At 58.7% G+C, this 57,671-nt stretch carries 47 protein-coding genes and 1 tRNA gene (2 of these 48 running past the window's edge); 28 read left to right on the forward strand and 20 right to left on the reverse strand.

What is annotated here, in order from left to right; translation table 11 throughout:
• From RVY79_RS10345 to araD1, 4 genes are all read left to right on the forward strand, one after another.
• Positions 1 to 362, forward strand: the 3' end of a protein-coding gene (locus RVY79_RS10345; RefSeq protein WP_317464052.1) for an arabinose ABC transporter substrate-binding protein. The gene continues 646 nt to the left of window position 1, outside the view; the window shows 362 of its 1,008 coding nt (coding positions 647-1,008); its start codon lies off the left edge, out of view; it ends in the stop codon at positions 360 to 362.
• 55 nt (positions 363 to 417) lie between these two features.
• Positions 418 to 1,911, forward strand: a complete 1,494-nt coding sequence (gene araG / locus RVY79_RS10350) for an L-arabinose ABC transporter ATP-binding protein AraG (protein ID WP_317464053.1) — start codon at positions 418 to 420, stop codon at positions 1,909 to 1,911.
• 65 nt (positions 1,912 to 1,976) lie between these two features.
• Positions 1,977 to 2,978: an L-arabinose ABC transporter permease AraH gene (araH, locus tag RVY79_RS10355; RefSeq protein ID WP_317464054.1), complete on the forward strand. Its 1,002-nt coding sequence runs from the start codon at positions 1,977 to 1,979 to the stop codon at positions 2,976 to 2,978.
• 105 nt (positions 2,979 to 3,083) lie between these two features.
• Entirely contained in the window at positions 3,084 to 4,091 is a 1,008-nt protein-coding gene (gene araD1, locus RVY79_RS10360; RefSeq protein WP_317464055.1) for an AraD1 family protein, read from the forward strand.
• Positions 4,092 to 4,216: 125 nt separating this feature from the next.
• On the opposite strand, the gene RVY79_RS10365 is transcribed toward araD1, so the two are convergent.
• The 5 genes from RVY79_RS10365 to RVY79_RS10385 all read right to left on the reverse strand — a co-directional run bounded on the left by RVY79_RS10365 (position 4,217) and on the right by RVY79_RS10385 (position 8,756).
• Positions 4,217 to 5,518, reverse strand: a complete 1,302-nt coding sequence (locus tag RVY79_RS10365; RefSeq protein WP_317464056.1) for a TRAP transporter large permease subunit — start codon at positions 5,516 to 5,518, stop codon at positions 4,217 to 4,219.
• A 28-nt stretch (positions 5,519 to 5,546) separates the two neighbouring features.
• Entirely contained in the window at positions 5,547 to 6,104 is a 558-nt protein-coding gene (locus RVY79_RS10370; RefSeq protein ID WP_317464057.1) for a TRAP transporter small permease, read from the reverse strand.
• Between the two features lie 100 nt (positions 6,105 to 6,204).
• Entirely contained in the window at positions 6,205 to 7,194 is a 990-nt protein-coding gene (locus RVY79_RS10375; protein WP_317464058.1) for a TRAP transporter substrate-binding protein, read from the reverse strand.
• 117 nt (positions 7,195 to 7,311) lie between these two features.
• Entirely contained in the window at positions 7,312 to 8,256 is a 945-nt protein-coding gene (locus RVY79_RS10380; RefSeq protein ID WP_317464059.1) for a LysR family transcriptional regulator, read from the reverse strand.
• A 62-nt stretch (positions 8,257 to 8,318) separates the two neighbouring features.
• On the reverse strand, positions 8,319 to 8,756 hold the full coding sequence (locus tag RVY79_RS10385) for a VOC family protein (RefSeq protein ID WP_317464060.1): 438 nt from the start codon (positions 8,754 to 8,756) through the stop codon (positions 8,319 to 8,321).
• 217 nt (positions 8,757 to 8,973) lie between these two features.
• On the opposite strand from RVY79_RS10385, the gene RVY79_RS10390 reads away from it, so the two are divergent.
• The 5 genes from RVY79_RS10390 to RVY79_RS10410 all read left to right on the forward strand — a co-directional run bounded on the left by RVY79_RS10390 (position 8,974) and on the right by RVY79_RS10410 (position 13,269).
• The gene (locus RVY79_RS10390) at positions 8,974 to 9,726 is read left to right on the forward strand and encodes a 5-oxoprolinase subunit PxpA (protein ID WP_317464061.1); all 753 of its coding nucleotides are present in this window, start codon (positions 8,974 to 8,976) and stop codon (positions 9,724 to 9,726) included.
• Between the two features lie 4 nt (positions 9,727 to 9,730).
• Positions 9,731 to 10,462: an allophanate hydrolase subunit 1 gene (locus RVY79_RS10395; RefSeq protein WP_317464062.1), complete on the forward strand. Its 732-nt coding sequence runs from the start codon at positions 9,731 to 9,733 to the stop codon at positions 10,460 to 10,462.
• The gene (locus RVY79_RS10400) at positions 10,459 to 11,382 is read left to right on the forward strand and encodes a biotin-dependent carboxyltransferase family protein (RefSeq protein WP_317464063.1); all 924 of its coding nucleotides are present in this window, start codon (positions 10,459 to 10,461) and stop codon (positions 11,380 to 11,382) included. The genes RVY79_RS10395 and RVY79_RS10400 overlap by 4 nt, the downstream gene beginning before the upstream one ends.
• A 68-nt stretch (positions 11,383 to 11,450) precedes the next feature.
• Positions 11,451 to 12,782, forward strand: coding sequence for a pyridoxal phosphate-dependent aminotransferase (locus RVY79_RS10405; protein WP_317464064.1), 1,332 nt, complete (start codon positions 11,451 to 11,453; stop codon positions 12,780 to 12,782).
• Between the two features lie 88 nt (positions 12,783 to 12,870).
• Positions 12,871 to 13,269, forward strand: a complete 399-nt coding sequence (locus tag RVY79_RS10410; protein ID WP_317464065.1) for a DUF4168 domain-containing protein — start codon at positions 12,871 to 12,873, stop codon at positions 13,267 to 13,269.
• 223 nt (positions 13,270 to 13,492) lie between these two features.
• Here the strand turns inward: RVY79_RS10410 and RVY79_RS10415 are convergent, their stop codons facing one another.
• The 3 genes from RVY79_RS10415 to RVY79_RS10425 form a co-directional block, all read right to left on the reverse strand.
• A complete protein-coding gene (locus RVY79_RS10415; RefSeq protein ID WP_317464066.1) occupies positions 13,493 to 14,017 on the reverse strand; it encodes a PRC-barrel domain containing protein in 525 nt (174 codons plus the stop codon).
• A gap of 68 nt (positions 14,018 to 14,085) precedes the next feature.
• Entirely contained in the window at positions 14,086 to 14,283 is a 198-nt protein-coding gene (locus tag RVY79_RS10420) for a CsbD family protein (RefSeq protein WP_317464067.1), read from the reverse strand.
• Between the two features lie 119 nt (positions 14,284 to 14,402).
• Complete coding sequence (locus RVY79_RS10425; RefSeq protein WP_317464068.1) at positions 14,403 to 15,278, reverse strand: AEC family transporter; 876 nt, start codon at positions 15,276 to 15,278, stop codon at positions 14,403 to 14,405.
• A 266-nt stretch (positions 15,279 to 15,544) separates the two neighbouring features.
• Here RVY79_RS10425 and RVY79_RS10430 point away from each other — a divergent pair, with 266 nt between their 5' ends.
• Both RVY79_RS10430 and RVY79_RS10435 read left to right on the forward strand, forming a co-directional pair.
• Positions 15,545 to 17,218, forward strand: a complete 1,674-nt coding sequence (locus tag RVY79_RS10430; protein ID WP_317464069.1) for a multidrug ABC transporter permease/ATP-binding protein — start codon at positions 15,545 to 15,547, stop codon at positions 17,216 to 17,218.
• Between the two features lie 130 nt (positions 17,219 to 17,348).
• On the forward strand, positions 17,349 to 19,415 hold the full coding sequence (locus RVY79_RS10435; RefSeq protein ID WP_317464070.1) for a TonB-dependent siderophore receptor: 2,067 nt from the start codon (positions 17,349 to 17,351) through the stop codon (positions 19,413 to 19,415).
• Between the two features lie 134 nt (positions 19,416 to 19,549).
• Here RVY79_RS10435 and fhuB read toward each other — a convergent pair whose 3' ends face one another.
• The 10 genes from fhuB to RVY79_RS10485 form a co-directional block, all read right to left on the reverse strand.
• Entirely contained in the window at positions 19,550 to 21,559 is a 2,010-nt protein-coding gene (gene fhuB / locus RVY79_RS10440; protein WP_317464071.1) for a Fe(3+)-hydroxamate ABC transporter permease FhuB, read from the reverse strand.
• Complete coding sequence (locus tag RVY79_RS10445) at positions 21,552 to 22,484, reverse strand: ABC transporter substrate-binding protein (RefSeq protein WP_317464072.1); 933 nt, start codon at positions 22,482 to 22,484, stop codon at positions 21,552 to 21,554. The genes fhuB and RVY79_RS10445 overlap by 8 nt, the downstream gene beginning before the upstream one ends.
• Before the next feature lie 8 nt (positions 22,485 to 22,492).
• Positions 22,493 to 23,260 (reverse strand): ATP-binding cassette domain-containing protein, encoded by a 768-nt coding sequence (locus RVY79_RS10450; protein WP_317464073.1) that lies wholly within the window; start codon positions 23,258 to 23,260, stop codon positions 22,493 to 22,495.
• An 85-nt stretch (positions 23,261 to 23,345) separates the two neighbouring features.
• The gene (locus RVY79_RS10455; RefSeq protein ID WP_317464074.1) at positions 23,346 to 23,840 is read right to left on the reverse strand and encodes an RNA polymerase sigma factor; all 495 of its coding nucleotides are present in this window, start codon (positions 23,838 to 23,840) and stop codon (positions 23,346 to 23,348) included.
• Positions 23,841 to 23,878: 38 nt separating this feature from the next.
• Complete coding sequence (locus tag RVY79_RS10460; RefSeq protein ID WP_317464075.1) at positions 23,879 to 26,371, reverse strand: GNAT family N-acetyltransferase; 2,493 nt, start codon at positions 26,369 to 26,371, stop codon at positions 23,879 to 23,881.
• The gene (locus RVY79_RS10465) at positions 26,368 to 27,741 is read right to left on the reverse strand and encodes a lysine N(6)-hydroxylase/L-ornithine N(5)-oxygenase family protein (RefSeq protein ID WP_317464076.1); all 1,374 of its coding nucleotides are present in this window, start codon (positions 27,739 to 27,741) and stop codon (positions 26,368 to 26,370) included. Before RVY79_RS10465 ends, RVY79_RS10460 begins: the two co-directional genes overlap by 4 nt.
• A gap of 28 nt (positions 27,742 to 27,769) precedes the next feature.
• Positions 27,770 to 29,365 carry an aspartate aminotransferase family protein gene (locus tag RVY79_RS10470; protein ID WP_317464077.1) on the reverse strand — a complete coding sequence of 532 codons (1,596 nt, stop codon included), beginning with the start codon at positions 29,363 to 29,365 and terminating at the stop codon, positions 27,770 to 27,772.
• Between the two features lie 236 nt (positions 29,366 to 29,601).
• Positions 29,602 to 31,695 carry a TonB-dependent receptor gene (locus tag RVY79_RS10475; protein ID WP_317464078.1) on the reverse strand — a complete coding sequence of 698 codons (2,094 nt, stop codon included), beginning with the start codon at positions 31,693 to 31,695 and terminating at the stop codon, positions 29,602 to 29,604.
• Between the two features lie 217 nt (positions 31,696 to 31,912).
• On the reverse strand, positions 31,913 to 32,653 hold the full coding sequence (locus RVY79_RS10480; RefSeq protein ID WP_317464079.1) for a 4'-phosphopantetheinyl transferase: 741 nt from the start codon (positions 32,651 to 32,653) through the stop codon (positions 31,913 to 31,915).
• A 3-nt stretch (positions 32,654 to 32,656) separates the two neighbouring features.
• Positions 32,657 to 33,265 (reverse strand): hypothetical protein, encoded by a 609-nt coding sequence (locus RVY79_RS10485; RefSeq protein ID WP_317464080.1) that lies wholly within the window; start codon positions 33,263 to 33,265, stop codon positions 32,657 to 32,659.
• 95 nt (positions 33,266 to 33,360) lie between these two features.
• Here RVY79_RS10485 and RVY79_RS10490 point away from each other — a divergent pair.
• The 3 genes from RVY79_RS10490 to RVY79_RS10500 all read left to right on the forward strand — a co-directional run bounded on the left by RVY79_RS10490 (position 33,361) and on the right by RVY79_RS10500 (position 34,329).
• Positions 33,361 to 33,437: transfer RNA gene (locus tag RVY79_RS10490), tRNA-Ile, on the forward strand.
• Positions 33,438 to 33,550: 113 nt separating this feature from the next.
• On the forward strand, positions 33,551 to 34,141 hold the full coding sequence (locus RVY79_RS10495; protein WP_317464081.1) for a hypothetical protein: 591 nt from the start codon (positions 33,551 to 33,553) through the stop codon (positions 34,139 to 34,141).
• The gene (locus RVY79_RS10500; protein WP_317464082.1) at positions 34,138 to 34,329 is read left to right on the forward strand and encodes a hypothetical protein; all 192 of its coding nucleotides are present in this window, start codon (positions 34,138 to 34,140) and stop codon (positions 34,327 to 34,329) included. The genes RVY79_RS10495 and RVY79_RS10500 overlap by 4 nt, the downstream gene beginning before the upstream one ends.
• A gap of 249 nt (positions 34,330 to 34,578) precedes the next feature.
• On the opposite strand, the gene RVY79_RS10505 is transcribed toward RVY79_RS10500, so the two are convergent.
• Complete coding sequence (locus tag RVY79_RS10505) at positions 34,579 to 35,337, reverse strand: sporulation protein (RefSeq protein WP_317464083.1); 759 nt, start codon at positions 35,335 to 35,337, stop codon at positions 34,579 to 34,581.
• Positions 35,338 to 35,630: 293 nt separating this feature from the next.
• On the opposite strand from RVY79_RS10505, the gene RVY79_RS10510 reads away from it, so the two are divergent.
• Positions 35,631 to 37,373 carry a sodium:solute symporter family protein gene (locus RVY79_RS10510; RefSeq protein WP_317464084.1) on the forward strand — a complete coding sequence of 581 codons (1,743 nt, stop codon included), beginning with the start codon at positions 35,631 to 35,633 and terminating at the stop codon, positions 37,371 to 37,373.
• A gap of 101 nt (positions 37,374 to 37,474) precedes the next feature.
• On the opposite strand, the gene RVY79_RS10515 is transcribed toward RVY79_RS10510, so the two are convergent.
• On the reverse strand, positions 37,475 to 38,623 hold the full coding sequence (locus tag RVY79_RS10515; protein WP_317464085.1) for a hypothetical protein: 1,149 nt from the start codon (positions 38,621 to 38,623) through the stop codon (positions 37,475 to 37,477).
• Positions 38,624 to 38,922: 299 nt separating this feature from the next.
• Between RVY79_RS10515 and RVY79_RS10520 the strand changes: the two genes are divergently transcribed.
• The 13 genes from RVY79_RS10520 to RVY79_RS10580 all read left to right on the forward strand — a co-directional run.
• Positions 38,923 to 39,927: a TRAP transporter substrate-binding protein gene (locus tag RVY79_RS10520; protein ID WP_317464086.1), complete on the forward strand. Its 1,005-nt coding sequence runs from the start codon at positions 38,923 to 38,925 to the stop codon at positions 39,925 to 39,927.
• Positions 39,928 to 39,999: 72 nt separating this feature from the next.
• Entirely contained in the window at positions 40,000 to 40,518 is a 519-nt protein-coding gene (locus RVY79_RS10525) for a TRAP transporter small permease (RefSeq protein ID WP_317464087.1), read from the forward strand.
• A complete protein-coding gene (locus RVY79_RS10530) occupies positions 40,515 to 41,795 on the forward strand; it encodes a TRAP transporter large permease (RefSeq protein WP_317464088.1) in 1,281 nt (426 codons plus the stop codon). Before RVY79_RS10525 ends, RVY79_RS10530 begins: the two co-directional genes overlap by 4 nt.
• 26 nt (positions 41,796 to 41,821) lie before the next feature.
• Positions 41,822 to 43,009, forward strand: a complete 1,188-nt coding sequence (locus RVY79_RS10535; protein WP_317464089.1) for an alpha-hydroxy acid oxidase — start codon at positions 41,822 to 41,824, stop codon at positions 43,007 to 43,009.
• Positions 43,010 to 43,072: 63 nt separating this feature from the next.
• Positions 43,073 to 43,741: a GntR family transcriptional regulator gene (locus RVY79_RS10540; protein ID WP_317464090.1), complete on the forward strand. Its 669-nt coding sequence runs from the start codon at positions 43,073 to 43,075 to the stop codon at positions 43,739 to 43,741.
• 116 nt (positions 43,742 to 43,857) lie between these two features.
• Positions 43,858 to 45,837 carry a class I SAM-dependent DNA methyltransferase gene (locus RVY79_RS10545; protein ID WP_317464091.1) on the forward strand — a complete coding sequence of 660 codons (1,980 nt, stop codon included), beginning with the start codon at positions 43,858 to 43,860 and terminating at the stop codon, positions 45,835 to 45,837.
• Positions 45,838 to 45,973: 136 nt separating this feature from the next.
• Complete coding sequence (locus RVY79_RS10550; protein ID WP_317464092.1) at positions 45,974 to 46,954, forward strand: Abi family protein; 981 nt, start codon at positions 45,974 to 45,976, stop codon at positions 46,952 to 46,954.
• Complete coding sequence (locus tag RVY79_RS10555) at positions 46,951 to 48,360, forward strand: restriction endonuclease subunit S (protein ID WP_317464093.1); 1,410 nt, start codon at positions 46,951 to 46,953, stop codon at positions 48,358 to 48,360. The genes RVY79_RS10550 and RVY79_RS10555 overlap by 4 nt, the downstream gene beginning before the upstream one ends.
• Before the next feature lie 16 nt (positions 48,361 to 48,376).
• A complete protein-coding gene (locus tag RVY79_RS10560; protein ID WP_317464094.1) occupies positions 48,377 to 49,318 on the forward strand; it encodes a GIY-YIG nuclease family protein in 942 nt (313 codons plus the stop codon).
• A 275-nt stretch (positions 49,319 to 49,593) separates the two neighbouring features.
• Positions 49,594 to 52,794 (forward strand): type I restriction endonuclease subunit R, encoded by a 3,201-nt coding sequence (locus RVY79_RS10565; RefSeq protein ID WP_317464095.1) that lies wholly within the window; start codon positions 49,594 to 49,596, stop codon positions 52,792 to 52,794.
• Between the two features lie 245 nt (positions 52,795 to 53,039).
• A complete protein-coding gene (gene drt3a, locus RVY79_RS10570; RefSeq protein ID WP_317464096.1) occupies positions 53,040 to 54,329 on the forward strand; it encodes an antiviral reverse transcriptase Drt3a in 1,290 nt (429 codons plus the stop codon).
• Complete coding sequence (drt3b, locus tag RVY79_RS10575) at positions 54,326 to 56,359, forward strand: antiviral reverse transcriptase Drt3b (protein ID WP_317464097.1); 2,034 nt, start codon at positions 54,326 to 54,328, stop codon at positions 56,357 to 56,359. Before drt3a ends, drt3b begins: the two co-directional genes overlap by 4 nt.
• A 612-nt stretch (positions 56,360 to 56,971) precedes the next feature.
• Positions 56,972 to 57,671: the 5' portion of a zinc-dependent alcohol dehydrogenase family protein gene (locus RVY79_RS10580; protein WP_317464098.1), read on the forward strand. 329 nt of this gene lie beyond the right edge of the window; 700 of the gene's 1,029 nt are visible here — the first part of the coding sequence; the start codon lies at positions 56,972 to 56,974; the stop codon falls past the right edge of the window.

The following is a 57,671-nucleotide window of genomic DNA, read 5'->3' on the forward strand; positions in this document are numbered from 1 at the left end:
CGGCTGCTTCGCCGGTGTTTGCCAAACGTGGCGATTTCGAGCACTGGGTGATCTATGCGCTCAACGAAGAAAGCGTGCTGGGCGGTGTGCGCGCGAGCGAGCAGTACGGACTCGACCCGGACCAGGTCATCGGGGTAGGCATCAACGGTTCCGGCGCGGCCTTTGCCGAGTTCTCGCGCGAGAAGCCCACTGGTTTCCACGGCACCGTTGCCGTGAGTTCGACCATGCATGGTCGCCAGTCAGCGGCCAATCTTTACCAGTGGATCACCGAGGGCGAGAAGCCGCCGGCCAATACCGAGACGACCGGCAAGCTAATGACGCGGGACAACTGGCAAGACGTACGGGAAGAGCTGGGCTTGTAAGACCGATGCCCGCGCCTCGGCGCGCGGGCACGCTTTTTTCCTTCAGGAGTTCCGTATGTCCGAGGCTTTTCTCCGTTTCGACGATATTACGGTCGAGTTCCCCGGTGTGAGGGCGCTCGACGGTGTGAGTTTTGCCGCGAAGGCCGGTGAGGTGCATGCCTTGATGGGCGAAAACGGCGCAGGAAAGTCGACCTTGCTCAAGGTTCTTAGCGGCGTCAATCGTCCTACCTCGGGCCAGTTGTGGATCAACGATCAGCCGTTTGTCTTTGCTAACGCGCGCGAGGCGCTGGCCCACGGCATCGCGATCATCTATCAAGAGCTGACGCTGTCACCCAACTTGTCGGTAGCCGAGAACCTGTTGCTGGGGCAGTTGCCGAAACGTGGCGGCTTCATCGACCGGCGCACCATGAAGACACGTGCCCGGGAGATTCTCGAGGAACTCGGCGAGGGCGAGATCGACCCGGCCACCAAGGTGCGGGAGCTTTCCATCGGCCAGCAGCAAATGATCGAGATCGGCCGCGCACTGTTGCGTGATGCCAAGATCATCGCCTTCGACGAGCCTACCAGCAGCCTTTCCGTTCAGGAGACGCGGCAGCTCAAGCGCATCGTCGCGCGACTGCGCGAGGAAGGGCGTGTGGTGCTTTACGTCACGCACCGCATGGAAGAAGTCTTCGAAATGTGCGATGCGCTGACAGTATTCCGCGACGGGCGGCATATACGCACGCACGAAACACTGGAAGGCGTCGATCAGGATACCTTGGTCGGAGAGATGGTGGGACGTCAGATCGACGATGTGTATGGCTTCCGGCAGCGCGCCATGGGTGATGTGTTGATGCACATCGACGCCTTGCAAGGGCCGGGAGTGCGCCAACCGGTGAGCTTTGAGGTCAAGCGTGGCGAGGTGCTGGGCTTGTTCGGCCTGGTCGGCGCCGGACGCAGTGAGTTGATGCGTCTGGTGTGCGGCGTGGAAAAGGCCAACCAGGGGCAGGTGACGTTTCGCGGCAAAACCGGTGTCTTCACCTCGCCGCAACAGGCGATTCGCGCGGGTATTGCGATGTGCCCCGAGGACCGCAAGTCCCAGGGGATCTTTCCCGTGGCGAGTGTCGCCGACAATCTCAATATCAGTTGTCGGCGCTTCTTCAAGCGCTGGGGCGTATTTCGCCATGCCGGGCGCGAGGCCGATAACGCCAAGACCTATATCCAGCGCTTGAGCATCAAGACGCCGAGCCACCGCACGCCGATCAATACCCTCTCGGGGGGCAATCAGCAGAAGGTGATTCTCGGGCGCTGGCTGGCGGAGGAGATCGACTTGTTCGTGATGGACGAACCCACGCGAGGCATTGATGTGGGGGCGCGACGCGATATCTACACCCTGTTGTATGACCTGGCGGACCAAGGCAAGGGTGTGATCGTGATTTCCAGCGATCTCGCCGAGGTCAGCTCGATCTGCGACCGCATTGGCGTCATGCGCGATGGGGTTCTGGTCGACATCGTACCGCGCGAGCAGGCGACCCAGGAGCGCCTGCTGGGATTGGCGCTTCCGGCTTGAGTTGCCGACCAACTTTGCCGACCAACTGAGTTGCTCACCGCTAACAACATGAAGAGATTGATCACATGAGCACAGACAAACTGGCCGCTTCCGATACCTCGCCGACGGCACCCAAACCACGGGCCAAGGCGTTGCGTACATTGCTCGACACCTCCGGGTTGATTGCCATTTTTTTCGTCCTTTTTATCGCCTTGGCGCTTTTCGTGCCGGACTTTCTGACCGGTCGCAATATCGTCGGTTTGCTGCTCTCGGTAACACTGATCGGGACCATTGCGACCACCATGATGATGGTGCTGGCACTCGGCGAGGTGGACTTATCGGTGGCCTCCATCGTCGCCTTTACCGGCGTGGTGGCTGCCGTCGTGACCTCGACGTCGGGCAGTGTGTTCATCGGCGTTCTCGTGGGGGTGGGCGCCGGCGGCGCGGTGGGCGCCTTCAATGGTTTCGTGGTGTCCAAGTTCGGCATCAACTCATTGATTGCCACGTTGGCGGCGATGGAGTTCGTGCGCGGGCTGGCCTATATCACCTCCGGCGGCGATGCGGTCATGGTGACGGTGCCGGGCTTCTTTGACCTGGGCAGTGCTTCGTTTCTGGGACTGACGCTGCCGGTGTGGACCATGATCGCCTGCTTCGTGGTCTTCGGGATCGTGCTCAACATGACGGCGTTCGGGCGCAACACCCTGGCGACCGGCGGCAACGCCGAGGCGGCGAGCTTGGCCGGGGTCAACGTGCGGCGCCTGAAAATCACGGTATTTGCCCTGCAAGGCATCGTCGCGGGGATTGCCGGGGTATTGTTGGCCTCACGCATGGGACTGGGTGATCCCAATACCTCGATGGGGCTCGAGCTGGCGGTGATTTCCGCCTGCGTGCTGGGCGGTGTTTCGCTGTCCGGCGGCGTCGCCTCGATTACCGGTGTGCTGGTCGGCGTGCTGATCATGGGCTGCGTGCAGAACGCCATGGGGTTGCTTAACGTGCCCACCTTCTATCAGTACTTGGTGCGTGGGGCGATTCTGCTATTGGCGGTAATGTTCGACCGCTGGAAGCAAACGCGCCGCGCCAAGGGGTGACCTTTTTACAACGTTAGCTAGTAATCTTCGATGGGGGACGGCGCTTGGGCTATTGTCACCGAGTGGCGCCATGCCATCGACTCGATATTCAGGAGAGCGAACGACATGCAACTCGCACAAGCCATCAATGACAGTGGCGAACGTTTCGTCCTGGTCATCGACGACGATCCGACACAGGCGCGCCGCCTGGAAGGCGTGGAAAGCGTGCATGCCCTGGCGCTCATGGCGCTCGACCGCAAGATAGGACTGGCCGCGCTGATCAAGGAGTGGCCGGGGGATACGCGTGTCGACGCCGTGGCCTTGGCTGACAAGGGACGACTGCTGGCGCCGCTCGATCACCCCGATCCGGCGCACATGCTGGTGACCGGCACCGGGTTGACGCATCTCGGCAGCGCCGAGGGACGCGACAAGATGCACCGCCAGATGAACGAGGCAGATCAGAGTGAAGCGCCGCTCACCGACTCGATGAAGATGTTCCGCAAGGGCCTCGAGGGTGGCAAGCCGACCGGCGATGATTTCGGCGTGCAGCCGGAGTGGTTCTACAAGGGCGACGGCGGCATCGTCATGGCCCCAGGCGAGGCGCTACGCATGCCGCACTTCGCGCTGGATGGCGGCGAGGAGCCCGAAATCGCCGGGTTGTACCTGATCGACGACGACGGTTCGCCTCGTCGCATCGGCTACGCGTTGGGCAACGAGTTCTCCGATCACGTCACCGAGCGCGAGAACTACCTGTATCTGGCGCATTCCAAGCTGCGTGCCTGTTCCTTCGGGCCGACGTTGCTCGTCGATGAACTGCCCAGCGACGTACAAGGCACCTCGCGCATCCGGCGCGACGGTGACGTGCTATGGGAGAAGCCGTTCATCTCCGGCGAGGACAACATGTGCCACAGCCTCGCCAATCTCGAAGCGCACCATTTCAAGTACGCGCAGTTCTGTCGGTCGGGTGACGTTCATGTACATTTCTTCGGCACCGCGACGCTGAGCTTCAGCGATGGCATCAGCGCCCAGCCGGGGGATGTGTTCGAAATCGACGCCAAGCCATTCGCCTTGCCGCTGCGCAACCCGCTGGCCAAGGACGCCACCGCGCCGGTGCCGAGCGTCAAACCTTTGTAAGTCCGGTAGGTAAGTCCTGCAAGTAAGTCTCGCAGGCCCTTTCGACCCGATATACCTTTCGGCTCAACATAACAACGGCCGCTGGAAGATTCCAGCGGCCGTTGGTGTTAAGGCGGGGGTGTGGATCAATTCATCGCCTGCGGCAGGTAGAGCACGATCTCGGGGAACAGGTGCAGCAGTACCACGGCGAAGATCATCAACAGGAAGAACGGCAAGGTGGCACGGGTGATGGTGATGATGTCCTTGCCGGTGAGGCCTTGAATGACGAACAGGTTGAAGCCGACCGGCGGCGTGATCTGCGACATCTCCACCACGATTACCAGATAGATGCCGAACCAGATTAGATCGATGCCTGCGGCATCGATTAGCGGCATGATGATCGAAGTGACCAGCAGGATCAGCGAGATGCCGTCGAGGAAGCAGCCCAGCACCAGCAGGAAGAGCGTCAGCACCACCAGCAGCATGGTGGGAGAAAGGCCCATCGCGGCGATGTGGTTGGCCAGTTGCATGGGCAGTTGCGTGAAGCTCATCGCCGAGGACAGAAACGAGGCGCCGGCGATGATGAAGGCGATCATGCACGCAGTGCGTAGCGCAGCGAAGAGCGAATCGAGGAAGATGGTCTTGTTGAAATGACCATTGCCCCGCGCGATCAGCATCGACAGCACCACGCCCACGGCGGCGGCTTCGGTCGGTGAGGCGAGTCCGCCGTAGATGCTGCCCAGGATACCGCCGATGAGCACCAGCAGTGGAATCAACTGGGCGCTATTGCGAACCTTCTCCACGAGCGGCATGTGGGCCGCGCCTTCGCCGGCACGCCCTTGGCGGTTGCCGATCAGCAGCGACCAGCCGATCAGGTAAGTCATGAACAAGCCCAGCAACAGCAGGCCTGGCAAGATGCCGGCGATGAACAGCCTGGAGATCGACTGTTCGGTTACCACGCCGTAGACGATCATCATGATCGAGGGTGGAATCAACAATCCTAACGTCGACGCGCTGGCCAGCGTGCCGATGGCGGCATTGCTGTCGTAGCCGCGACGCTCCAGTTCGGGCAGCGTCATCTTGCCGACCGTGGCGCAGGTCGCCGCCGAGGAACCACAGACGGCGGCGAACAAGCCGCTACCGATGATATTGGAATGCAGCAAGCGTCCCGGCAGGCGATTGAGCCAGGGCGCCAGGGCACGAAACATGTTGTCCGCAAGACCCGAGCGAAACAGGATCTCGCCCATCCACACGAACATCGGCAGGGCGGTCAAGTCCCAGCCGTAGCTGGCGCCCCAGAAGTCGGACGCGAGGATCGGGCCGGGCGCGAAACTGCCGAAGAACGTCAGCGCGATCCAGCCGGTTCCCAGCAGGGCGAAGGCGATCCACACGCCGCCGCCGAGCAGCAGCGCGAGCGTCAGTATCGTGACGAGGCTGAGAGTCAGCATGACAGGGCTCCCTTCAATGAGTGGCGAATCATGCGTCACCGTCCTGTGGCTCGGGTGCCACATAGGAAGCAGGGGCTGTTAAAGCCGAGTGCAGGGTACCCAGCAAGGTTTCGAGGAGCGCCACGCACATCAATGCGATGCCGACGACGAGTACGCTTTGCGGTATCCATAATGGAATGGCGAGCAACCCTGAGGAGACGTCGTTGTATGCGAGGCTTTCGCGTACCAGACCAATCAGTTCCCAGGTGAGTAATAGGCTCAGGGCCAGGGCCACCAGCAGACAGAGGGACTCTACCCACACACGAGCGCGCGGCGGCAGGCGTGAAATGACGAGCGTCACGCGGATATGTGCGTGATGTGTGAAGGTATAGGCCATGCTTAGAAAGGTGGCGCCGACCAGCAGATAAGCGGCTATTTCCGAGACGCCTGGAATTTCGAGCCCCAGGCGTGCGCTGCCCACCAGAGCTAACAACGCGTCCAGGCAGCGCAGTAGCACTTGCAGTGTGACGATGGCGCAGATAGCCAGCATGCAGGCGGCGGCGCCCCAAGCGCCGAGGCGATAGAGCTTGTCGAGTCGATAGGTCATGTCGGTCACTCACGAATGCGAGGGTGAGGACGGAGCCCCGCTACCGCCGAGGGCGACGTGTGAGCGGGGCTTGCAGGTCTTGCTTCAAGGCACGGGTGCGTTATTCAGCGGCTTGGCGCTCGCGATAGCGGTCGATCAGCTTCTGGGCGCGCTCGCCGGCACGTTCTTGCCAGTTTTCGAACAGCGATTTTCCTGCCGCCTTGAGATCCGCTGCCAACTGCTCGTTGGGCTTGGAGATTTCGATGCCATGTTCCTTGAGCGCCTTGGCGCTTGCAGCGCTGTCCTCGCGGCTGGCTTGCCAGCCCCGACGCTCGGCTTCTTTGGCGGCTTCGAGCACGGCTTGTTGCGTCTTGTCATCGAGTCGGTCGAAGGCGCGCTTGTTGACGAACACGATGTTCTTGGGCAGCCACAACTGTGCGTCAGTGTAATTTGAGACGTAATCCCAGGCTGCCATCGACTCACCGGTGGAAACCGACGTGATCATGGCGTCGACGCGTCCGGTGCTGAACGCGGTAGGGATATCGGCTTCCTCGGTTTCGGTGGGCAAGCCACCCAAGTTTTCGATGAAGCGCTGCGTATTGATGTTGGGCGCACGCACGCGTAACCCCTTGAACTGCGAGGCATCGGTCAGTTTGAAATCGGTATAGATTCCCTGTGCCGGCCATGGCACCGCATACAGTGGCATCAGGCCTTCCTTGGCGAACATCTGGGTGATGATCGGTTTGGAGGCCTGCCACAGGTCATAGGCGTCTGCATAGCTGCTGGCGAGCCCCGGCAGCGTGTCGACCTCGTAGATTGGTGATTCGTTGGAGAGCGTAGAAAGGAATATTTCGCCGGCCTGTACGGTGCCGCGCCGCACGGAGGGCTTGATTTCGGAATGTGCGATCAGCGAGCCGCCGCTATGCACGTTGATGTCCAAGTCGCCATCGGTGGCCTGGGCGACGTCCTCGGCGAATTGTTGGGTGTTCTGGGTATGGAAACTGGCATCGCCATAGGGTGTGGCGAGATTCCATTGCGCGGCCATGGCGCCGCCGGTCACGCTGATTGAGCCTAGCGCTACTAGCCAGGCGAGAGAGTGCATCGTGCGCATGTTAGGTTCCTCATTGTTATTGAAAGGAGGTGATTGAATGCGTTGCTCAAAGCGCCTCGTAAGACAAAATCATTCTTCAAGTGGCGGCGTGTCGGCGTCAAATCGTTAATTCTGATGTCAAGTATCGACATAGCCTTTCATAGTGGTAGGTGATGAAAGCTTTCCGTGATCTTGGGCGTAATCGGCGGCGCACTGCTTGGCCAAGCGTGCCACGCTGGCGCAGAAGCTCGGGTAGTTGGAACGGCGCCAGATGGCGTCATAGATCATCGGCGGCAAGGGTTCTTCCAAGGGCAGGCGTTCCAGACTGCCGGCGTCCACGGCATCGCGTACCGTGGCGACCGGTAACACGCCGATGCCCAGCCCCTCGATGCTCATGCGCATGATGGTCATAAGCGTGCTGGTCGAGTGTATGCGTGGCGTGTCGATGCCCAGCGCGGTGAGGTAAGCGACCAGCTCGCTGTACGGCCGTGCCTGCTTGCTGAAGGAAATGAACGCCGTGTCAGCGAAGGTCGCCATATCGCCGTGGCGTAGTGTGGCGGCCAGCTCGGGGGCTGCGAACATGCCCATCTCGAAGGTGCAAAGCGGTGTCTGTATGACGGAGAGCCCCGGCGCCAGGCCATCCATGGCGAACAACATGTCGAGGTCGTTCTCGGCCATGCGTTGATGCAGGAAAGGTGAAATATCCACCATCAATTCGATGGTCAGCTGTGGGTAACGCTCGGCCAGGCGACGCATGAAAGTCGGACACCAGCTGCTGGCGATGGTCTCGATGACCCCCAGACGTAGCGTGCCGGAGAACGATTCCTCATCCTGAAACAGGCGCATGGCCTCGTCGCGCCCCTCGAGCAGGCGCTCGGCATGGGTAAAGAATTCGCGGCCACGAAGCGTCGGCTGCACGGGGCGTGCCGAGCGGTCGAGTAGCGACTCGCCAACGCTGTCTTCGAGTCGAGTGATGCGATCCGAGATCGAAGGCTGGGTGATGTGCAGCTTGGTCGCGCCCTTGCGAAACGAACCCAGGCGCACTACCCAGACAAAAGCCTCGAGTTCCTTGAAATCGAACATTGGTGATCCTGCACAGGTCGCCGCGCGATCCCCGCGCGGCGGAAGGGAAACGGCGGCGGGCACTACGTTTTCTTGAAAAGCTGCGTCTCGCGGTCCTTGAAGGCCTTGAACTCCAGGGCATTGCCGGAGGGATCGTAGAAGAACATGGTAGCCTGCTCGCCGGGTTCGCCTTTGAAGCGCACGTAGGGTTCGATCTCGAAGGCCACGTCATGCGCGCGCAGCTTGTCGGCCAGGGCCTGCCAGGCGGTCATCTCGAGAACCACGCCGAAATGCGGTACCGGTACGCCATGGCCGTCTACCGGGTTCTTGTGGCTGGCGACGGGGCTGTCTTTCAACGCGGGGTTGAGATGACAGACGAACTGGTGGCCGAAGAGGTCGAAATCGACCCAGCTCTCCGAGGAGCGGCCTTCGGGGCACCCCAGGAAGTCGCCGTAGAAACGCCGGGCTTCGTCGATATCGCGGACCTGCACGGCAAGATGAAAGGGATCGCTGACGGCCATGGAGACCTCCTCGGCATATGTTGTGATTGGTATTCGCGAGTCTCGATTCTTTAGCCCGGTGCTGTGCGGCGTCAACTGGTTTTCTTCGTCTTGGAGATGGTGAAAGGTTGCGCCGATATCCCGCATCACGAAAAACGATTGGACCGGGCCGCGCGGGCTTTCATAGAGTGAAGCGCCGCAACCGTGAAAGCCGACGACAATAAAAGAGGTCACGTTCATGTCCCTTCCGCTTCTCAACTGCGATATGGGAGAGAGCTTCGGCAACTGGAAGATGGGCCTCGACGACGAGGTCATGCCCTATGTCGATTGCGCCAATATCGCCTGTGGCTTTCATGCCTCCGACCCCGACATCATGCGGCGTACCGTGGTGTTGGCCGTGCAGCACGGCGTGCGTATCGGCGCGCATCCCGCCTATCCCGACCTGCAAGGTTTCGGGCGTCGCTCGCTGGCCTGTACGCCGCGCGAAGTCGAAGACATGATGCTGTATCAGATCGGCGCGCTGGAGGGCATGTGTCGTGCCGAGGGCACGAGCGTGAGCTACGTCAAGCCGCACGGCGCGCTGTACAACGATATGGCTCGCGACCCGGAACTGATGCGCGGCGCCATGCGTGCGGTACTGGCCTATGATCGCCGCTTGCCGCTGCTGGCCATGGCCACCGCGGATCCGGCACCGATGCGGGCGCTGGCCGAGGAAATGGGGGTCACGCTATGGTTCGAGACCTTTGCCGACCGTGCTTACGACCCTCAGGGGCGGCTGGTCTCGCGGCGCGAGCCGGGCGCCGTGCACCATGATCGCGAGACCATCGTGGCGCAGGCGGTGAGGCTCGCCAAGGGCGAAGCGCTGACCGCCAACGATGGCAGCACGCTGCATCTGGCCGCTGATACGCTCTGCGTCCACGGCGATAATGCCGAGTCGGTGGCCGCCGTGCACGCTATTCGCGACGCTTTCGATGGCCTGGCACGGGAGTGAGCCGGTGAACGACCCAAGTATCGAAACGGTGGGTATGGACAGTCTCATCGTGCGTCTCTTCGACAGCATCGACGAAGCGCACATGCCGTGGATGTTGGCCGCCGACCGCGCTCTGCGTGAGGCCTTTGGCGAGGCGCTGATCGATCTGGTGCCGTCCTACACCACGCTGCTGGTGCATTATGATATCCAACGCCTGGACCTGCAGGCCGCCCGTGCTCGGGTGAGTAAGGCGCTAGCTGGCCTGACGCCGGCGACGAGTGGTGAAGGCCAGCGGCATGTGATTCCGGTGTGGTACGACGTCAGTGTCGGCCCGGAGCTCGAGCGCATCGCCGAGCGTTTGGGCGTCAGCCACGAGGACGTGATCGCGCGGCACTGCGCGCGGGATTACAGCGTCTTCGCGCTGGGCTTCGCGCCCGGTTACGCCTTCATGGGGCGTCTCGACGATGAGCTGGCCACGCCGCGCCTGAAGACGCCACGCCAGAAAGTCGCCGCCGGCAGCGTGGCCATCGCCGAACGCCAGACAGCCATCTATCCCACGCTCTCGCCGGGCGGCTGGAACATCGTCGGACGCACGCCTGTGGCGCTGTTCGGCCGCGACCGCGAGGGTTACAGCCTGTTTCGGCCCGGCGACAAGGTGCGTTTCGAGGCAATTTCCCGCGAGGCGTTCATCGAACAAGGTGGCGACCCGACGCCGCTGGCCGAACGCGGCGATACCCCCACGGAGGCGAAGACATGAAGGGATTGATCGTCGAACGCGCGGGGCCGCTGGCGCTGCTTCAGGATGGCGGGCGCTTCGGAGTACGTCATCTCGGCGTGACCCAAGGAGGTGCCGCCGATTGGGTATCGCTGGGATGGGCCAATTGGTTGTTGGGGAACGCGGCGCAAGCGCCTGGCGTGGAAATTACCGTCGGCGGCTTGGTTCTGTATGCCGAGGACTCGGCGACGCTGGCCCTGACGGGGGCGGACTTGGGCGCGACGCTCGACGATGCGCCGTTGGTGCCGGGGACGCGCTTCACCATTACGGCCGGTCAACGTCTGGCGTTCGAGAGTCCACGCGTGGGCTTGCGCGCCTATCTTGCCTTCCCGGGCGGGCTCGATGCCACACCGGTGTTGGGCAGCGTGGCGAGTACGGTGCGCGAAAGCCTGGGTGGGCTCGATGGTCAGGGGAGGGTATTGGACGAAGGCGATTGCCTGACATGGGCAGGCACCGCCGGAGCCGAGCGCACGTTGCCCTCGGGCATGGGCACGTTACCTGGAGATGGAGAGCGTGTGACGTTGGCACTGGTGAGCGGTGCGCAGATCGCCGATTTCAGCGGTACCAGCGTGTTCGAAGCCTTCAATACACCGTGGCAGGTTGATCAGCGAGCGGATCGCATGGGCGTTCGACTGACCGGTTCTGAGCTGCGTTACTTGGGCGAGGGGATGGTCTCCGAGGGAATTCCGCTGGGCGCCGTCCAGGTGCCAGCCGATGGCCAGCCCATCGTGCTGCTCAACGATCGCCAGACCATCGGTGGCTATCCGCGCCTCGGCGCATTGACGCCGCTGGCCTGCGCGCGTTTGGCGCAATGCCAGCCGGGCACCGAGGTGTGGCTGACACCGGTGGCGGCGGGGCAGGCGCGTAACGCGCATCTTCGCCAGTTGATGTGCTGGCGCTGATGCACTGAGGTAGGGCATCCTCGGGAGGTTCTCGTTGCTTTCTTGTGCCATATCCCCTGGAGACTTGCATGCCCGCTTGCGTAACTTCCCCCGATACCTCAGCGCCTGCATCGACTGCCGCCGACTGGCTGGGCCGAGGCTACGCCGATGATCATAACGCCACTGCCGCCTCGGATACGCTGTTGATCAACGAACAGTCGCGCCTGCTCGAGCAGCAGGGGCGGCGCATCATCAAGTTCGGTTTCGGCCAATCACCATTTCCGGTCTTCGCCCCGGCGGTGGAGACGCTGGCCGAACATGCCGCCGACAAGGCCTATCTGCCGGTGCAGGGCATGGCGGCGTTGCGCGATAAGGTGGCGGCTTTCCATCGCCACATGGACGGTACTGACTGGCAAGCCGAACGCGTGTTGATCGCCCCGGGGAGTAAGCTGTTGCTCTTCGCGTTGATGAAGGCGCTACCGATCAGCGAGATATTGATTCCTGCGCCTGCCTGGGTGTCCTATGCCCCGCAGGTGCGGCTGGCGGGGCAACACGCGATGCGGCTAGAAACAAGCTTCGATAGCCGCTGGCTGGTCACGCCGGAACAGCTCGATCGGTATTGCCGTGAGCATGGCCCCGGCCTGCGGCTTTTGATCCTCAATGCGCCCGGTAATCCCACAGGCCTGTCGTATGAGCCCGAGATGCAGCGTGAACTGGCTGCGGTCGCCAAGCGCCATGGCGTGCTGGTGCTCGCTGACGAGATTTACGGGCCGCTTCATCATCGCGGGGAACATCGCCCCTTCGCACTCGATTATCCCGAAGGTACTTTGACCACCAGCGGGCTTTCCAAATGGTGCGGCGCGGGCGGCTGGCGCTTGGGCGTGTTGAATGTGCCCGAAGCGTTGGGCGATGAGTTGCTCACGCGTTTGTTGGGTATCGCCTCGGAAACCTGGTCGAGCGTGGCGAGTCCGGTCCAGGCGGCGGCGATCACTGCGTATAGTGTCACGCCAGCGCTGGAGGAGTATCTCGAGACCCAGCGGCAGTGGCTGAGCACGATCGGACGCTGGTGCGCGCAACGCCTCGAAGCGGCGGGTGTGCGGACGCATGCGCCGGATGGCGGTTTCTATCTGTTCCCCGATTTCAGCACATACCGCGAGGTGCTTCGAGCGCGTGGGATTACCACTAGTACCGAGTTGACCGAGGCGTTGCTCGAAGAGGCAGGTGTCGCACTTTTGCCGGGCAGCGCGTTTGGCTGCGAACCGACGCAACTGACGGCGCGCCTGGCCTATGTAGACTTCGATGGCGCGGGCTTGCTAGAACGCGAGCCATCCGTCACCCTTGAAACTGCCATGGCTGATCCCGATATTGGCAGAGTATACGAAGGCATCAAGGCCATCGTAACGTGGCTTAACGCACGTTAAGAGATGACTTTTCATTACATGAAAAGTGGAACTCATGCAGCATGTGGGCGTCTGATGTCCCACGTACACGCAAAACCTGGAGGTATTCATGCAAAGGATTACTGCTTTCGTTTCAGCGGCCATACTGAGCACCGGCATGGTCGCCGCACCGATGGCCATGGCCCAGCAGGACAGCTCGGCTGCCAGCGGTTCTGATCAAGCCCAGCAAGGCGCGTCGACACAGAACTTTTCTGATAAACAGCTTCAGCAGTTCGCCAATGCGTCTCAGGAAATCGCTCAAGTTTCTCAGAAGTACACCAAGAAGCTTCAGAACGCGAAGGACAAAGCCGCTCAGCAAGAGTTGCGTAAGCAAGCCAATGAAGAAATGGTCAGCGTTGTCAAAGACAGCGGCATGAGTGTTGAGCAGTTCAATGCCATTGGCCAGGCGATTCAGCAAAATCCCCAGCTCATGAAGCGCGTTCAGGGCATGGTGCAAAAGCCGCAGTAAGCATATCGATCGATACATCGATGCGGTGCTATGATGTCGCATCGATGTCATCTCTTGCGGAAAAGGCCTCCTACGGAGGTCTTTTTTATATGTGAGCCTTACACCGTGTGTGAGTTGTATCGCAAGGATGGCCGGCGTGTTGTAGCGGATCCGAAAGGAGACAAGCCTGCCACGTTGGCAGGCCTGCTCGTTACCCTCACTCATTCATGAGTGAATCTCACGGTCAATTGCTGAGGGCATCGCTGGCATCGTCGAGTAGATCGGCAGTGGCCGACTTGGTGCTCTGCCAGGCGCTTTCCGCCCCCTGCTTGGTATTCTTCCAAGCCTGGCGTGCTTGCTGCTGAGCGTTTTGCCACCAATCATTATCGTATTCGGGAAGCGTGGCAATGTCGTCGCGTGTCAGATTGAGCGTGACGCGGTAGTCCATGTTGTCGAGGTTGTCGGCGTTTTGCGTCGACAGGGTGAAGTTGTCACGATCGATGACACGATGTGTATCGCCGAGATCGAGAACGCCCCCGGTTTCGATGACCAAGGCTTGGACGCTCATGTCTTCACCTAGCAGCACATCCTCGACGTCACCCACGTCTTCGTTGGGGTTTTCCGAAAGGAAAACATCGGCGTCCATCAATTCGTCAGCCGAATACAGCCCTTGGGGCTGGGTATCGGATTGTGCGAGGGCGGCACCTGTCATGCTTAGGCCGCCAATGAGAATGGCGGTTTGCGTCATGCGATTCAGTGAATGGCGCATTAGAGAAGCTCCTTCTTCGTCGTTTCTACCTGTTCGACGGATGTCGAAAAAGTTGGTGAGAAGCACGATCAGACCGAATGGGCCCAGTCGTCGGCGCGCTTTTCGGCTTCTTCCTTGCTGATCCCGTATGTGGTCTGCAGCTTGCCGATCAATTGATCACGCTTGCCGGCGATCTGGTCGAGTTCATCGTCGCTTATTTCGCCCCAAGACGCTTTGGCCTTGCCTTTGACGTCGGTCCAACGGCCTTCTATCTGATCCCAATTCATGGCGGTTCCTCCTGAACGTTAGCCAACAACGCGAGCGCTTCCTGCGCCTCGCATTCATCACGAAGAATAACAGAGATGTGTGCTTTGACAATTACACACCATATGACCGGGCACGCACGCTAGATGAACAGCGCCAGCAACAGCGGGACATAGATGAAGGCCAGCAATGTGGAACAGAAAACCAGGCTGGCGACGTATTCCGGCTCGCGCCGTGAGCGTTGCGCGAAGAGGTAATTGTAGACTGCGACCGGCATGCTCATCTGCATGATCAATACGCTCTGCGCCAAGGGGGGAAGCCCCAGTAAATGGCCAACGGCGAAGGCGACACCCACTGCCAACAGTGTGCGTAGCACGCTGAATTTGAGCCCCGACGAAAGGCTACGCACCTGGATATTGGCCAGCGATACGCCGAGGGTGATCAGCATCAAGGGCACGGTGAAGCCGGAGATCAGCTCCACGGTGTTGTCGATCCACAATGGCAGGTCGGTATCCGTCAGCAGGATGGCCACCGAGAGTAGAATGCTATACACGGTAGGCGTGCGCAGCAGGCTTTTCAGCGGGTTGCTGCGGCTGATCATCATGATTCCGAAGGTGAACTGCACCAGGGCGACCGTCACCATCACGGTGATGGCATAGGCGAACCCCTCGCTACCGAACGCATAAAGTGCCACCGGCAAGCCCATGTTGCCGGTGTTGGGGTACATCATGGGCGCCAACAGCACGCGCCAGTTCTTGCGCAGCAGCATCGCCATCAGCCAGGTGGCCAGTGCCATGACCAGCAGAACGACCAGCGTGCTCAGCATGGTGCGTCCGAAGGTATGGGCGTCGATGTTGGCGCCGGAAAGCGAGGCGAGAATCAATGACGGCGTGCCGACATTGAAGACCAGCTTGGTGACGAAGTCGGTGGGATACGCGTATCCCAGGCGTATCCAGAAAAATCCGATACTGGCGCCCACGAAGACGGGGGCCATGACAGCTAAGAGTTGGGCGAGCATGCGCGAGCCTGGTTCAGGGTCTGCGTCCGCTGATTGTGGGCGGACGGGGATGGTTTTGAACGCGACCGTGAGAGTCGCGGAAGATGCCATATAAGGGTCTATTGTCGCCAATCGTGGTAAAGCGTTGCAACGTGCATACGAAAACGAGAATCCTTTACCTTGACGTGGCGCGAGAATTGGCAAGAATCGTTGTCCACGCTGACATTCATCGGCGTCGCGTATAACGCGGCGCGCCGCCACTTTCAAAAAAACGTCTAGAGAACTGCATGGAACTTTTGCGCGTCGTCTATCGCGATTACCGCTGGCCGTTCATCGGCGTCATGGTGTTGAGCCTGGCCAGCGCGGGGCTAGGTATCGGAGTCATCGCCTTCATCAACCAGCGTTTGATCGAAGCTCAGGGCGCCCCGCTTCGGGTGCTGCCTCAGTTCCTGGGGCTGATCGGCTTGCTGCTGGTGGTTACACTCGGCTCGCAATTGGCTTTGACCACGTTGGGCCATCATTTCGTCTATCGCCTGCGCGGGCGTCTCATCAAGCGGATTCTGGATACCGATATCGAACGACTCGAGCGCCTGGGCAGTGCGCACCTGCTGGCCAGCCTATCCAGCGATATCCGCAACATCACCATCGCCTTCGTGCGGCTTCCCGAGCTGGTGCAGGGGGTGATCTTGACGCTGGGATCGGCCGCTTATCTGGCTTGGCTATCGCCGGGCATGCTGGGGATCACGGCGTTGTGGGTGGCGGTAACCGTGGTGGGGGGCTGGTATCTGGTATCGCATGTGTATCGCCACCTGGGCCAGGTGCGCAACACTGAGGATCGTCTCTACAAGGATTACGAGGCGGTGATCGACGGCCGCAAGGAACTGGCGCTCAATCGCGACCGCGCTCGGGCGCTGTATGAGGATGTCTACGAGCGCGACGCCAAGGCGTATCGCCACCACATTATTCGCTCCGACACCTTCCACCTGAGCGCGGTGAACTGGTCGAATATCATGATGCTGGGGGCCATCGGCATGGTGTTCTTCCTCGCTAATGGCCTCGGTTGGGCCAATACCAATGTGGCGGCGACCTATTCGCTGACGCTGTTGTTCCTGCGCACGCCCTTGATCCAGGCAGTTGGGGCCCTGCCCACGCTGCTCAGTGCCCAGGTCGCCTTCGACAAGCTCAAGGCGTTGGAGCTGACCGAGTATCGCGCCGAGTTCGGCGAGAACGCCACGCACGGCGACTGGCAGACACTGGAGCTGCGCGGCGTGACCTTTGCCTATGCCGCAGGCGAGCATGGCCGTGGCTTCGAAGTGGGGCCAGTCGATCTCACCTTGTCGCGCGGGGAACTGGTGTTTCTGATCGGCGGCAACGGCAGTGGCAAATCGACGTTGGCACGTCTGCTGACCGGGCTTTATCAGCCTTATGCCGGTGAGATTCTTATCGATGGCGTTCCTGTGGATGACGCCGGGTGGCAGGCGTTTCGTAGCCGCTTCGCCGCCGTATTCACCGACTTTCATCTCTTCGATCAGGTGATCGGTCCTGATGGCGATGCGCCGGACTCGGCCTTGACCGAAGCCTGGATCACCCGCCTTGGCATGGGCGAGAAGCTGCATTTCGATGGCTGGCGAGTGACCGACACGCAGCTTTCCCAAGGGCAGCGCAAACGCTTGGCATTGCTGCTGGCGGTGGCCGAACAGCGCGATATCCTGCTGCTCGACGAATGGGCGGCGGATCAGGACCCGCAGTTCCGGCGCATCTTCTACCGCGAACTGTTGCCCTTGCTACGCGAACACGGCAAGACCGTCTTCGCCATCAGCCACGACGATCACTACTTCCAGCACGCCGACCGGCTACTGGAGATGCGCGCGGGGCAGTTGAGCGAATTGACAGGCGAGATGCGTGATCGCGTCAGCCGCGACGCCGTGGCACGGCTCGAAGACACATCAGGCGAGGCGTGAGCGGGGAGCGTCGATCTGCGTTGAATGTTCGTCATTGTGAAAACAAATCACAATTCTTATCATATGCGATAGGATTTGCTTGACGCGCGTGCTCCCGCCGTTTGCTAATAAAATGTCATAAGGAAACCCCATGTCCCGCTATCTCTCCCCGTCGTTGCCGATCAACGTGCTGTCGTCCCCGGCACGTCGCCTGGCCATGGCAACCTTGCTGCTGAGCTGCCCGCTTGCGGCCCAGGCACAAGATGACGCCGCCCAGAGCGATACCATGGTGGTGACGGCAACCGCACTGAAGGTGGCTGCGCCGCTTGCCGAGACGCCGCGTTCGGTATCCAGCGTGAGCCGCGAAGAACTCGATGAGCGTAACGTCCAGAGCCTCGATGAAAGCTTCCGTTATCGCTCGGGTGTGCTGTCGGGGCATTACGGTGCGGATAACAACACTGATTGGCTCAAAGTTCGGGGGTTCGGTCATTCCACTTATCAAGATGGCCTGCGCATCTACCGGACGGGTTATTATCAGTGGACGCCTGAGCCTTATGGGCTGGAGCGTGTCGAGGTCTTCAAGGGGCCTTCTTCGATTCTTTATGGCGAGGCCCCTCCCGGTGGTTTGATCAATGCAGTGAGCAAACGCCCTACCGCTGAGAAGCGTGGTGAGATCGAGATCCAAGCAGGTAATCGCCAGCATCGGCAGTTCGCCTTCGACACCTCGGGGCCAGTCACCGAAAGTGGTGATGTACGCTACCGGATGGTGGGGCTTTATAAGGAACGCGACGGCGATCTCGACGGCACCTATAATAAGCGCTACTATTTCGCGCCGAGTCTCGAGTGGGATATCTCCGATGACACCCAACTAACCGTATTGGCTAGTTTTCAGAAGGATGACGGCGTCCCCGTCAATCCGTTCAAGACGCCCTATGGCACGATACAGGATACGCCCTTCGGCAAGGTCGATCCTGAGACCAACTACGGCGCTCCGGGTTACGACAAGGATGAACATACCCAGACGGCTATTGGTTACGAATTCAAGCATCAACTCAGTGATACTTGGAAGTTCGAGCAAAATTTTCGTTATAGCCGCCTCGATTTGGATTTGCGTAGCACCTACGTCTTTTCTAAAGTTGGCGAGCGGACGGCTAGTCGTGGACATTTACAGCGTAATGGTGAGATCGACAGTTTCACGATTGATAATAAGATGATCGGTAAATGGTACACTGAACATACGGAAAATACGCTGTTGCTCGGTGTGGGATATCAAGACTTGAGCCTAGACGGCAAAGAATACGACAACTTCAACTACGGCAACCCTGTTGATATCTTCGATCCCCACTCATCTAGTATGTCGGTGCCCGATAGCGCGCTATCGGATCGGCAGATCGATAAGGAACAACTAGGTTTCTATGTGCAGGATCAGTTGCGTATCGATAATCGCTGGGTATTGCTAGGCGGTGTTCGCTACGATCAGGCGGACACTAAAAACCGTGCCCCAGGCCGTACTGAGCGTGCTGATGTTGGTCAGACTTCTTGGTCCGGTGGTGTGATGTATCTCGGCGACCATGGTGTCAATCCTTATCTGAGCTATACCGAGTCGTTTGAGCCGATAGCTAGTGTTGATGGTAGTGGCCGTCTTTATGAGCCACGCGAGGGCAAGCAATGGGAACTCGGTGTTAAGGTGGCGCCGCCAGGCTGGGATGGCTATGTTTCAGCGGCGGTTTTCGATCTTAAGCAGAATAACAGTTTGGTGGCTTCATCTGATGGTGGCACTCAGGAGCAGAGTGGCAAACAAAAATCCCAAGGTATCGAAATAGAAGGTGTCGGCTATTTGACTGACCAACTACAGCTCACCGCTGCCTATACTTATACGGATGCTGATAAGGAAAATGGTCAGCCAAAAGATCTGATTCCACGTCACCAAGCCTCGGCTTGGCTGGACTATAATTTTGAAGGAACTGCACTGAATGGCCTGAAGGTTGGTGCGGGCATTCGTTACGTAGGAGAGTCATCTGGTGGCGACACCATCACCGTGCCTAGCTATACCGTGGCGGACGCCATGGCGAGTTACGATTTAAATTCCCATTGGACTGCTCAAGTCAATGTCAACAATTTTACTGACGAAGAGTATGTGGCAAGTTGTGAGGCTGACTTCTATTGCTACTACGGCGAGTCGCGCAGCGTAATCGGCAGCCTGAGTTATCAGTGGTAAGCAAACGCAAGATATAAGACGTCAGAGGGAAGGTATAAGAAAGAGGTAGGAAAAACGGCTGGGATATATATCCCAGCCGTTTTTTATTGATCCTTATACTTCACATGCCGATGCTATTGTCTTCCATCTTCTCCCTACAGCTTCCTCAACGACCACATGAAGTAAGCGCCGCCAATCAGCGAGGACATCAGGCCGGCGGGAATTTCCTGCGGGAATAGCCATTGGCGTCCCAGCCAGTCGGCGAGAACCATCAATAGCGCACCCAGCAAGGCGGCGGCGAGCAGGTGAGTGCGTGCCCGCGACGCGCCCAGCAGTCGCGCCATGTGGGGGGCGAGGAGGCCGACGAAGGAAAGCGGCCCGACCACCAGGGTGGCGGCGGCGGTGAGCAGGGCGACGACGCCGAGCAGCGCTAGGCGCGCCCGGTCGACGTTGACGCCCAGCGCGCGGGCGCTGGAGTTGCCCATCGGCAATAGATCAAGCCAGCGGGCCAGGCATTGCAAGGCCAGCGTCAGTACCACGGCACTGCCTGCCACAACGATGGCCAGTGAGGTGTCGACGTAGTAGGTCGAGCCCGACATCCAGGCCAGAAGCTGCTGCGTGCGGGGGTCGCCGTTGGCGAGCACGATGCTACGCAGGGGATCGAACAGTGCGGTGATGGCGATACCCGTCAGCAGTACGCGCTCCGGCTGAAAACCGCTGCGGCGGTTGATCAGCAGCAGGATGCCCAGCGTCGCCATTGCGCTCAGAGTGCCGGCGAGCAGTAGCATCGGCAGGCCTACGCCCGGCACGAACAGCACCACGCCGATCAGGCCGATGGCGGTGCCGCCACTGATACCCACGACTTCCGGACTGGCCATGGGATTGCTGGTCACCCGTTGGATCAAGGTCCCGGCCAAAGCTAATAGTGTGCCGGCGCCCGCTGCCGCCAGGGTGCGGGGCAAGCGCCATTCGTACGTGGCGTGCCACACCGCCCACGAGGGCCAGGCCCAGCCGTTACTGTTCTGGCCAAGCAGCAGGGAGGCCGCGAGCGCCCCCAGAAGCGCCAGCCCCAAGGCCATCAGCAGGCGGCCCGGTGTCCGGCGACGCGGCGCCGTCAACATGGGCGCTGTATGGGGACGCTCTCCACCTAGCTTGAGACGCGGGATCAGCCATAACAGCAGCGGCGCCCCTAGGGCGGCGGTAGTCGCGCCGGTGGGAATCATCGTCGGTAGCGCGCCGGAAAAGCGCTGCAGGAGTTGATCGGTCGTGGTCAGTAGCAAGGCGCCCAATATCGGTGCCCATAGCACGCGCTGTGGCAACGTACGAGCACCCAGCAAGCGGACGATGGCCGGTGCCGCCAAACCGATGAAGCCAATGATGCCGATCACGCTGACCACGCAGGCGGTGATGAAGACCGCCAGCCCCAGGCTCACCAAGCGCAGGTGCTTGAGCGAGACCCCCAGGCTGCGGGCGTTGACGTCGTCGAGTTCGAGGATCGCCAGCGGGCGCAGCATGAGCCCGGCCAGCAAGAGTGCGATGGCTAGACGAGGTAGCAGGTAGAGCACGCCGTCCCAGCTATTCTGCGAGAGCGAACCCGCGCCCCACACCATCAAGCCTCGCAGCTCTTCCTGATGAAAGAGGATCAGCGTGGTACTGACCGCGCCCAGGTAGAGATTGACCACCAGCCCAGCGAGCACCACGACCATGGGCGCGAGCCTGCTACGCCACGCCAGGGCGAATACCAGCCCCATGGCCAGGCTACCTCCCGCCACGGCGACCCATTCGCGGCCGAGGATGAGCAAGCCGGGAGCAAACAGCGTGGCGAGCAGCAAGGCGAGCTGAGCCCCCGTCGCGACGCCAAGGGTCGTGGGCGCGGCCAGGGGATTGCGGAGCACTTGCTGCATCAGGACCCCGGCGATACCCAGAGCACCACCGGCCAGTAGGGCGATGGTCCAGCGTGGCAGCCAGCTGTAATGGACCAATATTTGATCGATATTGGCCTCATTGGGGGCAAAAAGGGCCTGCGCCCATTGCGTGACGGGCAATTGCGTTGCCAGGGAGAAACCGCTCAGAACGAGACAGAGCAGGGCAAGCAGCGCGCAAAGGCGCGCCGGTGTCATGATGACATGCGGAAACGGCAGCGAATGAGAAATCCAGTCACGCATCGGGCGCCTCGCGGCTTGGCGGCGTTGTGGTCGCGTCGATGAGCGCCTGGCTCAGATGCTCGGCGAAACGCATCGCCGAGGGTGCACCGCCGAAGCTCCATACCGGTGGCAGCGTGAGCACGTCGTTGCTGCGTACGGCCGGTACATGTTGCCACAGGACGCTCGTCTCAAGATCCTGCTCAACGCCTACCGGCATGGGTTTGACGATCACCAGACGAGCGTTCTCGTACTGGGCGAGCGCTTTCAGCCCCACGGTAGAGAAGCCCCAGTAATTGGTAGTGCCGCGCCAGGCGTTATCCAGCCCCAGGCGCTTCATGACCGCGTTGTAGAGGCTATGCTCGCCGAACACGCGAACGTGGCGAGAGTTGATGAACTGCACCACCAGCAATGGCTTTTGAGCGACATCACGTGCGTCGAGATTCTGCTTCAACTCGGCGATATGCGTCTCCAATGATGTCAGTAGTTCCTCGGCACGTGCCTCGCGATTGGCGAAAGCCGCGATCTCGCGGGTGGCATGCTTGAGTTGCGTCCACAGCTTGCTGCCGGGGGTATAGAGCGCGACGGTGCTGGTCGGGGCGATGCGTTCGAGGCTGGGCGCCAGGGTACTGAACATCGGCGAGAGCAAAATGCGGTCGGGATCGAGCTGGGCCAGCAGTTCACGATTGGGTTGCGCGCGCAGGCCGATATCGACCACCTCGTCAGGCAGCGGCGGTGCGCCGACCCATTCGCGATAGGCGTCCGTTTGCGCCACGCCGACAGGCGTCACGCCAAGTGCCAGCAGCGTTTCGGCGATGGTCCAGTCGACGGTGGCGATACGCGGCGTTTCGGCGGCGCTGGCGGTATGCGGTCCGGCGAGCAGCACCAGCAACAGCAACGCGACGAGCCGCGAGCGACGCGGGCCTTCACGGTTCCAAAATGGCCTCACATCGGCTCCTAGTGCAAAACGGCAATGGGATGCTCACCACCCGGATGCGCCATGACCCGCATGGGAATGCCATAGATGGCTTCCAGCGTGGCATCGCACATCAAGTCGCGGGGCGCGCCCTGGGCAAGCACTTGCCCGCTATGCAGCGCGATCAAGTGATCGCAGTAACGCGCTGCCATGTTGACGTCGTGAAGGACGATGACGACCCCCAGTCCCAGTTCGCGACACAGCGAACGTACCAAGGCCAGCACTTCCACCTGGTGGGCAATGTCCAGCGCCGCCAGAGGCTCGTCCAACAGCAGGAAGCGGCTTTCCTGGGCGAGCAGCATCGCCAGCCACACACGTTGGCGTTCGCCTCCGGAAAGCGTATCCACCAGGCGGTCGGCAAAGGCTTCGGTATGGGTCAGTGCGATGGCGCGATCGATCTGGGTCTTGTCCTTGCCGTTGAGGCGCCCCAGCAAGCCGTGCCAGGGGTAGCGCCCAAAGCCCACCAGCTCGCGGCCGGTGAGATTGTCGGCCTCGGGCAGATGCTGAGGCAGGTATGCCACATGGCGGGCGAATTCACGCGTCCCCCAATCGGCGAGCAGGCGCTGGTCGAGACGAATATGGCCGCGACTCGGCACTTGCTGCTGGGCGAGCAACTTGAGCAGGGTCGACTTGCCCGAGCCGTTGTGGCCGATCAGCCCATAGACCTTGCCTTCCTCGAAGGCGAGGTCGGTGGGGTGCAATAGGCACTGGCCGTTGACCTCGAAGCTGGCAGCGTCGACGTTGAACATTACAGGTGAACCCCAAGCGGGAGAATCTTAGAGCGCAATCGTAATTCAAATAAGAACGGTTATCAAAACTCCCGAGGCGAAGAGGTCAGTCATCGACGGCATGGTGGCAGGCCTGCACGGCTTGAGCGATGTAGCGACCGGCCATGCGTTCCGAGACGCCGAGGCGTACGGCGATTTCACGTTGTGGGACCCCCTCGAGGCGATGCCAGAGTAACGCCTGACGAATGTGGTGTGGCTGATTGTTCAGGCATGTTCGTACGCACGCCAGGCGCTGGGCCTGGCAGACATCTGCCTCGGGGCAGTGGCGTGTGCACGTTAGCCCGGTCGTGACATCTTCCAGGGGAATCGTCTCGGGCCTGGCCCGGGCCTTTCGCTGGTGGTCGATCAGAAGGTTGCGGGCGATGCGAAACAGATACGCGCGCGGGTTGGTGAGCGGCCGGGTAAGCGACGCGCGTTGTAGGCGCAGATACACGTCCTGGCATAGATCGGCCGCCAACTCCGGGGTGTCCAGCTTGCCGGCCAGATAACCGATAAGCTCCCGGGAGTGCTCCATGAATTGTTGATCGAGGGTCTCGGCCATGAATCGAGTCCGTGCTTGGGCAGAGGAACATGAAGGAGTCACGCCGTGACGACGTGTCGTTGAGCATTGGGCGTTTCATGCTTCCGGGGTCGCCAGTGAGCGATCGGGTTGGCCAGTTCGCCGACTAGCTGGAGGTTTTTGGAGGGATCGGCGAGGTCGATCATCTGACGATTATTACCTAGTTGCAGGCGGTTGAGACAGGAGCGCGCAAAGGATGGCGCGAAGAGATCATGTCGCGCGAACTTCTCCGCGTATTGCGGGTTCTGACGTTGATAGTCGATGACACACTCGGCCACGCAGTGCCAGAAGTCTTGCTCGGTGAAATCGCCGTGGGCCTCGCCATATTCGACCATGATCGGCGCCATGTAGCGGAAGATGCAGTCGAAGGTGTCGGTGAACAGCGAGAGCACCTTGAGGTGCTCCGGCACGTCCACGGCCAAGCGCTTCACGCCCTCGGGCAGCTCGGCATCGGGGTTCATGATCGCGCTTTCCTCGGCGATGTCCTTCATGATCGCGCGCACCGGCACATGCGCGTCGAGCTGGAGAATTACATTTTCGCCGTGGGGCATGAAGACCAGGTCATGGGCATAGAAACAATGCAGCACCGGTGTCAGATATGCCGTGAGATAGCGGCGTAGCCAGTCTTGCGGCGCGAGGCCCGAAGCGTCGATCAGCGCGGGGAGCAGTGCCTGGCCGTCCTTGTCACGGTGCAGCAGTGCGGCCATGGTCATCAGGCGTTGGTCGTGCGGCAGGTGATTGAACGGACTTTCCCGCCATAGGCAGGCGAGCATTTTCTTGTGAGGGCTGTCCTTGGCGATGGCGTCCTCGAAATAGGCGTTGCGATAACCGATGGCGGCCTCTTCGCGCAGCAAGGTGAAGCCGTTGTCGGCCAGGAAGGCGTCGCCATCGAGTAGCGCCTTGAGCCATTCGTTGATCGCCGGGGTCGCCTGCATGTAGTAAGGCGACAGGCCGCGCATGAAGCCCATGTTAAGGATCGAGAGCGCGGTTTTGACGTACCGGCGCCGAGGCTGCGACGTATTGAACAACGTGCGGATCGACTGCTGGGCGCGGTAACGGTCGGCGCTGGTACCCAGATACACGATGCGCCGGTTGGCAATCTCGCTGGCAAAGCTGATCGCCAGCTTGTTGTGCCATTGCCAGGGATGCAGTGGCATGAGCAGGTACGCCTGGGGATCCAGTCCCTGTGCATGCAGGTGAGCGTGGAAGCGTGCCACGGCATCGCGGCCCAACTCTTGCTCGAGAAGCGCAGCATAAGAAAGGTCGCTCAAGCTGCTGAACTCGGCGTATTGCGTATGCACGGCCAACCAGATCAGGTGGATGTCTGCACCGGCCTCGGGCGCATAGGCGTGGTAGTCGTCGGCGTCGAAGCCGATTCGCCCGTTGTTGGCCACGAAGCTCGGGTGCCCTTCGGTCATGCCGCTTTCGATGGTCTGGAAGTCGGCATGGGCGAGCTCCGACGCCGTGAGTCTTTGCTGGGCCTGCTTGTAGGCACTGCCGGCGAGCGTGCTGCCGATCTCTTCCAGGTAGACAGGCAGTGTCTCGTCGTCGAGGCCGAGCTCGGCGTGAAACTCGATGATGAAACGTTGCGCGTCCAGCGCGGCGGGCTGGCCATCGACGATCTTTGCGAGGGAGTCAGTGTCGACCCACCAGTGATCGAGCTCAAAGCGCCGAGCCCGGAAACGATAATGGCTGTTCGCCCCGGGAATGGGCAAGGTGTAGTCGCCCCAGTCGTCCTGGCGCTCGATTGGCGTGGGCGTCACGATGCGCTCGTGGGCGAATTCGGCGATGGCCTTGCCAATCAATTGACGGTTGGCCTGGGCCCAGCGCTCCGGGGTGAGGTGGGCGAGGCGCGTATCGGTTTCCGGTTGAGTGTCCATGGCGGTGATCTCCTGCTCCTGGGATAGCGTTGCCAGTGCCTTGCGATAGGCGTCGTGGAATTGAAAACGGGTGCAAAACGCTAGGTGTGCGGTTTTCTCCGGCAAGCGAACCTGGCGGTCGTAGCGAAATCCCACGCGACGGTTGAGTGAGTGGATCCGGTCGTTGCGGACATCCGGCTCGACGACCACGCGGCATGTGTCGGGATCGCTGAACATCAGCGCCATCACGCTGCTGAGTACGCCCCAGGTGAAGTGGGGAATGCGCGTTTCCGGCGGCGCCACGAGGACGTGCATGCCCCGGTCGCCGGGCCGGACGTCGTAATGCGCGCCGATGGGGTCGTGTTGCGGTTGGTAGCACTCGACCAGAAAGGTGGGACGGCCCTCGAAGAAGCCCAGGTACCCCTGACTATGCGGACTCTCGTGAAGGTCCCGGTAGAACGCTGCCACCTGCGCTTGAGTGTCACCCCGCATGCCCCAGAATCTGGCGTATTCGCGGCTGACCCAGTCATGAATCAGCGTGCTGTCGTCGTCGCAATGGATGGCGCGCAAATGAAAGCGGCCGAGGCCGGGAATGGCGTCAGTGAAGGTGTTGCGCGGGTCGTAAAGCGGGCTGAGAAAAGGAGACGTCGTCATTTCGGAACCTCATATGCCAGCGGGGATGTCTCGGCGGTGCGGGGGCGCTCGGGCATAGGGCCAGGCTGGAAAACGGACTCGTCGGGCGCGCCGAATGTCTGGAAGGCGATGCGCCGTTCGATGGGGTAATGTTCGGCCCCCGTCAGCTCGCGAATGATGCAGGCGTTGCGATAGCACGCCATGCCCAGGTCCGGCGCCGCCAGGCCATGCGTATGCCGTTCGGCGTTTTGCACGAAGAGACGCGAGTGAGCGTGGTCGATGCTGTAGTAGCGATCCACCGCAAAGCGCCCTGAGGCGTCGCGACGAATGTGGTCGTCGATGGGGGATAAAAAGGCCGGCTCTCGGTAGCGATACCCGGTGGCCATTATCAGTGCCCGGGTCGTATGGCGGTAGGACCGCTGTTGTTCGGTCTGGTACAGGCCTAGATCGAACGTGGCCCGCGCCGCGTCGTAGTGGCAGTCATGCAGCTCGGCGTTGGTAAGTAGGTGCGTGTCGAGTTGGCCACCGAGTTGCTTGGCATACAGCAGGTCGTAGATCTCGTTGACCAGTTCCAAGTCGATGCCCTTGTAGAGGCTCGCCTGGTGCTTCATCAGCGCATCGCGCGTGGCTTGTGGAAGGGCGTGGAAGTAATCGATGTACTCCGGCGAGGTCATTTCCAGCGTCAGCTTGCCGTATTCCAAGGGAAAGAAGCGTGGCGAGCGGGTGATCCAGTTCAGGGTATAACCGTGGCGGTCGATGTCCTGGAGCAGGTCCTTGTAGATCTCCGCGGCGCTCTGGCCGCTGCCCACCAGCGTGATCGTCGGTTGCTGCTGGAGAGTGGCCTTATGTGCCAGATAATCAGCGCTGTGAGTGATTCGCTCGGCGTGCGGCCGGCAGCACTCGGGCAGGTCGGGTTGTGTGCCGGTGCCAAGCACTAGCTTGCGAGCCCGATGGATGAGCGGCGTGTCGCTCGCGGTATCGATACAGCGCACGACGTAGCAGTCGTCCACGGTATCGAAGTCGATACGCTGCACATCGCGATTGAAGCGGACCGACGCCAGTTGGCCGACCGCCCATTGGCAGTAATGATTATATTCGCGGCGCAGCGGAAAGAAGTTCTCGCGGATGTAGAAAGCGTAGAGCTTGTCTTGCTGCTTGAGATAGTTGAGGAAGCTGAAGCGATTGGTCGGGTCGGCCAGGGTGACCAGGTCGGCCAGGAAAGGCGTCTGCAGTGTGGCGTCTTCCAACAGCATGCCGGGATGCCAGTCGAAGGCCGCCTTGCGCTCTAGAAAGAGGCCGTTCACCTCGTCAAGCGGGTCCGTCAAGCAGGCCAGCCCCAGGTTGAAAGGGCCCAGGCCGATGGCGATGAAGTCGTGAATCTCAGTTGGCATGGTCGCTCTCGTCGTTGAAGGCCAAGGGTCAGAAAAGGGCGGCGGCGAGGTCGTGTCGCGTGGGCGCCGCGACACTTTCTCGTTTCAGGAAGTCGGCGCCATGGTCCTGAATACGGGTCACGATGGCGGCCAGGTCGTCGACGGTGGTGTCCGGGTTGAGCAGCGTGAACTTGAGATACTGACACCCCTGGACGCGGGTGGCGGCGACGACTGCCTCGCCGTGACGCGAGAGGGCCCGACGAATATGCGCGTTGAGCGCATCCAGCGTTGCCTCATCGAGGGCGTCGTCACGCGGCTTGTAGCGGAATACCAGCGTGGAAAGCTGCGGCGCCGCGATGATCTCGATATCCGGGGCCGCCTGGAGCAGGCGATAAGCTTCACGGGTCAGCTCGATGACGCGGTCAAACAGCTCGCCCAGAGCATCCGACCCCAAGAGGCGCAGGGTCATCCAGAGTTTCAGCGCGTCCAGGCGGCGTGTGGTCTGCAGGCTCTTGTCGACCAGATCCGGTGGCGCGTCCTCGTCCTGGCTGGCGGGGTTCAAATAGTCGGCATGGTGAGTGACGTAGCCGAGCCTTTGGCGCTCGCTGACCATGAAGGCGCTGCAATTCACCGGCTGGAAGAAGGACTTGTGATAATCGACGCTAACCGAGTCCGCCCGCTCGATACCGGCCAGCCAGTGGCGGTGGCACGTCGACGTCAACAAGCCGCCGCCATACGCGGCATCGACGTGCAGCCAGGCCCCATGCCGATGGCACAGCGTGGCGATATCCCCGAGCGGGTCGATACTCCCGAAATCCGTGGTGCCGGCCGTCGCGACGACGGCCATCGGCAGTAACCCTGCCTGCTGGCTCTCGGCCAGTGCCTGCGCCAGCGCTTGGCTATCCATGCGGTAGTGCTCGTCGCAAGGAACGGGCACCACGGCGCGATGACCAAGGCCCAGCAATGCTGCGGCCTTCTGCAAGCTGAAGTGACTCACCTCGGAGGCGAAGATGCGCAATCGGGGCGATTCGGCGGGCAGGCCATGGTCACGGTTGCCGGGATGCCCTTCAAGCGACGCGCAGTAGTGATCCCGCGCGATCAGCAGAGCCATCAGGTTGGACTGCGTACCCCCGCTGGTGAAGACGCCATCCGCGTTGTTGCCCAGGCCGATCCGCCGGGTCGTCCAGTCGATCAACGATTGCTCGATGAAAGTGCCCCCCGCGCTTTGGTCCCAGGTTTCCACGGCGGTATTGATCGGCGTGGCGATTGCCTCGGCGAGGATCGACGGCAAGGTGATCGGGCAGTTGAGGTGAGCGACATAACGCGGGTGATGAAAATACACCGCATCATCGAGGTATAGTCGTTCGACTTCTGATAGCACCGCCTCGAGATCGCCGAGCTGGCGGTCCAGGTCCAGCCCCTCGAAGCGCTGCTGCATCTCGCTCGGCGAGATGCCTGAGAATGGTTGGCCGGTCTCGGTCAGCTTGCGTTGCACGAGCTCGATACAGCGCAGCATGCCGTGACGATAGGCATCGGCATTGCGCGGCAGGAAAAGCGCTTGGCGCGCCAGTTCACTCGCTTGTCTCCGAGACGCGAGCGGCCGGGAAGAAAGAGGCGCCATCCGAATGGCAGCGTTTTGGCTCATGGCATCACCTGTGTCCTGGTGGCGTGAGAGATCGCAACGGGCATTATGAGGTTGCGATATACTTCCCTATGTTAATGATAATCGTTACTAAATTTATGTTGCCTACAGGAAGACGCAGCCATGCATGCTTTCTGAACCGGGAGGACGAATTTTTTTGAGTGATGTCTTGATGTGCCATGAAAAACGGCCTGCTTGGGAAGCAGGCCGCTGTCGATGCGCCGGTCGAAAAGTCGGGATTAGTAAGTGTGCGACCAACTCAATGTATAGGTGCGCCCACGGCCTTTGAGATCCCACAGCGACTGGGCGCCATAGGCTTCATAGAACACGGCGGCACGCTGGCCCCAGATCGTCACGTAGTCTTCATCGAGCAGGTTCTCGATGCCCAGGCTGAACGTGCCAAAGGCCGTGTCCTGGCTGGCCGTGGCGTCGACCGTGGTGAAGCCGTCGAGCTCATTGCCGGAGGCATCGTCGATATCGAAGGCGCGATTGACCTGCAAGCGGGCGCGGGTGTCGATGTCCGACCATTCGCCGTAGAGGGTCGTCTTGGGCATGCTGGCCTCGGTGATGCTGGCGTTTTTCCAGTCACCGCGGATCTTCTCCTCGGACTTCACGGCGTTGAACGTCGAACCCAGCGTCCAATGTTGGCCGAAGTAACGTTCGACCTTGCCTTCCAATCCGTAGGTTCTGACGTCCTTGTCGATGGTGGTGACGCCGATCTCGAGATTGCCGTCGTTGCTGTAGACGTAATCGATCGCCTTGTTCGACCAGCTATAGTAGGCGGCGACCTGCGTCTGCCAGTTGCCACCGTTGAAGCGCCATCCGGTCTCTAGTTGCTGGGTCTTGATGCCGTCCACGGGGTTGTCCGAGATGTCGAAACTGACCCCGCGATAGGCCTTGGCAATATCGGGAATCTCGAAACCCTGAGTGTACGACAGCCAGGTCTGGTGGCCATTATGGAAGTCGTAAAGCGCCTTGAGATTGAACAGCGACACATCGTAGCTGTTGGAACCGCCGTCGTTGCCACCCTGAGGTTCGACCTCGACATCGGTTTGCTCGAAACGCGCGCCGCCGGAGAGCTGCAGGTTCGGGGTGAGCTGATATTCTGCCTGGGCGAACGCGGCCAGGGTATCGGCCTGGAACGACGGGTAATACGGATCGAGCACGCCGATCTGGTCGAGTTCCAGACCGCCCTCGGAAGGCGCCAGCGTATAGCGCTTGGAATCGAACTCCTCCCGGGACAGATCGAGCCCGTAGGTCACGCTCAACGGCTTGCTGAGCTGCGCGGTGAACGCCGCCTTGGCGCCGGTCAAGTCGGTGTTCTGCTCCGAGACGGTAAAGGTGCTTCCGCCCGGGAACGGATTGAAGACCGAGGACTCCTCGCGGTGATAGGCCTGGAAATAGAAGCGTTGGCCAAGAAGCGCATCGTGATGATAGTTGGCGTTGAGGTACAGCCGCTCGGTCTCGGGGTCGACATCCGAGTCGTAGCCGTCACGGACCTCGCTACCTTGGATCTTCTCCGAATACGTCGCGCCGCTATCGTAATTCGGGTAATACAGTCCCTTGTCGCCCGCATAGGCCGAATCGTAATACTGCGCAGTGACATCGAGGCGTTCATTCTCGCTGATCTTCACGGCGAGATTGCCCATGAGATCGACGGAGCGGTTTTCCTGCAGGCCTGACTGGGCGATGTCGGGCTTGATGATCTCGCCATCGGCATCGTAGAAGGAGCCGTTCTCTTGTACCGCGATGGCAAGGCGCCCCTGGACGCGTTCGTTGCCGCCCGCAATGGACTGCGCCGCCCGTTTGGTGAGATCGTCCGAGTCGTTGAAGCCGCTGGTCACACCCAGCTCGCTCTCGAAGTGGAGGCCTTCCTTACCTTTCTTGGTAACGATATTGATGATGCCCCCGGTGGCACCACCGCCATACAGGCTGCTGGCGCCGGAAAGCACCTCGACGCGTGCGATATTGAACGGGTCGATGGAATCGAACTGCCGCGACAGGCTGCGTGAGCTATTCAGCGACACGCCATTGATCATCACCAGCGCATCGCGCCCCCGAAAGTTCTGCGCATAGTTGGTGCGATTGGTGCTCGACCCGAAGTCGAAGCCAGGAATCAGCCGCCCCAAGGCCGATTTCAAGGACTGCCCCGCGTTTAGCTGCTGCTGGAGCTGGGCTTCATCCACTACCCATGCCGCGCCGGGAATCTGGCTGATCTCCGTGGGCGTACGCGCGCCGACCACCACCATGGTGTCTTGCGTATCCTGTGCCTGAGCAGGCAACACCGAGCTACCGGCCGCCGCGATGAGGCCGAAGGTAAGTGTCTTTTTCATTAGTATCCCCTTGATATTGAGCGTTATTTTCAAGCGCTATCTAGGGTACAGGGTGGGCATTAAAACTCAATAATAACGATTGTTATTTAGATTATTGTGCGAGAATAGAAGCTAAGGGGTAGGAAGTAGAAAGCCAGGAGCCAGGAGCTGGAGAAGCAGGAGAAGGGAAGAAGGAGGTAGGTGGCAGTGAAGCCAAACGCGGCGAGCTGCCCAGTGATTACCGGATTGAACTCGAAGGAATGGCCACGAGGCTCAACAGGCGTGAGGCTGTCTCGGTGTACTGGCCCTCGAGCGCTGCGCCTGCCGCCCAGCCATCGCAGAGGGTACGACGCAATTGCAGCGTGATATGCCCCGTGGTGGGATGCCACTCGACGAGCGCGGCGTCCTGAAAGTAGAAGCGCACGCCGATCAAGGGATACAACGCCTTGAAGAGGCTCTCCTTGCTGGAAAATGCCAGGGTAGTGAACAGCGCCTGGGCGTCGCGGTCGAGGCCATCGCGCCATGCACGTTCTTCCGGAGTGAGAATCTGCGGCGCCAAGCGTTCGGCGCGCGCGGGGCTCAATGGCGTTTCCGCATCGAGCCCCAACCCTTGCCATACGCCCCGCGGCGCCGCCAGGGCGGCGGCGAAACCACTGCTATGGGTGATGCTTCCTAGCGTGCCCTCGGGCCAGCAAGGCGCACGATCGGCTGCAATGCCCGGCACCTCGCCACGCCCCGTGGCGGCGTGCAAGGCCTCGCGGGCGCACAAGCGTCCCGCCAGAAACTCGCCCCGGCGCTTGGCGATTGCCGTGGCCAGCCGTGCCGGCAATTCGATGCCCCAGGCGGCGAAGTCCGCTTCGCATATCGAGGGCACCGTGAAATCCACCCCGCGCCAGGCGACGCCCGCCAGCGGACGCGGCCAAGGCCACTGAGTCTGCCAGCCCTGACACCCGGCGGGGAGAGCGCACACCTCGGGCATCGCTTAGCGGTCCACCAATACGGCATCCAGCTCGACCGGTACCTCGTCGTCGATCTGCTGATAGCCGAGCATCCCGAGCACGGTGCGCGCGGTCTGGTTCTGCATGATCGCGCGGCCATCCAGCGACACCGATTCGGCATTGCGTACGCGTATCTCGTTTTCGCTCTCACGCGTGAAATGTACCTTCAAGGATTCCTGCTGCGATGCATCGCCATTCTGCACGCTGAGCATCAGTGTCTCGGTACGGGACTCGCCCACGGGCAGGTCGTCGAGCACCTGGGGGTCGAGTTGCGTGACCACCGTGGTCAGCTCGGTATCCGTCAGGCTTTGCATCCACACAGGGAGCTCGCCTAGCTGCTCAAGGAGATCCGTCTGATTGAGCCGTATCGGCAAGCGCAGTGTGCCATCCTCCGCGATATGTCCGTTCATGCGCTTCAGCGCGTGATGATGCGCCACCTCTGCGCCGGATGAGGTGATCTCGGTGATCGTCGCCTCGACGTGAGAACGCGCCGGATCGAGCTGCCAATCCGCCTGTGCCACGCAAGGCAGCGCGACCACGCCCAACGCCGCTACCCCAGCAACACGACGTGCCATTCGCTTCATTTGATACATCGCCAAACCCTCCATGGGATGGAATCACACTCCAAGGGCCAATCACCCCTAGTCTCGTTTATCGGCATCCGCTATGATACTGCCCCGTTGCGTCAGGGCCTATAGCTCAGTTGGTTAGAGCAGGGGACTCATAATCCCTTGGTCGGCGGTTCGAGTCCGCCTGGGCCCACCACACATTTTAATAGTCGACTGACGTACTGCCTGACCTATAGCCTAGACTTGACCGTAGCGAATACGGGCTAGCTTGGACACTTCTTGTATGTGCCCATTCAGGAGGGATGCGCAGTGACCCATAACGTTCGTAGAGCGACTTGTTGGATCGTTGCGGGGCCAAATGGAGCTGGCAAGACAACCTTTGCTCTTAACTATCTTCCCCAAGTGGCCAATTGTACTCGCTTCATCAACGCGGACCTTATTGCTGCCGGTCTTTCCCCGTTGGCTCCAGAACGTGAACTCCTTGCTGCTAGCCGTATCTTCCTTCAAGAAATTGAAGAAGCCATCGGTGAGGAAGAGGACTTCGCTTTTGAGACGACCCTGGCAGGGCGTGGCTACTCAAAGCTCGTGGAACGCTTGTTGGCTGAAGGCTGGAGAGTTGAGCTCGTTTACCTGGCACTACCATCGCTAGACATGTCGAGGTTACGCGTTGCCGAACGAGTTTCCCACGGTGGCCATGATATTCCCCTGAAAGACATTCAGCGTCGATTTCCGCGTAGCCTGCATAATTTGCTGACGTTGTATGCACCTCTGGTTAGCCGCACACGCTGCTTCATGAATAGTGGTGGGGCGCCGGAACCTGTATTTGAGCAGTGCGGTGAAGATCGGCAAGTTCTTAATGAAATGCTGTTTAATGTTCTCACTCGGGAGACACAATCATGACTCAGCTTTCACCTGATACTCAGGAAATGTTGGATAGCCTCCGTGCTGCTGTGTCGGAGACCTTGGAGCGCAAGCAGCGCTTGGGTCACTATGCTGTTATCTGGGAGGACGATAAGCCTATGTTAGTTGGCGAGGACGCTCCTGATCAGATTGATCGCCATTCACCCGGCGGCCAGGCACCGGACTGATTTCCCTCCAAGTGTGTAGCTTTGCAGAGTGACGATCATCGACATATGCACCCTCGCGCGCCGGCTCTCGACACATGATCGTTCTGGATACCAACGTGCTATCCGAGCTTATGTGGCCCGAACCGGACGCACGCCTGTCGCGACGTTGGCGTCGCCAGGCAGTCGGCCATTGTATCTGCGATGGGTGTGAAGCAACGGACTAGCTGAAGACAATGCCACCTGACCGCGTTTGCCAGGTGGCAAGACCCCTCAGGACAAGGCTTGAGCGAGCATGGTCTCCAGTTGGTCCTGGCTTTCATTGCCGCTTAAGCTGACACGGTAGAACTTCTCGTCGGAACCGCTCACTTCTGCCAGCATCGAACCTAGTCCACGCGCTTTAGTGTCCCGCTGTATCAGCAAATCCAGAACACCCTCCTGTGAAGGCAAGAAGGCCAGCTCAGCCTCATCCAGGTGCCCGAATCGACTGGCCTGGCCCGGTTTGAACTCGAACTCCTGGACACACCCTGTCGAAGGGTTGCGGCGAGAGGCCTCCAGCGGTGCACCTTTGAGATGAAAGCCCAGCGCCTTCATGGCATTGAAGAGCTTTTCATGCAGAACTCCGGGGCGTATTTCCAGAGGGTCACGGTCGCGGGGGTCGATGGCCTTGTCGATGTCGGCTCGTGTCGCCACCCAGGTCTTGGGTTGCTGGTGGCCGACCGATAGCGGTGAGAGTAGAGGTATCTCCATCGAGAAGTTGACGACATGACTCTCGCCGGCCGCCACGGTCATAGGATCGGTCAGAGCGAGACGGGCCCAGGTATGTGGTACTCGAATCTTCTTGTCATCGACCTCCTTGATCACTTCACTGATCAGGTTCAGCACGAGCCCCGAGATCTCCTGCGCGACGTTGCCGCCCTGGATGTGGATTTCACCTTCGAGGGTCTCACCAGAGCGAATCACGCTGGACGCCAAACGTGTGTCTACCTGAGCGTTACCGATGCCAATCGCGGCCATTACCTTATCGAACATGCTTCCTCCTGGGTTTACTGCCTCAGCTCGTCAAATACGCGAGTGCCTGGACAGTGTTGCATCTTACAGGTTGTTTTTGACACTGCACGACGCGGTGTCCGATAACCGAGCCGCTTTCGGGGCGCGGCCATTGATGCCATTTCTGGAAAGGTGAAAAGGAGATTTCCATGGCCGGTAATGACGATGAAAGAAGGGCGCGTCGCGTTGATTGAGGTGTATGTCGCAAAGAAGATAGTGATCCATATATAAGTGCTTAGCATGACGGCGAATTTCAACAACAAGTGTCATTCGCCATGGTCTATACCACAGCCATCGTGCTGAGCCTCATCGGCTATTTCATTATCGGCAACCTGGCTGGTCGCCGGGTCAAGGATCTCGACGACTACCTGGTCGCTGGGCGTAACGCTCCCACGCTGATGATCCTCGGCACGCTGGTTGCCAGCTACCTGAGTACCAGCGCCTTTCTGGGCGAGACGGGTTTCGCCTACGATGGCTATCCCTTTGTCATGCTGATCTTCGCCGCCATCAGCACCTCGGGCTGTCTGCTCGGTGCGCTGGTGTTCGGCCGCTACCTGCGTCGCAGCGAGGCGCTGACGGTGCCCGAGTTCTTCGGCAAGCGCTTTGCCTCGAAGCGCGTGCAGATGATTGCCGGGCTCACCACCGTATTCGGGCTGGGGGCTTACCTGCTGGGCGTGATGCAGGGGGCCGGCATCATGTTCGAGGAGCTCACCGGGCTGCCTTATTGGGCTGGACTGGTGCTGGTATGGCTCACCTACACGGGCTTCATTCTGTACTCCGGGTCCCAGGGCGTGGTGCTGACCGACACCGTGATGTTCGTGATTTTCTCCATTGCGGCGGTGGGCGGCTCGCTCTATATCATCAATGACCTCGGCGGCTGGTCAGGGGTGATCGAGGGGCTGCTGGCGCAGTCCGACAAGCCCGGCATCGCGCTGTGGCACGGCGTGATCGAAGGCAAGGGGGCGACTTTCTCCTCGCCAGGCGAGGCGCTCATCTGGGGGCTGACGCTGGGACTGGTATGGGCCACGGTACTGGCGGCCAGTCCCTGGCAGGCGAGTCGCTATCTGATGGCGCGCAACGAGCACGTCGTGATGCGTTCGGCGATGCTCACCGCCGTGGTGCTGGCGATCTTCTATGCGCTGATGATGATGACCGGCGCAGCGATCAACCTCTACGATCCGACGCTCGACGGCGAGCGTGCCATGGTGTGGGCGGCGCTCAACGTGCTGCCGAGCTGGCTCGGTGTCATTATCCTCACCGGCGTGTTTGCCGCCGGACTTTCCTCGTGCTCGACCTTCCTGTCGATCATCGGCTTCAGCCTTGCCCACGATATCCTGCCTTCTTCGCGCAGCGAGCGCAGTGCCATGCGGGCGAGCCGCATCGGCGTGCTGGCGGCCGGGCTGGTGGCGCTGCTGCTGGCGCTCTTCCAACCGCCGGCGGTAATGGCAGTGGTGTGGTTCGCCGCCACGCTGTTCGCTTCCTCCTGGGGGCCGGTGGCGCTGATGAGCATCTGGAGCCGTCGGATTACCGCCGCCGGTGCCGGCTGGGGCCTGGGGGTTGGTTTCGTCGGCAACTTGATCCTGTCGCTGATGAAGCAAGCCGAGTGGGTCTCGCTGCCGGTATATCTCCACCCGGTGATACTGAGCACCCTGGTGGCGCTGGCGGCGATCGTGATTGCCTCCAAGCTGACCCGCGTCAGCCAGGCAGAGAGTGAGTACCGCGCCTTCCTGCATCGCAGCCCGGTGGAGAACGAGCGCAGTTGGGCGGCGGTCAGCCGACGGGTGGCTGTGGCGACCATGCTTACCGGTGTCGCGGTGGGGGCCTTTCTGTGGTGGCAGTACGCCAGCTCGCTGGCGACGCTGGCCGGACGTTTCGGCGTGGCCGATAGCGCGGTGACCGGCGCCTACCTGCTGGCGGCGGGTTGCGGCGTCATGCTGGTGATCGCCGGCGCGGTGGGCTTCTGGCTGGTGAGAGCACGCAGTGCAGACGTCGGTAGCGCCCGAATGGCGAAGTCCTGAGTGGTTCTCTTGGCGTTGATGGTGAGGAAGCCCCTCGACCCGTCGGATTGTCAGCCACCCGGATGGCTAGTCACTGGACTGACGCTTCCTCATTATGGGCTTCAGGCCTCGGTCAACAAGGCTGCTTTTTGCCGAACCTCGTCGGTGAGCGCCTTCAGTGCGTTGTCTTGCTGTAGCAGGTCAATCGCATCACGGACGGCGCGGCGAATCGCGTCGCGCTGCTCTTCCATGGTGGTCGTCCCGCGCAGCACCTCGAGCAGGGGCGTCTCTAGGTACAAGGGATGATGGCGATTGGCCGGGGAGTCCTCGAGGTGATCGTAGAAGCGCCATCCCTTGTGAGGCGTCCGCTCTTGTAGTTGGTGCACGAGTCGCTGGTAGGTCGAGAGCCCAGGGTAGAGGTCGTGCAGCTTGACCGAGAAGTCGAGGATGACGTTCAGCATCACCTGGTCGGTATGTCGTTTATGCACGAGGTGATCGCGCCCATCGAGAATCACCCCGACGAACAGCCCCGGCATCCAATTGAGTGGGCCGCCCGCGGGAATCAGCTCAAAACCCAGCCGGCCCCAACGCGTGGTGGGGCCGCGACCTTCATAGCGCTCCATCAAGGGCCACTCTTCGCGCGCCAGTGGGGTCAGCGCGGCCGCCAGTTGTTCCGGGAAACGCCACGCCAACGGATAGAAAGCCACCGCCTGATGGCTGATCGGCGCTGCAGGATGCAAGCCTTCGTGTTTCAGCAGGGCAAGAAAGCTCGCGATATGAAACTGATCGGTGGGGGCGGTCAGTGTCTCGTGTCTTTCCCTTAGCAGCTCATAAACGTCTTCCCAGCACAGACAGCCATGCGCCTCCGGCCGATGCTGGCCGGTATTGGCAGAGACCACGATCACCCGCGCGGCGCGACCGGGAAATTCCGACGCCGCCAGGTCGCGGTACTTGTTTACCTGCTCGGCCGAGAGCGGCGCGTGTACCTTGTGCTCGAAAAGCAGTGCGCCGCCCGGCCACTGGGCGAGCATGTCGAGGCGCGCGCCGGGATAGGGCGTTTGTGTGTCCCAGGTGATGTCCTGATCGGCATTGGGCAGCGCGATGCGATCCGCCTCCGGTACACGCGCCATGACGGTCTCGAGAAAGGTATCGGCCACCTCGCGGGAGTTGCGCAGCAGCCAAGCGAAAATCTCGGTGATGTAATCCTCGAGACTGTCGCGGCCCTCTCTGGGGCGATAGCGGCGGAGGCTGACCAGCAGGGAGTCGTCCATCAATGCAATCCTGAAAGTAAGGTGGAGGCAGGCACGGGTAACGGCCCGTGAGGCGCGTAAAGGTACCCCGGAAAGGGCGAGGTACCAAGGTTGTCATGGCAATAGCGGATGGCGTCAGCCTCCTTCCCAGAATTCTAAGCCTTAACACCACTCCCCGTAACAAGGCACAAGCTAAGCCGCCCCGTGTTTAGACAAAAGTCTTTCTAGGCGCGACACAAAGTGAATACTAGTATATCAGCTGGCTTCTAAAGGGAGCCTCCGATGCCAGCGTCTGTATCAGCTAACGGGGAGCACAACAAATGACATACTCACTCTCATCCATCATAGGCCGCACTCTAGTTGGTTCCGCTTTGATGGGCACGGCCATGTTCGCCGGACATGTCTACGCGCAGAGCTCTGCAACCATCAAGGTCGCGAGTTATTTCGCGGAAGATCATCCTCAAAACGTTGCCATTCGTGAGAAATTCAAACCGTATGTCGAGAGCCACTCCGACATGCAAGTCAAGATCTATCCGAACAGCTCGCTCGGTGATGAACGGCAATACACCAATGGGGTAAGAACCGGCAGCATCGAAATGGCAATTGCCGGAATGGGATTACAGACTGCCAAGCCGCAAATCGGCTTTCCTGAGTGGCCATTCCTTTTCGAAGATTATGACCAAGCACAGTCCATGCTTAATGGGCCTGTCGGCGAGAAGATCGACCCCTATTTTCGTGAGCTTGGTGTAGAGCCCTTGGCGTGGACGGCGAATGGGTTCCGCGTATTCTCGAGCAAGGAAAAAATCGACAGCATGGACGACTTCGATGGATTCAAGCTGAGAATGCCCAACCTGGAACTGTACGTGGAAGTGGGGCAGGCGTTAGGCGCCAACGTGCAGACCATGGGGATGTCCGAAGTCTACCCGGCGCTCGAGCAGGGAGTGATCGACGGGCAGGATAATCCTCTCGCCACGCTTTATCGCTCGGGTTGGTACGAGGTGCAGAACAATGTGCTGGAAAGCCGGCACATGTTCAGCCCCAACGTGTACCTGATGAACCAAAAGTTTTACAACAATCTGAGCGATGACGAGAAAGACGTCATCCAGGAAGCCTCTCGCCAATCCATGGAGATGGAGTGGAAACTAATGCGTGAGTCCGCCTCAGAGATCAAAAAGGAACTCGAGAAGGCTGGGTTGGAAGTGACGGAGCCGAGCCAAGAACTCCATGATGCAATGGTAGAGGCAGTGCAGCCGATCTATGACAATTTTTACAGTCAGTACGACTGGGCTGAAGACATGGTGAAGATGGTACGTGAAGGCTCCTGAGGTTCGTCATACGCATGCCATGCGAACTCCTGGAGTTCGCATGGCAAAACCGAGTAGATGAGAGGTGGTTTCATGTCGATGACGACCTTGTTCGGTTTCTTGAAAACATCCATCAGGCTGGCCATTGCCGTGGCCCTGGTGCTGATGGTGGGGTTCGTCTTTACCAATGTCGTGCTCCGCTATGCCTTCGATAGCGGGCTGACATGGTCCAGTGAGGTGGCGCGATACCTCTTCGTATGGGTCGTGTTCCTGGGCTCCATCCTCGCCGTGATGGAGCATAGCTACCTGGGCGTGGATATCCTGGTGCGCCACATTCCCGGCTGGCTTCAGAAGCTGCTTTTCCTGCTGACGACGGCCCTGACCGTGGCGGTAATGACCCTCGTGGTCAAAGGGCTTCTGGTCCTGATCGAGCTGAATGTGGGGATTACAGGGCCCGCCACCGATATTCCCATCAATAATTACTACTATGCCGGCATGATCGCTGCGATTTTGATGTCCGCGGTGATGGCGTATCAAGCGTTGAGCTTTGTTCTGACTGGTCGCAATGGCCCCTCGTGGGCATATGATCATGACCAGGAGTCCGCGTTATGATGGTCGTCGTCTTCCTTGCCGTCCTGTTCGCGTTGATGTTGATCGGCATGCCGATCGCCTTTGCCATGCTCAGTTCTGCTGTCGTGATGATGTGGACCCAGGGAATGTTCAATGTCACGACATTGGCAGAGTACTTCATTACCGGCGCCAATAGCTTTGCCTTGATGGCCATTCCCTTTTTCATCTTGACCGGCGAGATCATGAATGCCGGGGGCGTTTCCAAGCGCATCGTCGACTTTGCCTCGTCACTGGTGGGCCATGTGAAAGGCGGCCTGGGCTATGTCGCCATCGTGGCCGGTGTGATCTTTGCCGGGTTATCCGGCTCTGCCGTTGCCGACACCGCGGCGCTGGGCTCGATCCTCATTCCCATGATGGTGGCGCAAGGCTACGAGAAGAAACGCTCGACCGCCCTGGTGGCGTCCGTTGGCATCGTGGGCACCGTGATTCCCCCGAGCATCCCCTTGATTCTTTACGGGGTCGTGGGCGGCGTCTCGATTACCGGGTTGTTCATGGGCGGCATCGTGCCCGGGATCATCATGGCGATCGGCATGACGTTCACCTGGTGGCTGGTCGCGCGCAAAGCCGATACCAAGCGGCTCGAGCGTGCCAACTGGCAGGCGCGGCTTCACAGCTTCAAGCGTGCCTTCTGGGCCTTGCTGCTGCCGCTGATCATCATCGTGGGGCTGCGTGGCGGCGTGTTCACGCCGACAGAAGCGGGCGTCGTCGCCGCGGTATACGCGCTGTTGATCAGCCTCTGCTATCGAGAAATTCGCCTGACGCAGCTTTTCGAAGTGCTCACCAATACCGCCAAGACCACGGCCATCGTGATGCTGATCGCCTCGGCGGCCATTGTCACGGCGTATGCGATCACGGTAGCGCAGGTTCCCGCCCAGATCGCGGCAGGGCTCACGAGCATTACCGACAGCCCGACCCTGATGCTCTTGATCATCATGGTCATACTGCTGCTGTTCGGCTGCGTGATGGACATGACACCCGCCGTGCTGATTTTCGCGCCCGTGCTGATCCCGGTGGTCGAGCAGCTCGGTATCGACCCCATCTACTTCGGTGTGGTGATGATCATCAACCTCTCCATCGGCTTGATTACACCGCCGGTGGGCACGGTGCTCTATGTAGGGTGCAGCATCAGCCGAATCAGCATCATCGACATTTCGCGCGGCATATGGCCGATGCTGTTGATGTACGTGGCGATCCTGTTTGCACTGATTCTCTTCCCCGAGATCGTGACCTATCCCTTAAGTATTCTGCACAACGGTTGAACGATGGAGCTGACATGAAAAGAAGCATGCCGCGCAGACGGCGCTACGATCAGGCACTGAGCATCGCGGAGCTTGCCGAGATCGCACGCCGACGGCTTCCGAACTTCGTCTATGAATACATTCATGGCGGCGCCGATGACGAAGTCAGCCTGCTCAACAACCGGGCCGTCTTCAACCGCTACCGGTTCACGCCCAAGACGCTGACTGATGTCAGTCAGCGGGATCTCGGCCGAGACCTGCTGGGCCACCGGGTGAGCATGCCGGTCGTGATCGGGCCGACGGGGTTCAACGGCATGATCACCCAGGACGGAGACTCCAAATTGGCCCGCGCTGCGGCGGACCGGGGGATTCCCTTCACGCTGAGCAATGCCTCTACCGAGCCGCTGGAGGAGATCGCCAAGGTCCCCGGTGGATGGCCATGGATGCAGATCTACTTCTATCGCGACCATGACTATGTGAAGAACCTGGTCGACCGCTGTCGGGCGTCGGGCTACGACACCATCGTCGTGACCACGGACAGCGCCATCTACGGCAACCGGGAGTGGGACACGCGCAATTACGCGCGCCCCTTCGTGCTCAACTGGCGCAACAAGCTGCATGCGTTGAGCAGGCCTGGCTGGATGAAGGATGTGCTGTATCCGCATGGTGTGCCGACCTTCAAGAACCTGGGGGATCTGTTGCCGCCCGAGGATTCCTCCGTGCAGGGCGCGGCCGCCGAGATAGGCAAGCACTTGATGCCCTCCCTGAACTGGGAGGACATTCGCTGGCTGCGAGACAATTGGTCCGGCAACCTGCTGATCAAGGGCATCCTGTCGGTGGAAGAAGCCCGCACGGCGGTGGAATACGGCATCGATGGCATCGTGCTGTCCAACCACGGTGGACGCCAACTGGACAGCTCCGTCTCGCCGATGGAGATCCTCCCCGAGGTCAGGGCCGCCGTCGGCGATGCGCTCACCATCTTGCTGGATGGCGGCTTCAGACGCGGCAGCGACATTCTCAAGGCGGTGCTGCTGGGGGCGGACGCAGTGCTGCTCGGCCGCACGACCCTCTACGGGCTCGGCGCGGGCGGCCAGGCGGGCGTCGAGCATGCACTTGGCTTACTGCACAAGGAGATGGACCGCACTCTGGGGCTTCTCGGATGCAGCAACCTGCAGGAACTCGACCGCTCGTTGATACGCGATGCGTGCGCGCCGCAAACGGTTAGCCCCGCCTAGGGCGGCAGGGTAGGATGGGCGGTAACAGAGCGTAATCTGCCGCGTCAGCCAGGAGCCAAAAGCATGATGAAAGGGGTGCAGGAACGGTCGTCGAGTGATCGTGCCTATAGCGATATACGCGACAAGATCATCACCACCGTACTGAAACCCGGTGAAAGGATTCATGAAAAAGCGCTGTCGGAAGAGTTCGGCATCAGCCGCACGCCGATTCGCGAAGCCCTGATGCGACTGCGCTATGACGGCTTCGTCGATATCTTCGCCCAGCGCGGCACCTTCGTGACGCCCATCCGGCTCGATGTCATCAAGGCGGCCCACTACACGCGCTCGGTACTGGAGTGCGCCCTGATACGCGACGCCGCCACGCAATGCAGCGACCGCGATGCTCGAGATCTGTACGACAATCTCGAGCATCAGCGGCTCGTGTATCGGCAAGGGCAATACTACAAGATCGAAACCCTCGACGAAGAGCTTCATCAGAAGATTGCCGACATCGCTGGGCAACCCTCAGTCTGGCAAATCATTTACCACGTTCAGCTGCATATCAACCGAGTGCGGATGCTGTTTCTCAACGAAGAGCGCGTGCCCGCGATCGTCGAGGAACACACGCGGATCATCGACGCCATCGCCAACCGCGATCCCGACGCTGCGGAAAGCGCCATGAAAGCGCATTTGCAATACATGGACGAGAACATCCAGAAGCTGGCCGAAAGCTACTCGGAATATCTGTCTTGAGGGGGTGGGGCCTGGGCTCTCCATCGAGCGAGGGCGAACCGTAGGCCTCCCCGTTACCGTGCCTGGCTGTGTATGATGTTGCCCATAACTCAGCATCAAGCACGCGGGGAAGCACCTTGAATACGGAGAGTCATTCTCAGTTGGCCGCCTTCATCTGGTCCGTGGCGGACCTGCTACGCGGCAATTTCCGGCAATCCCAGTATGGTCGCATTATCCTGCCGTTTGCGCTGTTGCGGCGCCTGGAATGTGTGCTCGAGCCTTCCAAGGAGGCCGTGCTGACGGCGGCGCATACCCACCAGGCCAAGCCAGACCCCGTCCGCGAGAAACTGCTGCTGCGCGCGGCCGAACACCCCTTCTTCAACGCATCACCGCTGAGTCTGGGGACGCTGTCCGATACCCAAACCGCCGATGACCTGCTGAGCTATGTGCAGTCCTTCAGTCAGGACGCACGGGAAATCTTCGAGCACTTCGAGTTCGAGAACTTCGTCCAGCAGCTCGGTGCTGGCGATCTGCTCTATCAAGTAGTGCAGCGCTTTGCTGCCATGGACCTGAGCCCCCAGCGGCTTTCCCACTACGGCATGGGGCTGGTGTTCGAGGAGCTGATTCGCAAGTTCGCCGAGAGCTCCAACGACACCGCCGGGGAACACTTCACCCCGCGCGATATCGTCCACCTGACGACCTCGCTGGTGCTTACCGGGCAGGATGACAAGCTCACTCATGACGGCATCGTGAAAGTTTACGACCCGACGGCGGGGACGGGAGGCTTTCTTTCCGAAAGCGACGGGTACATGCAGCAGGTTAGCGGCGGCATGAGCGTTTCGCCGCACGGCCAGGAGCTCAACCCCGAGTCCTACGCGATCTGCAAGGCCGACATGCTGATAAAAGGGCAAGAGGTCGATCAGATCAAGCTGGGCAATACGCTCTCCAATGACCAACTGGCCGGTGAACGTTTCGATTTCATGCTCTCTAACCCTCCGTTCGGGGTGGAGTGGAAGAAGGTACAGAAGGTGATCACCGACGAGCACAAGCACAAGGGCTACGATGGTCGCTTCGGCCCCGGCTTGCCGCGTGTCTCGGATGGTTCGTTACTGTTCTTGATGCACCTGGTGAGCAAGATGCGCCCCCGCCAGGAAGGTGGCTCGCGTATCGGCATCATCTTAAACGGCTCGCCGCTGTTCACTGGCGGCGCCGGCAGCGGGGAATCCGAAATTCGTCGCTACCTACTGCAGCACGATCTGGTGGAAGCCATCGTCGCCCTGCCCACGGACATGTTCTACAACACCGGCATCGCCACCTACGTATGGATTCTCTCTAACAATAAGTCCGCCGAGCGCCGGGGCCAGTTACAACTGATCGATGCCACCGGTCGCGCCAGCAAGATGCGCAAATCGTTGGGCAGCAAGCGGCAGTTCGTTGCCGATCGAGATATCGAAGAAATCGTACGGCTCTACGGCACCTTCCAGGAAAGCGAGGAGAGCAAACTCTTCCCGATCGAGGCCTTCGGCTACCGACGCATCACCGTAGAGCGCCCGCTGCGCCTCAACTTCCAGGCCAGTCCTGAGCGCCTGGCACAGCTCGATGACGACAAGGCCATTCAGAAACTCGACGCGGGAGAGCGCGAAGCGCTCAAGGGTGCCTGCGCGACTTTCGACCCTGAGCAGGTCTATACCAACCGTGACGCCTTCACTCAGGCATTGAAAACCGCCTTGGCGGAGGTCGGATTGAAGATCGGCGCGCCAGTACAAAAAGCCATTCTCAACGCCCTCTCCGAGCGTGATCCAGAGGCGGATATCTGCCGTGACAAGAAGGGCAATCCCGAGCCCGACACTGGACTGCGTGATTTTGAAAACGTGCCGCTGGGCGAGTCGGTGTTCGACTACTTCGAGCGCGAAGTAAAGCCCCACGTCCCTGACGCCTGGATCGACGAGGAGAAGCGCGACCCGCTGGACGGCCGTATCGGCATCGTCGGCTTCGAGATTCCCTTCAACCGGCATTTCTACCAGTTCACGCCGCCGCGTCCACTGGAAGAGATCGACGCCGACCTCAAGGCCTGTACAGACCGTATCAAGCAGATGATCGAGGAGCTGTCGGCATGAGAAAGGGCGCGGCTCAGCATTGCTTTAGACAGTCATTGACAATTAAAGGGATATTCCATAGCATGCCGGGTAACACACCCGCCATGCCTCTCACTGAAGCACACTTTGGCGGGTTTTTTGTGTCCGGAGGTCGTGTATGAGCGATTTCCACAAGCCTGCACACAGCATTGATGAGCAGATCGCAACGCTATGCAGCCGTGGCCTGGCGATATCCGATGAGGCACGGGTGCGTCACTACCTGGCCAATATCAGCTACTTCCGCCTTTCAGCCTATACGCGTCCCTTCTACCAGCCAGGCCTCCAGGAGCACCGTTTTCTTGAGGGTACCTCTTTCGAGGATGTGCTGAGGCTCTATGTGTTCGATCGTGAGCTTCGTCTGCTGCTGCTTGATGCCATCGAAAGGCTGGAAGTCGCGCTACGCGCCCAGTTGACCAATACCCTGGCCGAGCACCATGGCCCTCACGGCTACCTGGATCCCGATATTTTCGACACTCGCTACAACCATGGATGGCTGTTGGAGAAGCTGGAGAACGCGGCCAAGGGGCGGGAGATCGAGACCTTCCTGGCGCACTATCGCACGAAGTACCGATCAGCCCCCAATCAGCCGCCCATCTGGATGGCCGTGGAGCTGCTGACCTTCAAGGAAGTCTCGACCTTGTTGGCCAAGCTACGGCTGCCTGATGATACTCAGCGTATCGAGCTCCATTTTGGCTGGAAGATGCGAGTGCTGCGTTCCTGGTTCCGCAGCCTGTCTGACCTACGCAACGTCTGTGCCCACCATGGCCGAGTGTGGAACCGTGAATTCGGTAGCCGCCCCGAGATGCCGAGAAAGGTTCCGGCCGGCTGGCCGAGCATCCCCGGTAGCATCGAGACGGGGTCTCATGAGCACCCCGATCAGCGTCTCGACCCTCGACGGCGCCTGTATCTCCAGCTCGTGGTGATCGAATCGCTGATGCAGGTCGTGTCGCCTAATAGCCAGTGGGCCGAGAGGTTGGTGGCACTGCTGGATCACTACCCCCAAGTCTCACGCCCGCATATGGGCTTCCCTGGGCATTGGGATACAGAACCTTTCTGGCAAGAGGCAGTAATGAACGCAAGGGAGGGGGCAAAGGCATGAGCTTCCCGAAATACCCCGAGTACAAGGACTCCGGTGTCGAGTGGCTGGGAGATGTGCCGGCGCATTGGCAAGTAAAGCGTATGCGGTTTGTGGCCACGCTTAACCCTTCCAAGTCGGAAATTCGGCACTTGCCTGACACGAGGGAAGTTAGCTTCATTCCGATGGAGGCCGTTGGCGAGGAAGGCTCTCTCGATCTCTCTCAGGCCCGCCCCCTAGGCAGTGTCATTGATGGTTACACCTACTTCAGCGAAGGTGATGTGACCTTTGCAAAAATCACCCCCTGCTTTGAAAACGGCAAGGGGGCCATCATGCGGAACCTCCGTGACGGGATTGGTTTCGGTACAACAGAGCTGACTGTTGCACGCCCAGAAACCTCCCAAGTGACCGGTGATTACCTCTACCGCGTGATCTCCTCGCGGCCGTTTAGAGAGCTGGGGGAGTCGCACATGTATGGCGCGGGCGGCCAGAAGCGCGTGCCTGACGACTTCTTGCGTAACTTTGGTTTGGCGTGGCCGCCAATCTCAGAACAGGCCCTCATCGCCCCCTTCCTCGACCACGAAACCGCCCGTATTGACGCCTTGGTGGAGGAGCAACAGCGCCTGATCGAGCTGCTCAAGGAAAAGCGTCAGGCGGTGATCTCTCATGCTGTCACCAAGGGGTTGGCCCCCGGGGTGCCTATGAAGGACTCCGGGGTGGAGTGGCTAGGGGAAGTACCTGCGCATTGGGAGATAAAGCAGCTTAAGCATGTCGTGAATCCAGCTACTTCTATTACTTACGGTATTGTGCAGGCTGGACCTGATTATGAAGGAGGTGTCCCCTACATCAAAACAAGTGACATGTCTGGCGATGAGCTGTCGCTGCATGGTTATTCGAAAACATCTCCTGATGTTGACCGCTCCTATAAGCGCTCAAAGGTGAGTCGTGGGGATGTTGTTGTTGCGATTCGGGCTACGATAGGAAAGTGCTTGAAAGTCCCAGAGGGATTGGGCGGCGCTAATTTGACTCAGGGGACCGCTAAGGTAAGTCCTGGGGAGAAAGTTTTGTCTGATTTTCTTCTTTTTTCAATGAGGTCCAACCCGACTCAGTCTTACTTTGGCGAAATGGCAAAAGGGGCGACATTCAAGGAAATTACCTTGGATTCATTAAGAAGAACCCCGATAGCACTCCCTCCTGTAGCCGAGCAAGAGGCCATTGTGACTAGGGTTGCGAACCTGATTCCGAATATTGACAGACTACTGGTCGACGCAAAGAAAGCAGTGCTGCTACTCCAAGAGCGCCGCTCCGCCCTGATATCCGCCGCTGTCACCGGCAAGATCGACGTCCGCAATTGGCAGGGCACTGCATATGATGCGTACTCCGAAGGCGAGATGTTGATGGCGGCGGAAGAGCACGCCACATACAGTTAAATAATAAGGAATTACCATGACGCAGGGGCGCAGCATTCGGTTGTTTCTGGTAGATGGCGTGCCCAACGGCCTGCTCACCGCCGAGATCATGAATTGGACCGGACATGTGCTTACCGGGCCGCGCAGCAAGCTCAGCGAGCTGGTGCAACGCCCGGAGTGCGGGCGCACTGGTATCTACTTCCTGGTAGGGCCGGATCCCGAGAACAGCCTGCGACCGCTTGTTTACATCGGCGAGAGCGATGACGTGGCCATGCGTCTAAAGCAACACAATCGCCCAGAGGAGAAGGGTGGCAAGGATTTCTGGGAGAAGGTCTGCCTGGTCACCAGCAAAGACCAGAACCTCACCAAGGCCCATGTGAAGTATCTGGAGAGCCTGTTGATCCAGAGCGCCGGTCAGGTGGGGCGCTGCAAGTTGATCAACGGTACCTCCCATGACTATATCAACCTGCCCGAGTCGGATCGTGCCGACATGGCGTTCTTCCTGGAGCAGATCCGCACCGTGTTGCCGGTGCTCGGACTCGACTTTCTGCGTGAGACCTCCCGCCCCCCGAAGGAGTCTGATGTGGCCTCGGCTGTCGAACCCGAGACATCGCCCCGTTTCACCCTAGAAGTGCCACGACACGGCATCCGCGCCATCGGGCAGGAGATTGACGGCGAGTTCTATGTTTTCAAGGGCTCCCTGGCTCGGGGCAGCTGGACCGGTACCGAACGCGGCTACCAGAGCCTCTACAACCAGCTCTGCGAGGATGGGGCGCTGATAGTAGGTAGCGAAGGTGGCCGAGTGTTCAGCGAGGACCAGAGCTTCAGCAGTCCCAGCGCTGCCGCCGCAGTGGTCTCCGGCCGCAGCGCCAATGGTCGGATCTCCTGGAAGGTGGAAGACAGCGGCCTGACTTATGGTGAGTGGCAGGATCGACAAGTGAGTGCCGCTGCGTCATCAACGGACCAGTCGTCGGACTGACATATAGTGCTACAATCCTCGTTTTTGCCCCCGCTGGCGCTGGCGAGATCACAGTTTAAAAAAATCCGTGAAAGCGGCCTTGAAGGCCGTTTTCATCACGCTATATAAACCGGTGAGAGATAACGCTTACTCTCTTTTCTCGACCGACACGCCTTCTAAATGGCCAGCGTCTCTGACGCCTCCCTGTGGATAATGCACCGTCCTAAGTAGACTTCTCCTTATGCTCTCAAACCGTTAGGCTGTTTCAAAAGATTACGCCGAGCGCAGGGAATGATATGGCGGACAGCCGGGAACACCGATTCCAGCAGGACATTATCGAGGCCATGGTGGCTGGGGGCTGGCAGGTCGGCACCGCTAGCGGCTATGACCGTGCCACGGCGCTCTACACCGAAGACGTGATCGCCTATCAGCGGGAAGCGTGGCCCGAGCGTTGGGACAAGTTCTGCAAGGCCAATCCCCGCGCGTCGGAGACGGTGCTGATTCAGAAGGTCGCCCGCGAGCTGGATCGGGCCGGCACTCTGGAAGTATTGCGTCATGGCTTCAAAGTGCCGGGCGTGAAGCTCGATTTGTGCAGCTTCCAGCCCGATCACGTCATGAACCCGGACTCGCTCGCCCGCTATCGCGCCAATCGCCTGCGCGTGGTGCCGGAGGTCTCGTACTCACCGCATGCCCGTGAGAAGGGCCAGGGCGGTCAAGCGTACAATCCGCGCTTGGATCTGGTGCTATTCGTCAACGGTATTCCTACCGCGACGTTGGAGCTCAAAAGCGCGTTCAAGCAGCCAGTGGAAAACGCCAAGCGCCAATATCGGAAGGACCGGCCGCTCAAGGACCCGGTCACGCGTAAGGTCGAGCCGCTGTTGGCCTTCAAGCGCGGGGCCTTGGTGCATTTCGCCGTCAGTCAGGATGAGGTCGCGATGACAACGCGCCTGGCCGGCGATCAGACCATGTTTCTGCCCTTCAACAAGGGCACCGAGGAAGGCGGTGCCGGCAATCCTCCGCCCACTGACGAATACCGCTACGCGACGGATTATCTCTGGCGGGACGTGCTGCAACCCAATGCCTGGTTGAAAGTCCTGGGACGTTTTCTGCATCTGGAGAAAAAGACCACCGAGGATTTCCACGGTCGCCGCCAGACCAAGGAAACGCTGATCTTCCCGCGCTATCACCAGTGGGAAGCGGTCAACCAGTTGATTCACGTCACGCGCGAGGAGGGCCCCGGTGGGCGCTATCTCGTGCAGCACAGCGCGGGGTCGGGCAAGTCCAACTCCATCGCCTGGACGGCTCACCAACTGGCCAATCTCTACGACGATGACGGCACGAAGCTGTTCAATTCGGTGATCGTCGTCACCGACCGCACCGTGCTCGACAGCCAATTGCAGAACACCATCTATCAGTTCGAGCACGCCCATGGTGTGGTGTGTCCGATTACGCGTGACACCGGCAACCAGAGCAAATCCGAACAGCTCGCCGACGCTTTGGCCAGCAATACGCGCATCATCATCGTCACCATCCAGACGTTTCCGGCGCTCTTCGATGCCCTGGACAAACGCCCCCAGCTTGCCGAGGGTCGCTACGCGGTGATCGCCGACGAGGCCCATTCCTCGCAAACCGGCAGCTCAGCCAGCAAGCTCAAAGCGCTGTTGGCCGCTGCGGGGGAAAACGTAGAAGACGATGAGGAAGTCAGTTCAGAAGCGTTGATGGATGCCGCCGTGACCGCCCGCCGCCCCAGCGAGCGCATCAGCTATTACGCGTTTACCGCTACCCCCAAGGCCAAGACGCTGGAGCTATTCGGCCGTCCGCCCGACCCGACGCTCCCCGCGAGTGACGATAACAAGCCCGAACCGTTCCACCTCTACTCCATGCGGCAGGCCATCGAGGAAGGTTTCATTCTCGATGTGCTCAAGAATTACGTTACCTACGGTACCGCGTGGAGACTGGCCCACCCGGAGGCCGATGCCCAGGAGGTGGAGTCCAAGAAGACGTCTCGAACCCTGGCACGTTGGGTGCGTCTGCATCCCTACAATATCTCGCAGCGAGTGGAGATCATCGTCGAGCATTTTCGCGCCAATGTGCGCCATCTGCTCGACGGCCAGGCCAAGGCCATGGTGGTCACCGCCAGTCGGCAGGAAGCCGTGCGCTATCAGCTAGCCATGCGCGATTACATCGCCGATAAGGGCTATAAAAACGTGCATCCGCTGGTGGCGTTCTCAGGCGCCGTCGCCCCGGATGAGGTGATTCCCGAGGAGGTCACCGAGACCAGTCAGCGACTCAACCCAGGGCTCAACGGCCGCGATCTGGCGGACGCCTTCGATACTGATAACTACAACGTCATGATCGCCGCCAACAAGTTTCAGACCGGCTTCGATCAGCCCAAGCTGTGCGCCATGTACGTGGACAAGAAGCTTCAGGGCGTGGACTGCGTACAGACTCTCTCGCGGCTCAATCGGCTATACCCTGGCAAGGAAACCTTCGTCCTCGACTTCTACAACGACGCCAAGGATATTCTCGATGCCTTCGCGCCGTATTACCGGCAGGCCGAGCTGGAGGGCGTCTCCGACCCGCAGGTGGTGTTCGACCTCAAGCGCACGCTGGACGCTGCTGGCATCTACCACTGGCAGGAAGTCGAGGCCTTCGCCAAGGCTTTCTATGACCCCAAGGCGCCGGCTTCCAGCCTCAGCTATTACTGCCAGCCCGCGCAGGACCGTTTTCAGAAGCGTTATAGCGCGCTGCTCGACCAGATCGACACCTGGACCGAGGCGCGCCAACAGGCCGAGCAAAACGACGATGAAAAAGGCCGCCTACGCGCCGAGCAGGAGCTAAAGGACGCCGGCACCTCCCTCGACGAGCTCGATCTCTTTCGCAAGAATCTCACCAGCTTCGTGCGCTCCTACGAGTTTCTCAGCCAGATCATCACCTTCGACGATCTGGAACTGGAACAACTGTGCGTTTACGCCAAGCACCTCCAGCCTCTACTGCGGAGTGAGCGACTGACGGACGAAGACCCGGTCGATGTCAGTGAACTGGAACTGACCCACTACCGCATGACCAAGCGCGCCGAACAACAACTGAAGCTGGAAGTCGCCGAGGGGAAGCCGCTCAAACCCGGCACCGACGTTGGCTCCGGCAAGCCCCACGACCCCGAGAAACAACGCCTCGCCGAGATCATCGACCGCCTCAACGACCTCTATGGGTCTGAAGTCAGCGACGACGACAAGCTGCACTTCGCCAATGGCATCGCCGACCGCATCGAACGCGACGAAGCGGTAATGGACCAGGTGCGCAGCCATAGCGAAGGCCAAGTGATGCACGGATTATTCCCGAAGAAAGTCACCGACGCCGTGCTCGACGCCATGAACGATCACGAAAAGCTCAGCATGCCGCTGCTGGAGGATGAGGAGACAGGAAGGCAGTTTGCGCTGTTGATCCTCAAGCTTCTGGCGGGGAGATCGGGACGAAATGAGCAGCCAAATAAATGAGTTGTCGAATTGCCGGATAGTAAAGGCGTGGGTTAAAGAGTGGCTGCCCCAATTCACAGTGGCATTTTTATTGCGTGTATTTGCAATAAGAATGGCTTCAAGTTGTTTGTGCGCTGGAGCGGATGACAATAATTCATGGAAAGAAAAGTTTGAGTTTATTAAGAAAGAGGGGAAGTTAAAATAGACAATGTGGAGGGGGAGGTGAGTTTAGCCTGGAGATTCGTAGGGAAAGTAAGGAGGGTATTTTGACTAGGATACAAGCTTTTAATGAGTCAACTCTAGCAAGGCACTTCACGAAAGAAGATTTTTACAACGATGAGTTTCTTTTGGATGACGAATACAGGAGAGGTGTCGTTGAAAAAGCGGTTCAGCAAGCAGATGCTTTGTTTCCAGATGGTGTTTTATATAATAGCTTCCAGATAGGAAAGAAAAAGAGTTTTTCTATATGGGATCTATCTCAAAAACTAGTATTTAGGACTTGTGCCTCTCACCTAAGAAAGTCATTTAGGCAACAGAATAAGTCAAGGTCGCAGATAGCAAGAGAAATTAGAGTTTTCTTGCTTGATGGAACTCCTTATAATATATATCGTCTTGATATAAAGTCTTTTTTTGAGAGTATCGACGGAAAAGAGTTGAAAAGCTGTGTTGGTAACTTGAAAGGGTTGTCAATGCATACGAGAAATATTCTTGACAAGAAGATGAGGTTTTTTAGAGGTGAAGAAGAAGTTAGTGTCCCGAGAGGAGTCGAAACGAGCGCTGTTCTTTCTGAGATATATCTCACTAACTTTGACAGGTATGTTTTGTCACGAAGAGAGGTTTTCTTTTACTCAAGATTTGTCGACGATTTGTTAATAATAACTTCCAGTAGTGTCGATGAGAAGGGTTTTGTGGATGAATTGAAAAATGCTCTTCCCAAAGGGCTTCTCTTCAATCACGAAAAAGAGGAGGTGATAAAAGTTGGGAAAAGGAAGAAGGCAGGTAGTTTACACAATGATAAAATAGTAGGTGTTTTTGATTATTTGGGTTTTAGGTTTTCTATTTTAGACTCAGTTTTACCGCTGGTCAAGAATGGTGACCAAGAAGAAGAGAATTCTAGAGAAGCAACTTCAAGCTTTAGAGTTGTAAATGTTGATATTTCGCCTAGAAAAGTAAAGCGGATCAAGGAGAAGCTATGTAAAGCCTTTTTTTCTTTTGGTAAAACAGGAGATTATAGTTTACTAAAAGATAGAGTCAGGTTCTTAACAACAAACAGGAATTTTGTTAAAAAAGATAAGTCTACTGTTATACCGGTAGGTATTTATTATAACAGCTCTGCTTGTGATTTTCCGTCAAAGCAGCTTTCTCATCTTGATGATTTTTTAAGGCACTTGGCTTTTGGTAGTTCTAGTAGGTTGTCTAAGGTTTATTCTTCAAAGCTAAATAACGAGCGTAGAAAAGAGATTGTTCAGTTTAGCTTTTCTTATGGTTTCGAGAATAGAGTTCATAAAAGATTTAGCTTTAATCGTCTCTCAAAGATAGTTGAGGTGTGGAGATGAGTAAGTCAAGGAAGATAAAGCTAGATAAAAAGGACTATATGAGGGCAGTTTTAACTGATACTTCACCATCAGATGTCCCCATTATTTTTTCTAACGATGGTTTGTATATCAATCACCATAAGGCCATGAAAAATAAATATAACGGTTTTGATGTAGTCGGTTCATTATATGCTAGCTTGGTTTCGCCCTCCCATAAGGATGGGTTGAATTCCAAGGATAAGTTTAAGGAGCAAAATCAACAAAGTTATCCTATGAAGTATAAAATAATAAAAAATGAGACTAGTCTGAGAACGCTTTCTCTGATCCATCCAAGGTCTCAGAAAAATTACTGCATGATATATAAAGATTATGCTGATGCGATAACATATTTATGTGGTGTTGGATCATTTTCCATAAGGAGACCTGTAAAGGTTGGGAGTTCATTCTATGATGTGGATGATAAGTCCATAAATAAGTATAAAGAAGTAAATATTGAAACGATCGAAGAAGACTTGAAAAGAAAGCATGCTTCTTCATTTTTTAGCTATGGTGGCTTTGATCGCCTTTACAAGTTCTTTAATTCTACAAGATATTTTGATCTTGAGAAACGTTTTCCACAGATGTGGGTTGTTGATGTTGCGAACTGCTTTGATACCATCTACACACATACCATTTCATGGGCTGTTAAGAATAAGGGTTTTGTTAAAAGCTATGTGAGATATGGCAACCAGTTTTGCCAAAGAATTGATACTGTAATGCAAAGAAGTAACAATAATGAAACAAATGGGGTGCCTGTCGGAGCAGAGTTTAGTCGTGTGTTTTCAGAGATCTTATTTCAAGATATAGATCTCAATATAGAAAAAGATTTGGAAGACAAAAAAGAGATTTTTTTGGGGAGTGATTATGAGGTTGTTAGGTATGTTGATGATTATTTGATATTTGCTAAGAATAAGAATATTGCAAAAAAGGTGTATGATGCAATAGAAGATAATTTGTCAGATTACAATCTTTATTTGAGTGAGTCAAAGACAGAGAAGATCTGTCGTCCTTTTTTTACTTACAAGTCTAGAGTGGTCGTTGGGGTGAATGATGCTATTGCAGGCTTGGAAGATACCCTTTTCTATAAGAAAGAGAGTCACGGAAAGAGTTTGGTTGTACCTAGCAAGATAAGTCGAGCAGATAAGTTTGAGCAGTATTTTATAAACAAAATAAAGGTAATTATGGGGAATGAGGGGGTGGGTTACTCTGAGGTGTCTCCTTATGTTGTGGGAGTGTTATATAAACGCGTTCTGCTTTTGGTGGAAAGTTATGGTCGATACACGAAGGAAGAGAAGAAAGATCACGAATTAAGTATAAAGGTAAGAGATGCGTTTATTATTATAATGAGGTTGGTGTTCTTTTTTTACAGCGTCAGTCCATCAGTTTCAGCTTCAGAAAAAGTCGCCAAATCAATTGTTGTGATTGATCAGTTTTTGCAAGAAAATTTAGAAAAGCATTTGTCAGCCTATAGGTCCGTAATTATGGCAAATGTTGAGAGGCTAAAATTTGATAGAGAAAAAAATGACGACCGTAATGGCTATATTTCGCTTGAAAGGCTAAATATTGTAATAGCAACAAGTGAGTTTGGTGAGAACTTTGCGATACCTAAGTCATTACTGTCTTTTAGTGGTGCAGATCCTGAAGACGTTACTTATTTCGATATAATATGCCTCCTTTATTGTTATCGGGATTATGCTGTTTTTGATGATGATCGGAAGAAGGTTGTTGCTTTTGCAGCCGATAGGCTGGATAGGAAGGGATTTGACCTTTTAAAAGACTCAGAGTCTGTCCATATTTTTCTAGACTTGATTTGCTGCCCGTTCGTGGAGAAAGATGTAAAGAAAGAGCTTTTGAAAAAATATATGTCAAGATATGAAAAGAGCTTAGATGTTGCATCTATTGATTTCGACGAGGTGTTTGACCAGCTGTCACAAACGTATTGGTTTGTGAAGTGGAAAGGACTTGACTTGATAAAAGCCTTGGAAAGGAAAGAATTGAAAAGGCCATACTGATGTGCTACCTTAAGTGAGTGGCAGATGGCTCAGATTGCTTTATTTGCGTTTAGCGCAAATGTTTTCGCTTCGCTCAGGAAATAAATCGCAAGTTTGTTGCTTGGGTGAAGTTGAGGAGTTGCAAGTTATATGCTTGTAAGTCCACACACCTGATGCTGAGGCTGTCTGCCACACTATCTCTCTTGAAAGCTATAGAAATGTATCCCCCTCTTGCCTTGAAGATCCGCTGGAACGGTGTCTACTTGCTGTCGACGCCGTAGACACCTGAAGGTCGGTAGAGGCGGTAAGCGACTCTGCGATGTTCTGATATCACAGGCGTTAGCGAACATTGGTACGCGTTGAGTCCAACCCATAATCCCTTGGTCGCAGTTACAAGGCCGGCTGGCCGACCACCCTCGAAGTGCTTCCGTGCTTCCGTGCTTCCGTGCTTCCGTGCTTCCGTGCTTCCACTGCCCAAGTTGAGCCGCGGATGGTGGCCCTACGTAATGAGCTCGCTAATAGACAACGTCACTTCCAAAACTTGACCCGAATCAACTCCTTTTCCCTGGCCCTTTTCTATACTCAGTCAAAGTGCCTGCCGAGTCGCGGTGGGCGTGACCCGTGGAGGTCGACATGAAAGCGCTTGTCTATGAGGGAGTGGGACAGCGGGCCTGGAAGGAGAAGGAGCGGCCCGCAATTGAGCAACCCACGGATGCCATCGTGCGGGTGACGCATACCACCATTTGCGGCACCGACCTGCACATCCTCAAGGGCGATGTACCGGCGGTGACGCCGGGGCGCACCCTGGGCCATGAAGGCATCGGGGTGATCGAGGAGGTCGGCGGGGGCGTCAGCGGCCTCGCGGTCGGCGATCAGGTGCTGATCTCGTGCATCACGTCGTGCGGGCACTGCGATTACTGCAAGCAGGGTATGTACGCGCATTGTCGCGATGGCGGGTGGATTCTCGGTCACAAGATCGATGGCACCCAGGCCGAGGTCGTGCGCATTCCGCATGCCGCCAACAGCCTGTACCGGTTGCCGCCGGGGCTGGAGCCTGCCGCGGCTCTGATGCTGAGCGACATCCTGCCCACCGGCCACGAGATCGGCGCATTGAACGGCGAGGTCAGGCTAGGGGATACCGTCGCCATCGTCGGCGCGGGGCCCATCGGGCTGGCCGCTTTGTTGACGTCACGTTTCTATTCGCCTGCGCGCATCATCATGGTCGACCCTGACGAGAACCGCCTGGCCGTGGCGCGTGAATTGGGCGCGACCGATTCCGTCAGTGCCGATCCGGTAGAGACGATCATGTCGCTCACCGACGGTGAGGGCGTCG

The organism is Chromohalobacter sp. HP20-39, from assembly GCF_033052815.1.
In the GTDB taxonomy this organism is placed as follows: Bacteria; Pseudomonadota; Gammaproteobacteria; order Pseudomonadales; family Halomonadaceae; genus Chromohalobacter.

Bases quoted from the DNA above. Each gene is read 5' to 3' on its own strand.
- RVY79_RS10380 (WP_317464059.1), bottom strand. From the start codon at position 8,256: ATGTTCGATTTCAAGGAACTCGAGGCTTTTGTCTGGGTAGTGCGCCTG.
- RVY79_RS10505 (WP_317464083.1), bottom strand. From the start codon at position 35,337: ATGTTCGATAAGGTAATGGCCGCGATTGGCATCGGTAACGCTCAGGTA.
- RVY79_RS10550 (WP_317464092.1), top strand. From the start codon at position 45,974: ATGAGCGATTTCCACAAGCCTGCACACAGCATTGATGAGCAGATCGCA.
- RVY79_RS10430 (WP_317464069.1), top strand. From the start codon at position 15,545: ATGGAACTTTTGCGCGTCGTCTATCGCGATTACCGCTGGCCGTTCATC.
- RVY79_RS10400 (WP_317464063.1), top strand. From the start codon at position 10,459: ATGAAGGGATTGATCGTCGAACGCGCGGGGCCGCTGGCGCTGCTTCAG.
- RVY79_RS10540 (WP_317464090.1), top strand. From the start codon at position 43,073: ATGATGAAAGGGGTGCAGGAACGGTCGTCGAGTGATCGTGCCTATAGC.
- RVY79_RS10515 (WP_317464085.1), bottom strand. From the start codon at position 38,623: ATGGACGACTCCCTGCTGGTCAGCCTCCGCCGCTATCGCCCCAGAGAG.
- RVY79_RS10510 (WP_317464084.1), top strand. From the start codon at position 35,631: ATGGTCTATACCACAGCCATCGTGCTGAGCCTCATCGGCTATTTCATT.
- RVY79_RS10560 (WP_317464094.1), top strand. From the start codon at position 48,377: ATGACGCAGGGGCGCAGCATTCGGTTGTTTCTGGTAGATGGCGTGCCC.
- RVY79_RS10470 (WP_317464077.1), bottom strand. From the start codon at position 29,365: ATGAGCCAAAACGCTGCCATTCGGATGGCGCCTCTTTCTTCCCGGCCG.
- RVY79_RS10520 (WP_317464086.1), top strand. From the start codon at position 38,923: ATGACATACTCACTCTCATCCATCATAGGCCGCACTCTAGTTGGTTCC.
- RVY79_RS10530 (WP_317464088.1), top strand. From the start codon at position 40,515: ATGATGGTCGTCGTCTTCCTTGCCGTCCTGTTCGCGTTGATGTTGATC.
- RVY79_RS10385 (WP_317464060.1), bottom strand. From the start codon at position 8,756: ATGGCCGTCAGCGATCCCTTTCATCTTGCCGTGCAGGTCCGCGATATC.
- RVY79_RS10480 (WP_317464079.1), bottom strand. From the start codon at position 32,653: ATGCCCGAGGTGTGCGCTCTCCCCGCCGGGTGTCAGGGCTGGCAGACT.
- RVY79_RS10425 (WP_317464068.1), bottom strand. From the start codon at position 15,278: ATGCTCGCCCAACTCTTAGCTGTCATGGCCCCCGTCTTCGTGGGCGCC.
- RVY79_RS10465 (WP_317464076.1), bottom strand. From the start codon at position 27,741: ATGCCAACTGAGATTCACGACTTCATCGCCATCGGCCTGGGCCCTTTC.
- RVY79_RS10405 (WP_317464064.1), top strand. From the start codon at position 11,451: ATGCCCGCTTGCGTAACTTCCCCCGATACCTCAGCGCCTGCATCGACT.
- fhuB (WP_317464071.1), bottom strand. From the start codon at position 21,559: ATGCGTGACTGGATTTCTCATTCGCTGCCGTTTCCGCATGTCATCATG.
- RVY79_RS10525 (WP_317464087.1), top strand. From the start codon at position 40,000: ATGTCGATGACGACCTTGTTCGGTTTCTTGAAAACATCCATCAGGCTG.
- RVY79_RS10460 (WP_317464075.1), bottom strand. From the start codon at position 26,371: ATGACGACGTCTCCTTTTCTCAGCCCGCTTTACGACCCGCGCAACACC.
- RVY79_RS10535 (WP_317464089.1), top strand. From the start codon at position 41,822: ATGCCGCGCAGACGGCGCTACGATCAGGCACTGAGCATCGCGGAGCTT.
- RVY79_RS10415 (WP_317464066.1), bottom strand. From the start codon at position 14,017: ATGCGCCATTCACTGAATCGCATGACGCAAACCGCCATTCTCATTGGC.
- RVY79_RS10435 (WP_317464070.1), top strand. From the start codon at position 17,349: ATGTCCCGCTATCTCTCCCCGTCGTTGCCGATCAACGTGCTGTCGTCC.
- araH (WP_317464054.1), top strand. From the start codon at position 1,977: ATGAGCACAGACAAACTGGCCGCTTCCGATACCTCGCCGACGGCACCC.
- RVY79_RS10485 (WP_317464080.1), bottom strand. From the start codon at position 33,265: ATGTATCAAATGAAGCGAATGGCACGTCGTGTTGCTGGGGTAGCGGCG.
- araG (WP_317464053.1), top strand. From the start codon at position 418: ATGTCCGAGGCTTTTCTCCGTTTCGACGATATTACGGTCGAGTTCCCC.
- RVY79_RS10555 (WP_317464093.1), top strand. From the start codon at position 46,951: ATGAGCTTCCCGAAATACCCCGAGTACAAGGACTCCGGTGTCGAGTGG.
- drt3b (WP_317464097.1), top strand. From the start codon at position 54,326: ATGAGTAAGTCAAGGAAGATAAAGCTAGATAAAAAGGACTATATGAGG.
- RVY79_RS10455 (WP_317464074.1), bottom strand. From the start codon at position 23,840: ATGGCCGAGACCCTCGATCAACAATTCATGGAGCACTCCCGGGAGCTT.
- RVY79_RS10500 (WP_317464082.1), top strand. From the start codon at position 34,138: ATGACTCAGCTTTCACCTGATACTCAGGAAATGTTGGATAGCCTCCGT.
- RVY79_RS10365 (WP_317464056.1), bottom strand. From the start codon at position 5,518: ATGCTGACTCTCAGCCTCGTCACGATACTGACGCTCGCGCTGCTGCTC.
- RVY79_RS10390 (WP_317464061.1), top strand. From the start codon at position 8,974: ATGTCCCTTCCGCTTCTCAACTGCGATATGGGAGAGAGCTTCGGCAAC.
- RVY79_RS10475 (WP_317464078.1), bottom strand. From the start codon at position 31,695: ATGAAAAAGACACTTACCTTCGGCCTCATCGCGGCGGCCGGTAGCTCG.
- RVY79_RS10375 (WP_317464058.1), bottom strand. From the start codon at position 7,194: ATGCGCACGATGCACTCTCTCGCCTGGCTAGTAGCGCTAGGCTCAATC.
- RVY79_RS10370 (WP_317464057.1), bottom strand. From the start codon at position 6,104: ATGACCTATCGACTCGACAAGCTCTATCGCCTCGGCGCTTGGGGCGCC.
- RVY79_RS10420 (WP_317464067.1), bottom strand. From the start codon at position 14,283: ATGAATTGGGATCAGATAGAAGGCCGTTGGACCGACGTCAAAGGCAAG.
- RVY79_RS10565 (WP_317464095.1), top strand. From the start codon at position 49,594: ATGGCGGACAGCCGGGAACACCGATTCCAGCAGGACATTATCGAGGCC.
- araD1 (WP_317464055.1), top strand. From the start codon at position 3,084: ATGCAACTCGCACAAGCCATCAATGACAGTGGCGAACGTTTCGTCCTG.
- RVY79_RS10450 (WP_317464073.1), bottom strand. From the start codon at position 23,260: ATGTTCAACGTCGACGCTGCCAGCTTCGAGGTCAACGGCCAGTGCCTA.
- RVY79_RS10410 (WP_317464065.1), top strand. From the start codon at position 12,871: ATGCAAAGGATTACTGCTTTCGTTTCAGCGGCCATACTGAGCACCGGC.